This is a genomic window from Phytobacter sp. RSE-02 (genome assembly GCF_040578655.1).
GTDB lineage: Bacteria > Pseudomonadota > Gammaproteobacteria > Enterobacterales > Enterobacteriaceae > Phytobacter > Phytobacter diazotrophicus.
The window spans coordinates 173,014-230,684 of the sequence record NZ_JBEULY010000008.1 but is presented as its reverse complement, the minus strand read 5'-3'; the positions used below and the strand labels follow the sequence as shown (position 1 = coordinate 230,684).

At 46.9% G+C, this 57,671-nt stretch carries 47 protein-coding genes, 1 tRNA gene and 10 pseudogenes (2 of these 58 only partly in view); 29 read left to right on the top strand and 29 right to left on the bottom strand.

Annotation, left to right across the window (positions count from 1 at the left end; translation table 11 throughout):
- Positions 1-616 carry the 3' portion of a response regulator gene (locus tag ABU190_RS18005; RefSeq protein ID WP_039078043.1) on the top strand. The gene continues 83 nt to the left of window position 1, outside the view, so the window shows 616 of its 699 coding nt (coding positions 84-699); its start codon lies off the left edge, out of view; its stop codon occupies positions 614-616.
- A 98-nt stretch (positions 617-714) separates the two neighbouring features.
- Here ABU190_RS18005 and ABU190_RS18000 read toward each other — a convergent pair whose 3' ends face one another.
- Entirely contained in the window at positions 715-2,865 is a 2,151-nt protein-coding gene (locus ABU190_RS18000) for an ornithine decarboxylase (protein ID WP_071195974.1), read from the bottom strand.
- A gap of 495 nt (positions 2,866-3,360) precedes the next feature.
- On the opposite strand from ABU190_RS18000, the gene ABU190_RS17995 reads away from it, so the two are divergent.
- Positions 3,361-4,080, top strand: coding sequence for a DUF554 domain-containing protein (locus ABU190_RS17995; RefSeq protein WP_354692042.1), 720 nt, complete (start codon positions 3,361-3,363; stop codon positions 4,078-4,080).
- Positions 4,081-4,185: 105 nt separating this feature from the next.
- Positions 4,186-4,261, top strand: a tRNA-Phe gene (locus ABU190_RS17990).
- Between the two features lie 280 nt (positions 4,262-4,541).
- On the opposite strand, the gene ABU190_RS17985 is transcribed toward ABU190_RS17990, so the two are convergent.
- Together ABU190_RS17985 and ABU190_RS17980 are read right to left on the bottom strand one after the other, a co-directional pair.
- Entirely contained in the window at positions 4,542-5,498 is a 957-nt protein-coding gene (locus tag ABU190_RS17985; RefSeq protein WP_354692041.1) for a site-specific integrase, read from the bottom strand.
- Positions 5,499-5,537: 39 nt separating this feature from the next.
- Positions 5,538-7,163, bottom strand: coding sequence for a TraI domain-containing protein (locus ABU190_RS17980; RefSeq protein WP_354692040.1), 1,626 nt, complete (start codon positions 7,161-7,163; stop codon positions 5,538-5,540).
- A 198-nt stretch (positions 7,164-7,361) separates the two neighbouring features.
- On the opposite strand from ABU190_RS17980, the gene ABU190_RS17975 reads away from it, so the two are divergent.
- The 6 genes and pseudogenes from ABU190_RS17975 to ABU190_RS17950 all read left to right on the top strand — a co-directional run.
- Positions 7,362-7,925: a pili assembly chaperone gene (locus tag ABU190_RS17975; RefSeq protein WP_354692039.1), complete on the top strand. Its 564-nt coding sequence runs from the start codon at positions 7,362-7,364 to the stop codon at positions 7,923-7,925.
- Positions 7,926-8,132: 207 nt separating this feature from the next.
- Positions 8,133-9,110: a hypothetical protein gene (locus ABU190_RS17970; protein WP_354692038.1), complete on the top strand. Its 978-nt coding sequence runs from the start codon at positions 8,133-8,135 to the stop codon at positions 9,108-9,110.
- An 82-nt stretch (positions 9,111-9,192) separates the two neighbouring features.
- Positions 9,193-10,404: a conjugal transfer protein TraF gene (locus ABU190_RS17965; RefSeq protein WP_354692037.1), complete on the top strand. Its 1,212-nt coding sequence runs from the start codon at positions 9,193-9,195 to the stop codon at positions 10,402-10,404.
- A gap of 61 nt (positions 10,405-10,465) precedes the next feature.
- Positions 10,466-10,990 (top strand): hypothetical protein, encoded by a 525-nt coding sequence (locus ABU190_RS17960; protein WP_354692036.1) that lies wholly within the window; start codon positions 10,466-10,468, stop codon positions 10,988-10,990.
- A 179-nt stretch (positions 10,991-11,169) separates the two neighbouring features.
- Positions 11,170-12,330 carry an IS30 family transposase gene (locus ABU190_RS17955; RefSeq protein WP_354692035.1) on the top strand — a complete coding sequence of 387 codons (1,161 nt, stop codon included), beginning with the start codon at positions 11,170-11,172 and terminating at the stop codon, positions 12,328-12,330.
- A 6-nt stretch (positions 12,331-12,336) separates the two neighbouring features.
- Positions 12,337-12,615, top strand: a pseudogene (locus tag ABU190_RS17950) (IS3 family transposase); the annotation flags it as partial.
- A gap of 13 nt (positions 12,616-12,628) precedes the next feature.
- Here ABU190_RS17950 and ABU190_RS17945 read toward each other — a convergent pair.
- Positions 12,629-13,769 (bottom strand): annotated as a pseudogene (locus tag ABU190_RS17945) (IS3 family transposase).
- A gap of 1,064 nt (positions 13,770-14,833) precedes the next feature.
- On the opposite strand from ABU190_RS17945, the gene ABU190_RS17940 reads away from it, so the two are divergent.
- Positions 14,834-15,043, top strand: a complete 210-nt coding sequence (locus ABU190_RS17940) for a hypothetical protein (protein WP_354692034.1) — start codon at positions 14,834-14,836, stop codon at positions 15,041-15,043.
- A gap of 229 nt (positions 15,044-15,272) precedes the next feature.
- Here ABU190_RS17940 and ABU190_RS17935 read toward each other — a convergent pair.
- The 5 genes and pseudogenes from ABU190_RS17935 to ABU190_RS17915 all read right to left on the bottom strand — a co-directional run.
- Positions 15,273-15,386, bottom strand: a pseudogene (locus ABU190_RS17935) (lysis system i-spanin subunit Rz); the annotation flags it as partial.
- Positions 15,387-15,693: 307 nt separating this feature from the next.
- Positions 15,694-15,813 (bottom strand): annotated as a pseudogene (locus tag ABU190_RS17930) (lysis system i-spanin subunit Rz); the annotation flags it as partial.
- Between the two features lie 522 nt (positions 15,814-16,335).
- Positions 16,336-16,842 (bottom strand): hypothetical protein, encoded by a 507-nt coding sequence (locus ABU190_RS17925; RefSeq protein WP_354692057.1) that lies wholly within the window; start codon positions 16,840-16,842, stop codon positions 16,336-16,338.
- A gap of 32 nt (positions 16,843-16,874) precedes the next feature.
- The gene (locus ABU190_RS17920) at positions 16,875-17,423 is read right to left on the bottom strand and encodes a lysozyme (protein ID WP_354692033.1); all 549 of its coding nucleotides are present in this window, start codon (positions 17,421-17,423) and stop codon (positions 16,875-16,877) included.
- Positions 17,395-17,664 (bottom strand): HP1 family phage holin, encoded by a 270-nt coding sequence (locus ABU190_RS17915; protein ID WP_354692032.1) that lies wholly within the window; start codon positions 17,662-17,664, stop codon positions 17,395-17,397. The genes ABU190_RS17920 and ABU190_RS17915 overlap by 29 nt, the downstream gene beginning before the upstream one ends.
- Before the next feature lie 1,650 nt (positions 17,665-19,314).
- On the opposite strand from ABU190_RS17915, the gene ABU190_RS17910 reads away from it, so the two are divergent.
- Positions 19,315-19,572: a hypothetical protein gene (locus ABU190_RS17910; RefSeq protein ID WP_354692031.1), complete on the top strand. Its 258-nt coding sequence runs from the start codon at positions 19,315-19,317 to the stop codon at positions 19,570-19,572.
- Between the two features lie 3,993 nt (positions 19,573-23,565).
- On the opposite strand, the pseudogene ABU190_RS17905 reads toward ABU190_RS17910, so the two are convergent.
- Together ABU190_RS17905 and ABU190_RS17900 are read right to left on the bottom strand one after the other, a co-directional pair.
- Positions 23,566-23,969 (bottom strand): annotated as a pseudogene (locus ABU190_RS17905) (antiterminator Q family protein).
- A gap of 69 nt (positions 23,970-24,038) precedes the next feature.
- Positions 24,039-24,362, bottom strand: coding sequence for a hypothetical protein (locus tag ABU190_RS17900; RefSeq protein WP_354692030.1), 324 nt, complete (start codon positions 24,360-24,362; stop codon positions 24,039-24,041).
- A 63-nt stretch (positions 24,363-24,425) separates the two neighbouring features.
- Between ABU190_RS17900 and ABU190_RS17895 the strand changes: the two are divergent.
- The 6 genes and pseudogenes from ABU190_RS17895 to ABU190_RS17870 all read left to right on the top strand — a co-directional run.
- A pseudogene (locus ABU190_RS17895) lies at positions 24,426-24,581 on the top strand (hypothetical protein); the annotation flags it as partial.
- An 11-nt stretch (positions 24,582-24,592) separates the two neighbouring features.
- Complete coding sequence (locus ABU190_RS17890; RefSeq protein ID WP_354692029.1) at positions 24,593-25,345, top strand: ORF6N domain-containing protein; 753 nt, start codon at positions 24,593-24,595, stop codon at positions 25,343-25,345.
- A gap of 228 nt (positions 25,346-25,573) precedes the next feature.
- On the top strand, positions 25,574-25,807 hold the full coding sequence (locus tag ABU190_RS17885) for an excisionase family protein (RefSeq protein ID WP_354692028.1): 234 nt from the start codon (positions 25,574-25,576) through the stop codon (positions 25,805-25,807).
- Positions 25,808-25,862: 55 nt separating this feature from the next.
- Positions 25,863-27,152 carry a site-specific integrase gene (locus ABU190_RS17880; RefSeq protein ID WP_354692027.1) on the top strand — a complete coding sequence of 430 codons (1,290 nt, stop codon included), beginning with the start codon at positions 25,863-25,865 and terminating at the stop codon, positions 27,150-27,152.
- 488 nt (positions 27,153-27,640) lie between these two features.
- Positions 27,641-28,180 (top strand): annotated as a pseudogene (locus ABU190_RS17875) (transposase); the annotation flags it as partial.
- A gap of 134 nt (positions 28,181-28,314) precedes the next feature.
- Positions 28,315-29,151, top strand: a complete 837-nt coding sequence (locus ABU190_RS17870; RefSeq protein WP_354692026.1) for an MBL fold metallo-hydrolase — start codon at positions 28,315-28,317, stop codon at positions 29,149-29,151.
- Between the two features lie 251 nt (positions 29,152-29,402).
- On the opposite strand, the gene ABU190_RS17865 is transcribed toward ABU190_RS17870, so the two are convergent.
- Entirely contained in the window at positions 29,403-31,082 is a 1,680-nt protein-coding gene (locus tag ABU190_RS17865; protein WP_354692025.1) for a methyl-accepting chemotaxis protein, read from the bottom strand.
- Positions 31,083-31,274: 192 nt separating this feature from the next.
- Here ABU190_RS17865 and ABU190_RS17860 point away from each other — a divergent pair, with 192 nt between their 5' ends.
- Positions 31,275-31,679 carry an SH3 domain-containing protein gene (locus ABU190_RS17860; protein WP_354692024.1) on the top strand — a complete coding sequence of 135 codons (405 nt, stop codon included), beginning with the start codon at positions 31,275-31,277 and terminating at the stop codon, positions 31,677-31,679.
- 20 nt (positions 31,680-31,699) lie between these two features.
- Complete coding sequence (locus ABU190_RS17855; RefSeq protein WP_354692023.1) at positions 31,700-32,920, top strand: ISL3 family transposase; 1,221 nt, start codon at positions 31,700-31,702, stop codon at positions 32,918-32,920.
- 2 nt (positions 32,921-32,922) lie between these two features.
- Here ABU190_RS17855 and ABU190_RS17850 read toward each other — a convergent pair whose 3' ends face one another.
- The 4 genes and pseudogenes from ABU190_RS17850 to ABU190_RS17835 form a co-directional block, all read right to left on the bottom strand.
- Positions 32,923-33,312 carry a GFA family protein gene (locus tag ABU190_RS17850; protein ID WP_354692022.1) on the bottom strand — a complete coding sequence of 130 codons (390 nt, stop codon included), beginning with the start codon at positions 33,310-33,312 and terminating at the stop codon, positions 32,923-32,925.
- Between the two features lie 213 nt (positions 33,313-33,525).
- Positions 33,526-35,936 (bottom strand): annotated as a pseudogene (locus ABU190_RS17845) (Tn3 family transposase); the annotation flags it as partial.
- Positions 35,937-36,075: 139 nt separating this feature from the next.
- Positions 36,076-36,609: a hypothetical protein gene (locus ABU190_RS17840; protein ID WP_354692021.1), complete on the bottom strand. Its 534-nt coding sequence runs from the start codon at positions 36,607-36,609 to the stop codon at positions 36,076-36,078.
- Between the two features lie 198 nt (positions 36,610-36,807).
- The gene (locus tag ABU190_RS17835) at positions 36,808-37,656 is read right to left on the bottom strand and encodes a hypothetical protein (RefSeq protein ID WP_354692020.1); all 849 of its coding nucleotides are present in this window, start codon (positions 37,654-37,656) and stop codon (positions 36,808-36,810) included.
- 323 nt (positions 37,657-37,979) lie between these two features.
- Between ABU190_RS17835 and ABU190_RS17830 the strand changes: the two genes are divergently transcribed.
- Entirely contained in the window at positions 37,980-38,966 is a 987-nt protein-coding gene (locus tag ABU190_RS17830; RefSeq protein WP_354692019.1) for a hypothetical protein, read from the top strand.
- Between the two features lie 256 nt (positions 38,967-39,222).
- Here the strand turns inward: ABU190_RS17830 and ABU190_RS17825 are convergent, their stop codons facing one another.
- From ABU190_RS17825 to ABU190_RS17815, 3 genes are all read right to left on the bottom strand, one after another.
- On the bottom strand, positions 39,223-40,044 hold the full coding sequence (locus tag ABU190_RS17825; RefSeq protein ID WP_354692018.1) for a hypothetical protein: 822 nt from the start codon (positions 40,042-40,044) through the stop codon (positions 39,223-39,225).
- Positions 40,045-40,272: 228 nt separating this feature from the next.
- Positions 40,273-40,446, bottom strand: a complete 174-nt coding sequence (locus ABU190_RS17820; protein WP_354692017.1) for an addiction module toxin, GnsA/GnsB family — start codon at positions 40,444-40,446, stop codon at positions 40,273-40,275.
- A gap of 485 nt (positions 40,447-40,931) precedes the next feature.
- Positions 40,932-41,162 (bottom strand): hypothetical protein, encoded by a 231-nt coding sequence (locus tag ABU190_RS17815; protein WP_065370178.1) that lies wholly within the window; start codon positions 41,160-41,162, stop codon positions 40,932-40,934.
- A 786-nt stretch (positions 41,163-41,948) separates the two neighbouring features.
- Between ABU190_RS17815 and ABU190_RS17810 the strand changes: the two genes are divergently transcribed.
- The gene (locus ABU190_RS17810) at positions 41,949-43,310 is read left to right on the top strand and encodes a beta-propeller fold lactonase family protein (RefSeq protein WP_354692016.1); all 1,362 of its coding nucleotides are present in this window, start codon (positions 41,949-41,951) and stop codon (positions 43,308-43,310) included.
- Positions 43,311-43,411: 101 nt separating this feature from the next.
- On the opposite strand, the gene ABU190_RS17805 is transcribed toward ABU190_RS17810, so the two are convergent.
- The 5 genes from ABU190_RS17805 to ABU190_RS17785 form a co-directional block, all read right to left on the bottom strand.
- A complete protein-coding gene (locus tag ABU190_RS17805; RefSeq protein WP_354692015.1) occupies positions 43,412-43,663 on the bottom strand; it encodes a hypothetical protein in 252 nt (83 codons plus the stop codon).
- Positions 43,664-43,888: 225 nt separating this feature from the next.
- The gene (locus ABU190_RS17800) at positions 43,889-44,284 is read right to left on the bottom strand and encodes a VOC family protein (protein WP_354692014.1); all 396 of its coding nucleotides are present in this window, start codon (positions 44,282-44,284) and stop codon (positions 43,889-43,891) included.
- Positions 44,285-44,424: 140 nt separating this feature from the next.
- The gene (locus ABU190_RS17795; protein WP_354692013.1) at positions 44,425-45,420 is read right to left on the bottom strand and encodes a saccharopine dehydrogenase NADP-binding domain-containing protein; all 996 of its coding nucleotides are present in this window, start codon (positions 45,418-45,420) and stop codon (positions 44,425-44,427) included.
- Between the two features lie 82 nt (positions 45,421-45,502).
- The gene (locus tag ABU190_RS17790; protein WP_354692012.1) at positions 45,503-45,904 is read right to left on the bottom strand and encodes a VOC family protein; all 402 of its coding nucleotides are present in this window, start codon (positions 45,902-45,904) and stop codon (positions 45,503-45,505) included.
- Positions 45,905-45,917: 13 nt separating this feature from the next.
- On the bottom strand, positions 45,918-46,661 hold the full coding sequence (locus ABU190_RS17785) for an SDR family oxidoreductase (RefSeq protein ID WP_354692011.1): 744 nt from the start codon (positions 46,659-46,661) through the stop codon (positions 45,918-45,920).
- Between the two features lie 137 nt (positions 46,662-46,798).
- On the opposite strand from ABU190_RS17785, the gene ABU190_RS17780 reads away from it, so the two are divergent.
- The gene (locus tag ABU190_RS17780) at positions 46,799-47,686 is read left to right on the top strand and encodes an AraC family transcriptional regulator (RefSeq protein WP_354692010.1); all 888 of its coding nucleotides are present in this window, start codon (positions 46,799-46,801) and stop codon (positions 47,684-47,686) included.
- A gap of 265 nt (positions 47,687-47,951) precedes the next feature.
- On the opposite strand, the gene ABU190_RS17775 is transcribed toward ABU190_RS17780, so the two are convergent.
- Complete coding sequence (locus tag ABU190_RS17775; protein WP_354692009.1) at positions 47,952-49,334, bottom strand: sensor domain-containing diguanylate cyclase; 1,383 nt, start codon at positions 49,332-49,334, stop codon at positions 47,952-47,954.
- Between the two features lie 380 nt (positions 49,335-49,714).
- Between ABU190_RS17775 and ABU190_RS17770 the strand changes: the two genes are divergently transcribed.
- Positions 49,715-49,933, top strand: a complete 219-nt coding sequence (locus tag ABU190_RS17770) for a hypothetical protein (protein WP_354692008.1) — start codon at positions 49,715-49,717, stop codon at positions 49,931-49,933.
- Between the two features lie 278 nt (positions 49,934-50,211).
- On the opposite strand, the gene ABU190_RS17765 is transcribed toward ABU190_RS17770, so the two are convergent.
- From ABU190_RS17765 to ABU190_RS17755, 3 genes are all read right to left on the bottom strand, one after another.
- A complete protein-coding gene (locus ABU190_RS17765) occupies positions 50,212-50,463 on the bottom strand; it encodes a hypothetical protein (RefSeq protein WP_354692007.1) in 252 nt (83 codons plus the stop codon).
- Between the two features lie 356 nt (positions 50,464-50,819).
- The gene (locus tag ABU190_RS17760; protein WP_354692006.1) at positions 50,820-51,344 is read right to left on the bottom strand and encodes a hypothetical protein; all 525 of its coding nucleotides are present in this window, start codon (positions 51,342-51,344) and stop codon (positions 50,820-50,822) included.
- A gap of 347 nt (positions 51,345-51,691) precedes the next feature.
- Positions 51,692-52,489, bottom strand: a complete 798-nt coding sequence (locus tag ABU190_RS17755; RefSeq protein ID WP_354692005.1) for a malate dehydrogenase — start codon at positions 52,487-52,489, stop codon at positions 51,692-51,694.
- Between the two features lie 250 nt (positions 52,490-52,739).
- Between ABU190_RS17755 and ABU190_RS17750 the strand changes: the two genes are divergently transcribed.
- The 5 genes and pseudogenes from ABU190_RS17750 to ABU190_RS17730 form a co-directional block, all read left to right on the top strand.
- Positions 52,740-53,528 carry a hypothetical protein gene (locus ABU190_RS17750; protein WP_354692004.1) on the top strand — a complete coding sequence of 263 codons (789 nt, stop codon included), beginning with the start codon at positions 52,740-52,742 and terminating at the stop codon, positions 53,526-53,528.
- A 235-nt stretch (positions 53,529-53,763) separates the two neighbouring features.
- Positions 53,764-54,063, top strand: coding sequence for a putative quinol monooxygenase (locus tag ABU190_RS17745; protein ID WP_354692003.1), 300 nt, complete (start codon positions 53,764-53,766; stop codon positions 54,061-54,063).
- Positions 54,064-54,290: 227 nt separating this feature from the next.
- Positions 54,291-54,980, top strand: coding sequence for a YafY family protein (locus tag ABU190_RS17740; protein ID WP_354692002.1), 690 nt, complete (start codon positions 54,291-54,293; stop codon positions 54,978-54,980).
- Between the two features lie 70 nt (positions 54,981-55,050).
- Positions 55,051-55,797 carry an SDR family NAD(P)-dependent oxidoreductase gene (locus tag ABU190_RS17735; RefSeq protein WP_354692001.1) on the top strand — a complete coding sequence of 249 codons (747 nt, stop codon included), beginning with the start codon at positions 55,051-55,053 and terminating at the stop codon, positions 55,795-55,797.
- A 96-nt stretch (positions 55,798-55,893) separates the two neighbouring features.
- Positions 55,894-56,673: pseudogene (locus ABU190_RS17730) on the top strand (IS3 family transposase); the annotation flags it as partial.
- Here the strand turns inward: ABU190_RS17730 and ABU190_RS17725 are convergent.
- Positions 56,664-57,255, bottom strand: a pseudogene (locus ABU190_RS17725) (transposase); the annotation flags it as partial. The pseudogenes ABU190_RS17730 and ABU190_RS17725 overlap by 10 nt on opposite strands.
- A 378-nt stretch (positions 57,256-57,633) precedes the next feature.
- Here ABU190_RS17725 and ABU190_RS17720 point away from each other — a divergent pair.
- Positions 57,634-57,671 carry the 5' portion of a diguanylate phosphodiesterase gene (locus tag ABU190_RS17720; protein WP_354692000.1) on the top strand. It continues 1,180 nt past the right edge of the window, so only the first 38 of its 1,218 coding nucleotides appear in the window; the start codon lies at positions 57,634-57,636; its stop codon lies off the right edge, out of view.

The following is a 57,671-nucleotide window of genomic DNA, read 5'->3' as shown; positions in this document are numbered from 1 at the left end:
TCCACGATTGCGGCTGGTGGGCATCGCCACATCCCTGGCAGAAGCGAAGGCGCTGCTCGCCAGTAAGCAACCACAACTGGTGTTGCTCGATAATTATCTGCCGGATGGCAAAGGGATTACGCTGATTAGCGACCCGATGATCATTCGCGCCAACTGTTCGGTTATCTTCATTACCGCCGCCAGTGACATGGATACCTGTAGCCAGGCGATTCGCAACGGCGCGTTTGATTACATTCTTAAACCGGTGTCGTGGAAACGTCTGAGCCAGTCACTGGAACGTTTTGTGCAGTTCACCGAGCAGCAACGGGTGTGGAAGATCGTCGATCAGCAGAACGTGGATTCGCTGTATCAGTTGCAGGCAAAGAACTACAAGCTGGATAACGGCAGTAAAGGGATCGAGGAGAATACGCTGTCTCGCGTACAGACCCTGTTTGCCGATGCGGGTGAGCGCTGTTTTTCCGTGGATGAAGTGGTGACGGAGACGGGGCTCAGTAAGACCACCGCCCGTCGCTACCTGGAGCACGGCGTGGAGTCCGGTTTTTTATCGGTTGAGATGCAATATGGCAAGATTGGGCATCCACGCAGGATGTACCGCCGTGCGGGCGAAGGGGTATAGGTTTCGCGGTTTTCACCTCACCTGAACGTATCCCGGATTAGTAAGCGGCATCCGGGCTATCCGCCCTCTCCCTGTGGGAGAGGGCCGGGGTGAGGGCATCAGACCGCAGAGGACTGTTTCAACACATTGCCGTATAAACGCTTAATCCCATCGGCATCTGTCTCGGAGTAGACCCCCTGCAGCTCCGGCGAGAAACCTGGCAGCAAATTGACGCCCTCTTCCAGCGCCAGGAAGTAGCGTTGTACCGCGCCGCCCCACACTTCACCAGGCACCACGCATAGCACACCAGGCGGGTACGGCAGCGCGCCTTCTGCCGCAATCCGTCCTTCCGCCTCACTGATGCGCACCAGCTCCACGTTGCCGCGAATATACTCCTGATGGGCATCCTGCGGGTTGACGGCAACCGCCGGGAAACTCGCCTTGCGAAACATCTCTTTTTGCAGATCTTTCACATCGAAGCTGACGTAAAGATCATGCATCTCCTGGCAAAGCTGGCGGAGTGTGTAGTCACGATAACGCACCGGATACTTGTTGTAGATGGTCGGCAACACATCTGCCAGCGGTGTATCGTCTTCTATGTGACGCTCAAACTGCGACAGCATGGCCACCAGATGGGCCATCTTCGCTGTGCTTTCCGCTGGGGTCAGCAGGAACAGAATAGAGTTAAGATCGCATTTTTCCGGCACAATGCCGTTCTCACGCAGGTAGTTGGCGAGGATCGTCGCCGGAATACCAAACTCAGTGTACTCACCCGTTTGCGCATCGATGCCCGGCGTGGTGAGCAGCAGCTTACAGGGATCCACAAAGTACTGATCCTGCGCGTAACCTTCAAAACCGTGCCAGCTTGCACCGGGCTCAAAGCTAAAGAAGCGACGCTCGCGAGCGATGATCTCTGTCGGATGATCCTGCCACGGTCGCCCGGCAATGACCGGCGGCACGAACGGCTGGATCATTTTGCAGTTGGCGATAATCGATTTGCGCGCTTCGATCCCCACTTCTACGCACTCGGCCCACAGGCGGCGACCACTTTCCCCCTGATGGATTTTGGCGTTCACGTCGAGTGCCGCAAATAACGGGTAGAACGGGCTGGTCGAGGCGTGCAACATAAAGGCGTTGTTGAGGCGCTTATGCGGGCAGAAACGCGCCTGGCCGCGCAGATGATTATCTTTTTTATGGATCTGCGAGGTTTGCGAGAAACCGGCCTGCTGCTTATGCACGGACTGAGTAACGAAGATCCCCGGATCGTTCTCATTGAGTTCCAGCAGCAATGGCGACGTGTCGGCCATCATCGGAATGAACTGTTCGTAGCCCACCCATGCTGAGTCAAACAAAATGTAGTCACACAAGGTGCCGATTTTGTCGATCACCTGGCGGGCGTTATAGATCGTGCCGTCATAGGTGCCGAGCTGGATCACCGCCAGACGAAACGGGCGCGGCTGGTTGGCTTTTTCCGGCGCTACTTCGCGGATCAGTTCGCGCAGGTATTTTTCATCAAAACAGTGTTCATCAATGCCACCGATAAAACCGAACGGGTTGCGGGAGGCTTCCAGATACACGGGCGTCGCCCCGGCCTGAATCAGCGCGCCATGGTGATTGGATTTGTGGTTGTTACGGTCAAACAGCACCAGATCGCCACGCGTCAGCAGCGCGTTGGTAACAACTTTATTCGCGGCAGAGGTGCCGTTCAGCACAAAGTAGGTTTTATCTGCATTGAACACTTTCGCCGCAAACTTCTGCGCATGTTTAGCGGAGCCTTCGTGAATCAGCAGATCCCCCAGCTTCACGTCGGCATTGCACATGTCGGCGCGAAAAACATTTTCACCAAAGAAATCGTAGAACTGTCGGCCCGCCGGATGCTTTTTAAAGAACTCACCGTGCTGATGACCAGGACAGGCGAAGGTGTCGTTTTTCATCTCGACATATTGACGTAGCGTATCGAAAAACGGCGGCAGCAAATTATCTTCATAATCACAAGCGGCGGTCTCAAGCTCCAGCCAGTCCTGCTCTTTGCCATTAATCACCGCCGTGACGCCGTCCGGCGTTTCTTCCAACGTCTGGTCAAATAAGAATACCGGCACGTTGAAGCCCGTCCGTTTGAGCAAGGCCAGAATGCCGCTACGGCTTTCCGCCAGCGTAATGACGACTGCCGCCACATCCGTAAAATCGGTACTGTCCAGCGTCACCATCTGGCGGTGGGTAGACAGGGTGGAGATCAGCTCGCGGCTGACGGCAATTTTCATTGTTTTCATAAGCACAGATACCCGTTTCAGGGGAAGAAAAGGCCCCGGGCAAAGCAGGCGCCTTACCCAACGAACGTGTCTGACTGGAACCCGCTCCGACCGCCAGACATCAGTAAAAGCAGATACACTCTGATTTTAATGTTGTCCTGAAGTGAGCGTACGGTAGCCTCACCGCATGGTGAGTGTAGTATGGGATAAAACTGAACGGGTGCACGTTCGCAGCATGGCGCGGCGTCTCTGTATGAGCGATAAAATCTGCGTCATTTCAGGTGTCCCCGTGAGGTTGTGAAGAAAATTCGCGCAATCATGTCATCATTTTTTCGCAGGTGCAACCAACGAAGCGAAGACCAAATGCAACATAATGCAATTGCCTTTTTAATGATTTTCATAAGTGATTATATTCAAAAGCTAAATACAATTATTACCCGCATTAATCGGGCATAATAATGTGCTTCGTTGCGTCATACTATGCAGTTGTGTTCGCAAAACCTCTGGAGAAAAAACGTGTTAACAGGACCTTATATCAACGCCGCCGCCGTTTTGCTGGGGGGAACAATTGGTGCACTGCTGAGCCACCGTTTACCGGAGCGGGTTCGCTCCTCAATGCCCTCGATCTTTGGTCTTGCCTCGCTGGGCATCGGCATTTTGCTGGTGATTAAATGCGTCAATCTGCCCGTTATGGTGCTTGCAACCCTGGTTGGCACCTTGATAGGTGAACTCTGTTATGTGGAGCGCGGTATCAGCGGCGCGGTGAACGGTTTACGTAAATTAGTACAAAAGCGCCGCTCAGCAAGCCATGCGCTGGATGCTCACGAATCGTTTATCCAAAGCCTGGTGGCGATTATCATTTTGTTTTGCGCCAGTGGCACCGGGATTTTCGGCGCCATGCGTGAGGGGATGACCGGCGACCCAAGCCTGCTTATTGCCAAAGCGTTTCTCGATTTTTTCACGGCGGTGATATTCGCGACTTCGTTAGGTTTTGCCGTCGCGTTCATCTCCGTACCGATGCTTATTATTCAACTGACGCTCGCTACCTGCGCCACGCTTATTTTACCGTTGACCACACCCGCGATGATGGGCGATTTCACCGCCGTAGGCGGCGTGCTGTTGCTGGCAACGGGCCTAAGGATTTGTGGAATTAAGATGTTTGCGGTGGCGAATATGCTGCCTGCACTGGTGCTTGCGATGCCGCTCTCTGCCCTGTGGACCGCTTTTTTTGCCTGAGTTCGCGTGCATCATCAGCAAAGTGGTGATAGATTGTGCAGTCTGCAACGATTTGAAGAAATTTCGTTGACGAGGCGAGGCGGATCGGGTTTAATGCGCCCCGTTGCCCGGATAGCTCAGTCGGTAGAGCAGGGGATTGAAAATCCCCGTGTCCTTGGTTCGATTCCGAGTCCGGGCACCACTTCTTCAGAGCCTGTTCGTTAAGGGTTGAGATCCTTAACGGGCAAGTTATAGTCCCGGATCGTTATCGTGCAGCATGAGATCAGTTCGTTCTGCATCTGAGGTTTCGGGAGTAAAATCCAGATGATGTTCCACCATCATCTGGATTTCTCACGTCCCAACTATTTCAGCTAATGGTATTTACCCTCAGATGATTCCTATGTCAATCTTCTGTAAATAAAACCACCATAATTTCTCCTCTTTTTGATCCTGTTCATCTGTATTTAACTTAAGTACTAAGTCTAAGCTGCCTCCATATCTTCCAGCATCATCCTCACCCTGTTCAGATCGGCCTCAACATATTCCAGCGTTACTGCCGGCGTTGAATGACCCAACAGCACCTGTGTCATTTTGATATTACGATCAGGCTGAGCCATCAGGTTCGTTGCAATGGTATGCCTGAATCTATGAGGGCTCACTGCAAAACCACATTCTTTTGAAAGCCTCCGAAAAAAAGCACGTAATGGAGGATGGTCCATATTGCTTGATTGGATCTTTCGGGCCCTGTCGAAACGTGAAATGTTGAATAACTGATCATTCATTTCGGCACCACGCTCTACCGATTTTTTATACAGGAACTCCAGCCGGGGTCTTAATTTTGCAGTGATGGGTACCCTGTGCTCCTTATGGTTTTTAGAGCCTTCGGGTCTCAGATTTATCCAGCCATTATGAAAATCAACATCACTGAGGCGAATATGCAGTAACTGATTCTGTCGCATACCCGTTCTGTTTAAGGTATCCATCGCCGTCAACCAGAACCATGCTGGTCTGAGCGCGTTTTTTCTACCTTCCAGCTTGCCCAAATGTTCGTCTTCCTCCTGCTGCTCCATCATGAGATAGATTTTTTTAATCTGCATATCCGACAAGGTCTTCTTTCTTTTCACATCCGGGCGAGCAACCACCCCATTGAAAGGATTCTCCCGGTATGAAAAATATCCCTGGGCTATAGCGTGGTTGAAAATCGCTCTCATATGAGCAACTTTATTATTCCAGGTTCTCTTGCTCAACGTATTATCAGCTATAACACTACGCCGCCAGGTCAGAACCAGTTTTTTATCGACATCGTTAAGAAGGATATTGCTGCCAGCAAATCCCAGAAACGATTTTACGACTTTCCTGTAACTCCATTCGGTTGCAGGGCGAAGAGTCTTACTGAAAAAATAGTCAGTCAGCACATCTTCAAATGCGTTAATTTTCATAACTACCTCTAAATCATTATATTCCTGAATTTTCAGAAACTAATTCTTTGGTGATAACCATATGCTGTCTTTAGGACAACTCCCTTGCTTGAATATAATGCCGGGTAGAATCATATAGCCGGACATTTTGGTAAACCGCCCGGTTTTATCCGGCGCGTCATATTTATGGTAATGGTATAAACCCTTACCATTTCGTAAATGGTGAATATTTAAATTTTCGAAACTCTTCTGTATCTGAGCTTTATCTTGATTACCCTCAGGTAACGTCGCTATATACCTGTAAAAGCAATCCGGAGAGTTCAGGAACACATATCCGGCAAGAACATGCAATAAGCTGTCGTTTTCATTGACCGTGACAGAGCCATCTTCAACAGAACGTTTTAACCACTCAAAAAATGCCGCACCCGATGAATCAGCCAAACCAGTAACAGGCACCTCGTTTTTATCCTTCGCTGTGCTCACTTCCGGTGTCTGTTCGCTGACAGCAGCTGCCTGAGGCGCAACTGTCGAATCGACCAGAGCGCCACCCATCATTTGCTGATCGAGTACCCCCAATAGTTCGGTGGCTGACAAACCACTGGCGACACTCTCCCACCCAAATTGCTCATCGCTGACTGAGAGTTCCTCACTGTTTTCGAATGCAGAAATGAGCGCCAGTGGCTCTTTAACGGGGTTTGAATAGTCGGGGGACGTTGCTTTAGCATTTCCCTTAACTAAAACCACACTTTCTGGTTGTCCTTGTTGATCGCTATCATACTGATTCTTAATACTTCCAATTATTTCTAAAGAGGGCTCAATACTCTCCTGACTGGACAATGGAGCGCTCTCACTATCAGATATTTTTGGGGATATATCGTCATTTTTCAGTATATTACCTTTTATTAACATACCGGTATTATTGGTCAGGACTTCAGCCCCTTTAATATTACTTTCCACCCCACATCCTGACAGTGCATCGGAAATAATGCTGTTTAAAATTCCCGACTCAGATTTTGCGCCGCTCAGATAAATAAACAGAGCCTCAGAAAGCGCCGGCCAGCGCTGGAGCCAGAGAACGCCAGTTTCTGGTAATAACCTGCTGGCCATGTAGATGGCATTCATGGATGAACATTCACCGGTGGCACGCCGAATGCGCCAGGCTCCTGCAGGTGCTGACATGCCCGGATACCAGGGCTGGCCATTTTCTACTCTGCCCTCCATTCCCGATAACCAGCCCAGGTGATGAAAAAGCGCGACCCAGTAAACCGCGCATACCCATGCCGAAGACTGCTCAGCCTGCTCTTCCGGGGTTGCGCCCGGTGGCAGCATCATTCCTCTGACCAGCCTCACGGCTCTCACTGCGACATTCAGGCTGAGGTCTAAAAACCCCCCCTGATGAGAATACGTGCCGGTCCACGTAGCCGGCACGCCCTGTACCCGGACGGCAAGTTTCTGCAACGGCTCAAGCCACCAGGCTTCCAGAATCTTTTCTGAGAAGGGACAATTTTCACGGAGCACCCTGACCAGTTTTTTTCTTTCCGGTGTGTCCAGCAGACCATGGGCATCGAGCACCTGCCAGTATCCACCATCCTTCGCCCGGACACCGGCCTCTGACTGAGGAATAATTGTCGGTACCAGGGAACCGCTTTTCCCTGCCAGCCATTCAAAATTCAGTTTTCTGAACATATTGCCACCCCGCTTCCCGGTTCATCAAAATGATGTAACGCTAAGTGGGCGCTGGCATTTTTCAAGTGAAAACTCTGTCTACCTCAAATGACATTAACGCCTTGAACAAATTATCCAGTACGGATTCACAATTTTCGGCAGAGCAAACCAGCGGGACATGTTTCCTTTAGCGCATGCCAACCCTGCTCTGGAAATATCATGCAACGCCTCACTCTTATATCTATTTCTCTGTCCTGGATTTGTTTTTGCGCAATATTAAGTCTCATCATTACCGGTTGTCGCCAAACGGTCGGGACGCTGGTCATCTGGTTTATTCTGGCCTGTACCCCTTTCCTCCTTAAAGTCATTAACAGCGCACGCGCGCGGCTGAATAACAACGCCTGCATTCAAAGCCCTCATAAAAATGGCCACCGTGTCTTTATTCACCTGTCTCCCTGGCAGACAACCGTCAGGCTACCCCAGGAACGCGTCAGCTGGTTCTGGGACGGGCTGTTTGAGGCGCTGGGAAGCGCTCTGCGCACAAGTAAAGGTTCAGTGGTCATTGCCTCGCATTTACTGACTAATCAACGTGCACGTCGTATTCTCGCCGCCCTTCCCCCGGGCAAATACCAGTTCCGTCTGACCAGTGTTCCGTTTAAACCCTGTGCACGCGCCATTCTTCAGCTGGAAGTGTTGTTCACACAATGGTGCTGGATAGACGTTAACCGGGCGAGATGGCCGGTTCTGGTCATCAGAAAGAAATCTTTAAACCGGGATTTATAGTTTTCAGTGTTGCTGATTCGTCGGAAAGCTCAGAGTGAATACACGCTTATATATGTGTGTATTCGATCTGAACGATCGATTTTATCCGTTATACATCTGCCAGTCTGGAGCGTAACGTATTCACACCGGATACATGATGATTAACTTATATAATTTAGCAAGTTAGCTAACACCAGGGCTCTTCTGAATCTGAATATCACCTCCATTTTGTCCAGACTGGCAACAGGGCGGGATGAAGAAATTGACAAGCTGCTGACGCAACTTTCCGAAGGAAAAAAGACTGCCGGTAGCCCTCTGGCCATTCGTTTTAAACCTGCAGTGCGAGAGTTTATTACCCTGGTATCAGGCCGTCTGGGGATCTCATCTGCAGAACTGGTTAACCTCCTGGTCGAAGGCATCATGCGAGAAACTCTTATGCCTCGTCAGGCTTCCGTCACACATATTCCTGAGCGCTTTTGGTTGCTGATGGACGAACATAAACTCGCATCAACACAAGTTGCACGCCTGTTATCAGACTGGAATATTGGCCTTACGGTGCTTGAAAGTCGTGAACAAACGATGGACTGCCTGACACCAAACTTACTAAAAACGCTGTCTGAGTGGTTTTGTGTTAACAATGAATGGCTGGAAGGAACATCATCATCCCCGGTGCATATAACCGTATTTAATGACTGGTTTCATGCCGCCCGGATACTGAAAAAAATAATCAATGAAACAGAGCCTGATAATATTCTAACCCAACCCGATGTTCTTTTTGTCAAGGAGATGGAAGTTCATAATCAGTATGATGCAGACATTTTCATTTTCATCCGGCGTTACCGTACTATCAACAATATGACCATACGAATTGTTGAGTGTGTTGGGTATTGTTCAGCAACCAGTGAATCCCCGCAGCAATCATCTGGCTTCATGGGCCTGTGCGGTTTGCTTTTACAAAAAAAAATCATTTCAAGGGCAGATACCTTTTTATCATCACCTCAAATACTGAACTCGCTTAAAACAGGAGAAATACTGCCAGTGTCGGCATTATGGCAGATTCAGAAACTCAGTCGAAATGAAGAAGGGAAATATAGTCAAAACATATGGAGTCCGGAGGAAAGATACCCTCTTTTATCCCCGAATGAATTTATTAATGATGAGTGGAGAAAAATAGCAGAAGACATTATTTCAGCCAGACCCAATTAAATTAACTGAGCATTAAATATTGTTTGACGCGCCAGCGTCAGGGGATCTTTTGCCTTAAAAACCAAAATTGAAAAGGAAATATATGATGAAAGCTTCAAACATTGCTCGTTGCATTTCACTCGTTCTGTTCGCCACCAGTGCTGCATCAGCCAATGCTGCCACAAGCTATATGGAAGCCCGCAGCGACGCCATGGGCGGCACCGGCGTGGCCTCCAGCCACTACGGCACAGCAGCACTGTCCAACCCGGCGCTGCTGACTCACTTTGGCCCGACCGATGATTTTAGTCTGGTTCTGCCTTCTGTGGGTGCTCAGGTCTCAGATCCGAATAACACCGTGGATAAAGCGGACGATGTGAAAGACCTGTGGAACCGTTTTGACACCGCAGTAGACAGTCAGACGGGTGTCAGCGAGAGCGCAGCAGCCCTGAAAAGCAAACTCAAAGACCTGAAAAACACCCATGCTGATGGTCAAGCTGGCGCATCTGTTATCGCTACCGTACCCAATAATACCCTGCCCTTTGCGGTAGTGGTGAAGTCCTGGGGTACCGTATCCGTTGACGGCAAAGTCACTGACCACGATTTGCAGTATCTGGACAACGTCGCTGATGGCACCCTTCCAGCCTCGTCTGTTGATACAGACTCGCTGACATCAAAAGCCCACGGACGAGCTGCTGTTATCACCGACGTGGGTGTCGCAATGGCTCATCAGTTTGAAACAGCGGGACAACCCTGGTCTATAGGTATTACCCCAAAATATCAGCGTATTGACCTGTTTAACTACAACGTTTCAGTACAGGATTTTGATAAAAACGACATCAATTCCCGTGATTACCACAATACCAAAACCGGTTTTAACGCAGATTTGGGGATGGCCACCAACCTGTGCGACAACTGGACCCTGGGTCTGGCCGTTCAGAACATCATTCCACGTTCTGTTGATACCAAAGCCATCAATGGTGAAAAAGAAACGTTCAAAGTACGCTCACAGGCAACAGCCGGTGCGGCATGGCATAACAGTGTCATTACCACTGCTCTGGATGTGGATCTGACGGAAGCCAGCGGCTTCACCAGTGACAACAAACGACAGTTCGTCAGCCTCGGTGCTGAACTGAATGCCTGGAGCTGGATGCAGATCCGCGCAGGCTATCGCCAGAACATCATCTCAAATGACGGCTCTGCATTTACCGCAGGTCTGGGCTTCTCTCCGTTTGATGTCGTACACCTCGACATTACGGGTATCGCCGGCACCGACCGTACCTACGGCGCCGTCGCTCAGATGCAATTCACTTTCTGATCCTGTCAGGGGCGTACCATGATTGGTTCGCCCCGAACTGTTCAATGTTTCGGAGAAAAAAATGAAAATAACTTCACTTCGTCTTGTTTCACTTCTGTTTGCACTGGTCATATCAGGCTGCAGCCAGAGCCAGATAAATCAACTTCAGCAACTTACCGGTATTCAAAACCCGACAGTTTCAGAGCCTCAGCAAAAGGCTTCAGAACCCAAGATTAGAAATGACGTTGTGAAAACTTACACGCTGCCCGTCAACATCGATGCAGCTGCACTGCGGCTTAAACAGTATTATAACTTTACGTCAGATGCTGATGTCGCATCAGCACGCAATAACGGTCAGGGAAATGCTGGCTGGTCTGCCTCTGCAATATCAGAAGGAGCAAGCTGGACTGCTCAACCCGGCTCTTATTATCGAATGAGCCGCAACTGGGCGGGTAATGATCGTTTAACGCTCGAAATCAGCAGCAGTGGTAAAGGCAGCACGATCGTGGCCACGTACCGCTCCTCAAACCCGGAATACCTGAAACCGGAATGGACATCCCGCCTCTGGAAACAAATACCTGAAGTTTCTCAAGGTAATGTTGAATAAAAGTGTACGGAGTGATTTTAAGCCCAGAGATACTGCGGCAGTCATTATAAGCGGGAAAAATCAGTTCAAGCGTATCGCCAAACCTCAACTCACCAGGCGCAGCGATCGGAAGGTCCGCTAAGAGCTGTGAGTTCAACGGGTCGATGCAACACTATCCTTAATCGAAGGGGGACGTTGCCATGAAACGAAGAACTCGCATCTACTACACACCAAAACAAAAGGCGATTATCTGGGACAGATATAAGCAAGGTGATTCCCTGCATGATATCGCCAGAATGTTCGACAGATATCATTCTTCTATTATACCTATTATCCACCAGACTGGTGGATACCGTCCCCCTGTCCGAAAGCGGCACCGGTTAGCGATTTCGCTTGATGAAAGAGAGGAGATATCCAGAGGATTGGTAGCAAAACGCAGCATCAGGGACATCGCTGTTAAATTATCAAGAGCTCCTTCAACGATTAGCCGCGAGATCAGGAGGCACGGCGGTGCAAAACAATATCGTGCAGCAAAAGCCGATACTGCTGCGTGGGAAAATGCTCTGAGACCAAAACCCTGCAAGCTAATTGAAAGCCCCGCATTGTGTAAAATCATTGCAGAGAAGATGCATCAGGACTGGTCGCCGGAACAGATCGCCGGTTGGCTGAAACGCTGTTATCCGGATAGTCAGGAAATTCATGTGTCACACGAAACGATATATAAAACGCTTTTTATACAAACCCGGGGTGCATTAAAAAAAGAACTGCAGCAATGCCTCAGAAGCGGAAGAGTCGTGCGTAGATCCAGAACATCATCGCTTAAAGGGAAAGGATTAGGGTCAATCCCGGATACAATCTCTATCAGCAAAAGGCCACCAGAAGCCGCTGACAGAGCCATACCAGGTCACTGGGAAGGTGACCTGATCCAGGGCTCTAAAAACTCCTGTATCGTCACCCTTGTAGAACGTCATTCCCGTTTTGTTATGCTGGCCAAAATCAGGGACAACAAGACTATAACGGTTATATCTGCACTCATCAGACAAGCCCGGGAATTACCTGCTGAGCTTTATAAAACATTAACATGGGACCGGGGTGCTGAAATGACCAGCCACACCCGGTTTACTGTAGCCACAGATATTCGGGTTTACTTCTGCGATCCTCAATCCCCCTGGCAACGTGGCTCTAATGAAAATACGAACAGATTGCTCAGGCAGTATTTTCCAAAAGGAACTGACTTATCGGTTCACAGCCAGCAAAGGCTTAACAGTGTTGCCAGACAGCTCAACGAAAGGCCAAGAAAAACGCTAGACTATGAATCACCCGCAGAGCGTTTTAACCAATGTGTTGCATCCATCAATTGAACTCACAATGAGTGGCAGTCGTTCCTGAAATCACACGGACTGGAGGGGAGCATGAGCCGTCGCGGTAACGGCCACGATAATGCGGTTGCAGAAAGCTTTTTCCAGTTGCTGAAGCGTGAACGGATAAAGAAAAAGATCTATGGAACGCGGGAAGAAGTCCGCAGCGATATTTTTGATTACATCGAAATGTTTTATAACAGTAAGCGTCGGCATGGTTCGAGTGATCAGATGCCACCGACGGAATATGAAAATCAATATTATCGTGGACTGACCCCATGCCCGTAGACAAATTCTGTCCTCACGATTGGGCCTGTTCGAAGGCCTCCGGACTGACGCCGCCGAGGTGACTGTGGCGCCGGGCCCGGTTGTAGAACACTTCAATGTAATCGAAGATATCCGCCCGGGCCAGATCCCGGGTTTTGTATATTCTCTTCCTGATGCGTTCTTTTTTCAGTGAACTGAAGAACGATTCGGCCACTGCATTATCCAAACAGTTGCCACGCCGGCTCATGCTCGGTGCCAGGTTATTGGCCCGGCAGAAGCGCTGCCAGTCGTCACTGCCGTACTGGCTACCCTGATCGCTGTGAACGATAACCTCGCCGTCCGGTTTTCGACGCCACACGGCCATCATCAGCGCGTCCAGCGCGAGTTCGCGTGAGAGAGTGGGTTTCATCGACCAGCCGACCACATTACGGGCGAAGAGATCGATAACCACCGCCAGATATAACCATCCCTGCCATGCCAGGTGCGGATATAAGTAATATCGGTGACCCAGACCTGGTTGGCCCGGACAACGGTGAACTGCCGCTGCACGCGATTAGGAGCAACGACTGAAGGCCTGCCGGCGATACGACGTGGCGCTTTATAGCCACGCACAGCTTTAATCCGGTTCAGTTGCATAATCCGACCCACCCGGTTTTTACCGCAGGTTTCCCCGATTTCGTTCAGATCGCCATGAACCCGCCGGTAACCGTATACGCCTCCGCTCAGGGAATATGAGTCGCGGATAAGTATCAGCAGGCGCTGGTTATCTTTATCACGCGCCGAGACAGGGTTATGCAACCACGCATAGAACCCGGCCCGGGCGACATTCAGTACCCGACACATCGTCATCACACCCCATACAGTGCGGTGCTCATTGATAAAGCGGTACTTCAGTCGGGCTCCCTTGCAAAGTACCGCGCGGCCTTTTTCAGGATATCCCGTTCTTCTTCGGTGCGTTTTAGCTGCGCCCGGAGTTTCAGGATCTCGCTTTTAGCTTCCAGTAAATCCCGGGCATGCTGCTCGCTGTTATCAGGTTTGATAGCCCGTAGCCACTTGTAGAGGCTGTGTGCAGAGACGCCCAGACGGTCAGATACTTCGGCGACGGAATAACCGCGTTCCGTTATCTGACGGACGGCTTCTTCCTTAAATTCAGGTGTAAATCGTGGTGTGCCCATACGCTCCTCCTATGCTCAAACTATAGGGCAGGATCGTCTACCGGGGCGGGGTCAGTCCACATGGATTTTTCCTTTTAGATGTGGGCCTGTCGCTCGGGAAGACCACCCGATAAAGCGGAATGCCCAGGCTCACGACTGAAAGATATCGTTAGGATGCGCGCGTGCGAGGCGCAATAAACACATCAGCAATCTTAAGAATTACTTGATGGATTAAATAATTAACGGGAATAAAATCATCAGAAATTCAGGCACACATAAGGCGCTCCCAATGAGTAAAAATCAGATTCGCTGGTTAGGGATATTTGGCATGGCAATCTGCACGGTCAATGGCGCATTGGAACTTGCAGTACCCGGAAAAAGAACTCTGGCGATCATTACACTCGTATGTGGGATCGTCTACTTAGTAGTCATGTTGCGGCACGTTTTAAGTTCCAAATAATTATCCCGTTCAGCGGCATCATCAGGTTGATTGTTCTCGCCATTATCACAGGCGCTCAGTGAATGCCTACTGTAATGCCCTGTGGTGCGTACCCAGAAACAGCACAGATAGAACTGCGGATGACGTTCAACCGCTATAGTTAAAGCATGAGGGCAATGACTATAGTCAAACTGTGAGATGAAAACCTACAGCAGCCTCGAGTATGAAGATCATCAGAAAGATGACAGCCATCCGTTGAGAGCCTACAAGTATGAAGGCAATTGCTGTTACAAAAATCAGCATGGCCAGTAACGTCCAGATTTCCCCGAATAAAAACACACAATTTTTAAAGAAGTTCATTATGAACTGAGCCTCTTATAATCATACAATCTGTACTGACAGGTTTTTACGCGAGCCTAAATGCCAGCAGTAAAAATAATATATTTCATATACCCTTTTATTATATAAAGTGAAATATGCCAAAAGTATTACATTAAATCAACAGGTTAAAAAAGGTAGTAATCTAATGCTGATTTGTCATTCTGTGCTTTTCAATATGACCATATTGGTAATGTCACAATTTTTTGCTATAGAGGTTCGAAACTGAAATAAAAGTATCAACGACATGTCATACGGAGACCTAACCATGCCCACAGCTAAAGCGACTACCCTTGAACAGGCATATGCGATGCTTAATTCAGGTAAATACAAACAGGTTGAGCTGGATTTTGACGTTGATGCTGACGCTTTTTTTGCATTGTCAGCTGAGTTTTGCAACAACGGGGCAAAAATTGCACGACATGACAACCATTTCGTCATCAAACCAAAAAACTTCGAAATCCCCGCATTAGACTAAAATTCATTAACGTCTTTTCTCAAGCAATCAACCCCATAAGAGATTAAGTCTAGAACATGCTCTATTGTCATAAAACCTTCACACTTTTTGGATTTAAATGCGCACGCCGGGAAGTAATTAGTTTGAATGCCCATCTTGGCACACATGTTTGTTATTACACTTGTTGAAAAAATTTATTGATTTCTTTTATTGTCTAATAATATGACATCCCGGCTTTGTCCGGGATTTATTATTTAAGACGCTGTTCATGCACATACGCCTGCAGGCTCGTTAGTTGTTTGGTGATGGTTTCGATTCGCACTCTCAGAGTGAAATAACCCAGTTCAGCGGCCTCAGTAAGCCGGACAGACTGCAAACCCATGCGCGTTCTTGCATTGTCACAGGCATTCCATGAATGCCTACTGTTAGAGCGCTGGTGCACGCACCTTAAGATAAGTCTGAATGGAAAGGCCAGATAAAATTTTTCTCGCGCTTACGCTTGTTAAATATTGAGTTTCTACCAAAACTTAGTCCGACTCATAAGGCAAGAGCGCCTCGCCAGGGCTCATCTCAAGGATGAGGTTTAACTCCTCTCATCAGTTCTGGCTGGTCCGATTAAAGCCCATAAAAAATGATCTGCATGTTGAGCCCTACCACGATGGGGCTTTTTTTTATTTCAGGCACTGCTCACGCACATACGCTTGCAGCCCAGTCAGTTGGGCTGTGACGGTTTCGATTCGGTCTCTGAGGCTGAAATAATCCCGTTCAGCGGTGTCAGTAAGTCGGACAGACTGCAAACCCATGTGCATTCTTGCATTAGTGAATGCCTGCGTAACGTCAGCAACGTCGCCAGAATTACAACGAATTACATAGCAGCACACCATCCTTTAACTTATTTGTAGTATCAGGAACGATTAAACAGACGAACCGGCAGCATAAAAAGATTACGTTATGAAACTAAAAGCCGACACTGTATAAATCAGAGTGTCAGGAGGACCGATAAAATTATTCACCTGCATTGTCTGGCGATTTCGTGATGTCACTGTCGCCAGAACTTTTAAGACCAGCCATACTTCCCAGATAGTCAGATTATGCGGTTAAACATGATGTTTTTTTAGACTGTCTAGGTAAATATGTTATTAGATTGCTAATAAAAAGAACATAAGTTCACAAATACCAAAGTGGTAGCACATTATTTTTTATAATACGGATTGCTAATAGCTAGACTTGCAATAATATACGCCGTTCCTTGTAACGATGACCATATTGGTCTCCCTTCCGAATTTCTGGATTTCATTTCGGAAGGGATTTTTTTAACCAGAGGTTGACTTCTGGCGTTGTTGTTCAATCTCATGAATTCCCGCAAAATTGTTATTGCCCTGCTCTATGGTTGCCAGCAGCGGTTCAATCCACAAAACAGCCTGGCAGTACGTCAATCCGCTGGTGGCAGTGGAGTCACCAGCGGCTGCGTGAATGACGGCGGTATCGGTGTGCATTGCCCTGGTACGTAAACGGTTCGCGTATTCGAGCAACCCACCAGCGACAGCAGCAGGAACAGGTAGATCACATGTCTTTTCACTGCGTAATATCTCCCGGTATTTGATTACCGTTGTTTCACTGCTCCCGGCCACAATTGCGTTTGCACGCGCAGCGGTCTCAGCAGTTTTATTGAAGCGATTGATGTTGAATGCCTGAGTGGCTATTACTTGCCCCTGTAGAGTATTGTCTGACTTGAGTACGCGGTTTTCACTCTCAGCAGTTGCAGCCTTGTCGCTATAGTGAAATGCTGACCACGCCAGACTGCCGAAGATGCTCAGGATAAAAGCGCCGATCACAATGAGATAGCGTGTTTTCACTGGTATTCCCCCCAGCACGTCAGCGCGCTTTCCTGATCCCGTCGCTCTACCTGCCCGTAACAGCCGTTCGCCTGGCCTTTGGTCAGCCGACAATCGCGGTCTCCATCTTTGATCCACCAGCGGATAGCTTCACATGCCCCTTTGCGGTCGCCAGCATTGATGCGCTGGTAAAACGTGGAGGGGAAGCATTTACCGGGCCCGATGTTGTAGGGGCAGAACGAGGCGATACCCACTTTTTGGGGCTCGGTCAGCGGAACGCGGATATTTTTTTGAACCCATGCAAGCGCCTTATCGCGCTCGACAGCGTTAACCTTCCTGCACTGCTCCTCTGACGCTCTCTGCCCTTTGATAACAGGCTTTCCATCAATGACCGTTATACCATGGCACAGTGACCAGCCCCCACCTGGATCGGCGACGGCTACCATTGCATTACCTTCTTTCTCGTTGATGAACTGATCAAACAGTATTGGTGCTGATGCGCCTGTAGCGATGAGCGACAACATTGCGGCGCTAAGTTTATTTCTCAGAGCTGGTGACATAGCCATTAAGTCGCTCCTCCCGCTCTTTACGCCTGTAATACCAGTTCACCGCACAGGTAATCACGGTACAAGCAATACCTATGATGATGGCCCAATCGCTCAAACTCATGCCCGCCACTTTATCTGCAATCATCCAGGCGCTTTCCTTTGTGACATCGGCATAGGCCTTTGCAGAAACACCGCAGCCCGTTAATGTCGTGCCCGTTCCGTATGAAAGCCTGCTGTATATAGTGCTCATTCTGGTCATAGCCTCACGTCCGATTATTCGGATGGCACAGTGGAGGAAATAAAAAAGCCACTCCGAAGAGTGGCTCTATAAAAGACAACTAAATTTAATGTGAATGCAATAAGCAACCTGGTGGACTTAACCTGTATTTGGCTCGGATCAGTTTTTCCAGCTCTTTTCGGGTGATGACGATACCGCCAAGTTCGCCAGGGATTGAGAGTTTATAATCGCCGCTTACAAGCTTGCGACTTAGTTGATACCACCGCCCCAAATAAAAAATTCTGTTCATATCATCACCGCGATACAACATAACCTTAAGCAGAATTATATTACGCCTGATGCACAGAAAACTGGTTGTGCGTCTCAAATCAAATAATGTGGTGGAAACAACACACGCAAGAAATGCCTGCACGAAGAAGTACAGGCTTGAGTGGCTCTTGGCGCAAATAATGTTTTTATATGTGGTGCCGGGTGCCTCCCGGTGAAGCACCGACTGGCAACGGTGCTCCGCATATAGCTAGCAAGGCCTTACCAGTATGCCCCTCCGCGCAGGGGGATTCACCACTGGACTAATATAAAATCACTGCACCAGAGCCGTCAATGGCCAGGAGGATTTTATAAGGATATTGAAAAAAAGCCCACTCACAGGGAGCAGGCCTAAAGAGAAAAATAACAAAACAGAGAATACTGTGGCGCCGGGTGCCTCCCGGTATGCCTTCGGTCAGTTAACCAGGGCATGTGTGTAATAACATAACTTCAACTGATTACACCCCTCCGCTCAGGGGGATTCACCACAAAAGAAATATAAAAATGCCAACACGTTTAGTCAACAACTACCCAACATGGTCCGGAACCAATTTAAGTAAAAAAAGACCCACCAGGGGGCGGGCCGTAAGTCAGGGTATGCTCATTTTTATTATATGTGGTGCCGGGTGCCTCCCGGTGAAGCGCTGACTGGCTACAGCGCTCCGCATTTGCATTCGAAACTCAAAGGCTACCAGTAATGCCCCGCCGCTCAGGAGGATTCACCACATGGACAATATAAAATTGCCAGAGCTAATTCGTCAACGAGTTAAACTCATCGTTAAATCAAAACAATCGCTTTGACCATAAAAAAAACCTGCCACGGGGCAGGTCATAAATCAGGGTTAGTTTTATAGTTGTTATGTATGATGCCGGGTGCCTCCCGGTGGGCAGTCGGGCAACTATGCACCTGCCCGTGTAAGTCACAGAGACAACAGACTGTCTTACACCCCTCCGCACAGGGGGATTCATCACAGGATTACGTTACCACGAGCATAAAAGCTTTGCGCCAAAATTTAACTTTGTGAAATTTTGTGATGTAGCTCACAATAACCAAGCATTAGCAGACCAATCAGAAACCTTCGTAGTTCTTCACAGGGAGTGAACGATGTCGTCACTCCCTTTTTTTATATAACTCTCGCCTATAACCTTTATCTCAGGCGACTTTTTGTACAGTTTTACTTTTCTTACGCAGCCAGTATCGACGGCAAAGGATAGCCGCCGGCATGACAAAAATCATAAGCAGACCTGGCACCTGGTTGAGATTTTTCAGTCACCGGAGCCATACGGTACCAAATATTTAAGTACTACTAATGTAATCATGTCGTCTGTCGATAATACAGCTATATATCTGAACAGGAGATACATATGGCTGATGCCGAGTTTGTCCTTCCCAAGGGGGTGTATCAAAAGTACGAATATCTGTTCAACATACTCAAAATCGATGTTGAACTGGTAACCGATGCGGTCATGAATGACATAGTCTTAATATACTGTATGGAAAACTGGAGTATGGATGATTTCGGTGAGTTGATCCAAGCCCTCAGGCTCTCTATCTGTCGTGAACAGAATCTTAAAGCTGAAATTGGCAGCGATATTCTTCACTGGAGCTTCTCTTCCAAATAAAAATCCGAACGGGCTTACCTTTCCCACGTGGAATTAGATAAGCCAGCTCCAGCCTGAATGATTCGAACTTATCTTCCCACTCTTAAAAACCCAACTGTTAATAACCTGTGAGCTTCCGGACTCAACATAAAAAAACGCCCGGACGTACAGGCCTAAAAATAGTCAGGCTATGAAAATTATTGAATGTTGGGGGCTGAGTGCTTCCCGGTATGCCTTTGCTCATTTAGCACCGACATGTTCGTAATAACGTAACTTCAACTGACTGCCCCGTCCGCACAGGGGGGTATCCCACACTCTGAGATGGGTACAGTGAGAAGGCCAAGACTGATGCAGTGCATAACAAAAAAACAACCGATTGAAAATATAAAATGATGCTCATATGCCAATAAGGTGGAGATGGTTTAACAAATGTTTAATTTTGTGATAATAATATGATTAATGCCACAATGAACATGTGGTAACCCGCATAACTAAGACCGTGTGTTGCAACTTTAAGGAAGCGCCAGATGTTACCGCTTCCTTTTTTTATGCATAACACTCTGTCAAAGGCCCCCTACACCAGGCAACCTTTTGCGCAGTGTTATTTGTTGCTTTACGGAGTCACCACCTGCTGACCACCAGCATAACGAAGAACATACTCATCAGAGCAAGGCCAGCCAGCACACCAATAATCAGCCAAGAGAGAATGATTATCAGTGCAAAGAGCAAAAAGCAGTCACTGCGTTTTATCACTTGCTGCCCACGACACGACTCATTTTTTTCAGCAGAAGATGGTAGATTGCATTTCCAGCGTCTCATCTCTGGTGTCTGCCGACGCGATAGCGGTGAATGTCTTTTTCATAGAACTTTCCTTTAAGAGATGAGTCCAGTGCCCGGGGAGCGGACGCAGAAAGGCAAAATTCTCTGTGCCTCAACTATGTAAAAATCTGTGGTTTGATGTTGGCGTCGGCACAGGTATGGGATAACTTCGGCAACCGTAGCAAGCTCTGTTTGTTGCAGATAAAAAAAGGCCTGCTCGGACGAACAGGCCTTAAATAAGGTATAGCATCTCTGGATGATGCCGGGTGCCTCCCGGTAAAACGCTGACTGGCAACAACGTTTTGCTTGCGTCTACCCGTCAAACCTGCCAATAGTGCCCCTCCGCATAGGGGGATTCACCATTTCTGAGATTTTTTTATGACTGTCAAAGAATGCATTAAAAGTATAGCCCACGTTTCGTTATGCGCAACAGAAGCTTATGGGAAATCTCAGAATTCCGATTCAGAGGGTTTCCGATGCCTGCTACTTACCTCCGATTAAATCGGAGGTAATGGAAGTGTTAATAGTCAATATATCTTTCTGACTGCCTTTGCTGGAGATTACTCCTTCAAGACGTATTGTTCTCGCAAGATCTTCTGCAGACTGGAACGGTTGAGGGTTATGTATGGGCGTTCGCCCGGCACAAAAAGTCGGAACTCATCGTTTGTCATTTTTTCTACCCAGAACCTCATTCCAACAAAATAAATCCTACTCATTACAATATCAGGGAGCGAATGGCCTTTAGTTAAGAATGATACAGTTGATGTACATATATCTTATTCTCGAAATAACATGTCTTACGCCCTGTTCATACTCAGGTATGAAAAAATTTTTCTGGCTTCGTCCGATGGAGCAATCACAACTGGACCAGTAGAGGGCATGGTTCCGAGGCCAAAGAAGGAAACCTCTGCGCAAGCGCCTGAAGAATGGGTAATTAACCACCGCCAGTGATGCCAGAGTCTGAAAAAATCCCACAGGAAGCGGGTCTCATATGAATTATTTTATCTTTTCTTTCTCGCGATCTGACAGGGGAACTCGAAGGATGCATTACACCAGTACGCCTTCCGTATCGCTATAAAGCAAAAAAAACCCGCACACACTGCGGGCTGAGAAAAACAAGTCTCTTATAATCAGGCATATCCATCATCACAAAGATATGCTCTGGAGATATTGTTAACTTTTGTAATGACATCACAAACTCTCAAACTTAGCAGTTCCTTTTGTATGATTTTTATGAACCAGTCAGAATTTGTGCTCCCATTTGTCAAACGATAATTCTAGATATATAAGGGCACTTTACACTTTTGCATAAGTTATTTGTTCTGCATAAACAAAAAAGCCTCGCATATCTCGGGATCAAATGACTTATTTTTTGTATAGATAATGAGCATCACCCTCGATTTCACCGATGAAATTTGCGTAAATGAACGCTCCCAGAAGGAAACTAATAAATAGAATCAGCATTTTTAGCCATTTGAACATCTGCCATCCTCTGCCTGCCAGCTCTTATGCTCTCTCCAGTATCTGTTCAGTAATGATAACGCAACATGGGACGGGCAACGATGGATTATGAATTATTTATCATTGAGTCCAGTAGATGGAGTAGCCCTACGGTGCAACAGGATTTATGTTTTACTTTTTTGCGATATGACAGAGATGCTACTGCAATGCCCCCCCTCGCAAATAACTCCCTGTCGGATTGCCGGAAGACAAAAAAACCCGCAATGCGGGCTTTTCGATCATATCAGATTGAGGCCTCTCATCGCTGCCATCGTGGCACTGCTCGACCAGGTATGCCTAAATAAGCAACTAGTAAAACAGAGAATACTGTGGTGCCGGGTGCCTCCCGGTGAGCCTTTGGTCAGCCGCCATGGCTCGCATCCGACTGTTCATAGTGATCATTTGCTGGTTATGCCCCGCCGCATAGGGGGATTCACCACATCAGTAATCTACTAACTTACAGCTTTTATCGTCAAGTCACCTGACATATAGATTCAGGTTTTATTAAGCTTCTTAATCATTTATTTACTTTATAAAGTTGTTGCCAACATCCTTCTCGACTAACTTCTGTATGCAATATTCACTAATATAGACTGAGAAAGTGAAACTTTTGAGCGGAGGGGGATGATGTCACCCGCCGCTTTTTTTTCGCACTCACTAACCAAACAGTTTTGCATATTGAACTAATTTTTATTTTCAACAGACATTCAGGAGCGAGCATTACAGATAAAGTCTGCAATGTACTGGCCTGTAAAATAACCCTCCAGTTGACAGGTTCTCTTTTATTCAGGTCGATTTCGATACAGATTTGCATAGCAATCACAACCAGACTCGTAGAAGGAACGGTCCAGCGGCCAAGAAGGTGGCCTCTGCGCAAGAACCTGACGGGTGAGTGATGAGCGGCCGTCAGCGAGCCCTGCTACCCGGCACGCAGGGCAGTGAATTATCACATGATACTGCCAACACTTTCACTAAAATTGCAATTCTGGTTGCGGGTCTACTTCCCCGCCGTCACCGTTATCATTGTTTTAAGCCCTGCACGTCCAGGCTATCGCTTCGGTAGATCTGCGCCAGGCAGCTCTACACCTGCATATATGGTCCGCCACCGAGGGAAATACCCCGCACTGTCAGCTTAGAAGGCAGATGCTCTGTCCTTAGGAGCCAGTGGCAGACGAGTCCGAAAACCTTTACAAATAAAGTTTCAACACAACTCACGGGCATGATAAAAAATCATGCCCAATAGTTGGCTCAGTAAAATGTGACCATAATTAATTCCTGTAGAGAAAATGAAGGTCAACCCCAAGCTCGTGAAAGATGTTGTTATACATTAACACCCCAGCCAGAAAGCACAAAAGCAATATCAATCTCTTTATCCATCTCCCCATCTGTGGCTTACCGCTTAGTGGAGAGTGCTCAACCATCTGTCATCAGCATATACAGATGATAATACATCGCATAACTGGTAGCGAGGCTAACCAGTATCAGCAGTCCGACTATTGTTTTACTCACACATTAAGCCCTGAAAGGTTTTGCTAAGGATACAGGACAATCGTTAAATGGTTTTTCAATCAGAAATAGCGATGCAAATTCTGAAAGACAAAAACCCCACCAGTTGGCAGGGTTTCGATGTTAAGCGGTGTGACGAAGTAACCACTCTTAGCACAATAATGGGTAAAATTCGTAACGAAAAGCTTTTTATGCAACTTTCACAACTTTGCTTCGGTGCGTCCAGTCGTCCATTTCAAGCCGTGCACCTGACATGATGATGCAGGCGTCAATAAACGTCTCCGCAATCATCAGCCTCTGCCTAATCTTACCCTCAGAACATTTCTCCCAACGGGAAATGGTGGACTTCGAAACGTCATACATGTAGTGAAACATAATCAGTTTAAGCTCATCATGGCGCCCCCCGTCTTACCCAACATTCCCACTGCAGTACCAACGATAATACCGTGGTTATCACAGCAGGATGGTCGGGATTTTCCTGTCTGAGGAATAAGCCCTTTGAAGCCCGCGGCAATCGGCGACCAGCCAACCTGACTGCCTTCGTTAGAAGCCTATGCTCCCCATCGTTCAAGTACCATTTGAATATCACGCATAGTTCTCTCCCGATATTTCGCTGATGTGAATGCCCTGAGGGCTGAAATGTTTGAGTCCAGATTCCATTTTCATGAGTTCCCCTCAGAATCTGCATTACCCAAAAAATTAGGGTCTCCACCTAGGAGAACAACCTCATTTTTCAGCACAATATTTTCAAGTATTAGCGCGCCAACTTCGTTGGTAAGGTGAGATACCTTATTCTTTAACCCAAGATATTCATCAGGACTAATCAGCTCCTGGAGTTGGTTTTTTGCAAACATAAACGCTTCGAATAAATCGACATCAACACCGCCAAAAGTTCCAACGTCACTACATTCCGCCTCCTGCTGGCGGACTTGCACTTTCAGGTGCTGATAGTTCTCAATTGCTTCTTTCAAAACTTCGTTTGCCATATTCAGTACCTCGTAACGTTGTTGGATTCCCATTCCAGGTCAATTTCACTCTGTGGCTTACCGCTGGCGCTGCGTATGTATCAGGACATGGTGGAAGTTCATCCGGATAAAGGGTTCGTGTTGTCGGCTTTTGGCCGGGAGGGCTTCAACATTCTCCACGACAGCTTTATTGAGCAAATTCAGACCGATGGCATGCCAGACATGCCGGTTATGCACTGAAGAGGACGAAAATGAATACAGTAACCATCAACAATAACCAGTTTCCGGCGGTCGAATATCGCGGTCTGCTCGTTGTGACGCTGGCGATGATTGATGAAGTCCACCAGCGCCCGGAAAGTACCGCTCGTGCAGCGTTCAACCGCAACCGGTCTCACTTTATCGAAGGTGTGGATTTTCTTGAAATGACTGCGGACGTAATACGTACGGAGTCACTTTCTGATGCATTTGCCGCGCGCACTGCCAAAGGGATCATTCTTTTCGAGTCTGGTTACCTGATGTTGACGAAGTCATTCAATGACGATCTGGCATGGCAGGTTCAGCGCGAACTGGCCAATAGCTATTTCCGTACTCAGCGGACACAGCCGCTTACCGAAATCGAGATGATCGCCGCGATGGCCGCCGATACCGTTCGTCAGCAGAAGCGTCTTAACCATGTTGAGGAGAAGGTCGAAACTGTAGCTGAGGCACTGGAAAACATTAAGCGCGGTACTATGCGCGCCGGATTCGTTGGTTATCGCCAGGTGGTCGCTCAAAGCGGGATGACCGATGCGAAGTGCCGCAATCTGGTTAACGCCTACCGGATCCCAACTGACACTCATGAGTTCATGACGCCGGATGGGTTGCTTTCCCGCCGGGCTATCGTGGAGATTGAGCCTTTCATGCGCGCATTTCGCCAGATGATGTCCGAAGCAGAGCCGCGTGGCACACGCTGGTATCACCCGAAGATGGGCTTGTTTCAGGCTATTGGCTGGGAGGAAAAATGATGAATCTCCTGCCATGTCCGCTTTGCGGAAACGATCAGATCGGGACTACAACGGTCATTTCATCCGTACCTGAGCATACTGAATGGGTTTCTCTGTACTGCTCGTGCTGCGGATTGAACCTGCCACCGAATGATCGTGAAGCAGCGTCGCTTATCTGGAACCAGCGAGCACCACGCCCCGAAAACGCCCGGGAGCCTTCCGAAATTTTTAAGCGCCTGTGAGGTGGGTATGCATACAATTATTCAGGTTGAGCCGAACGAATGGGTGACCGAGCAACTACTCATTGCCGTAACGGGGATGAAACCCGGCACCATCGCGCAAGCTCGTAAAAATTCATGGCTACTTGGACGGGAATATAAGCACGTCTCGCCGGACGGGGAACCAAAGCCCACCAGCGAATGCATGTACAGCCGAAAGGCTGTTGACGCATGGATTGCCGCACAAAAACAACCAATCTGGTGATCGGGTTCCATGAAAAAGGTAAGCTGAAGGTGCTCCTGGACGTCGGGAGGGATATATGAGTAAAGCATCATACCCAACGGGCGTTGAGAATCATGGCGGTTCGCTCCGCATATGGTTCAAATATAATGGTAAGCGAGTCAGGGAAAACCTCGGCGTTCCTGATACCGCTAAAAACCGGAAGGTTGCCGGAGATCTGCGAACGTCGGTCTGCTTCTCTATTCGCATGGGAAAGTTTGACTATGCAAAGCAGTTTCCGGATTCACCCAACCTTGCCCGCTTCGGGCAATCCGGAAAGGAAATCACAGTGAAAGAACTCGCCGATAAATGGGTGGAGCTGAAAAGAATGGAGATCAGCACAAATACCATGAGTCGTTACGAGTCAATTATCAAGAATATGCTCCCCCGCCTGGGGGGTAGAAAACTTGTATCAGCGGTAACAACCGAAGATTTGCTGTTCATCCGGAAAGATCTACTGACTGGTTACCAGGTCATGAAGAAGGGATACCGCACACCGGTTAAGGGAAGAAAAGCGCCTTCCGTAAACAACTACATGACTCTTATGTCTGGAATTTTTCAGTTTGCGCAGGATAACAGATATATAAAGCAAAACCCGTTTAGCGGAATTAACAGGCTAAAGAAGGCTAAAGCCGATCCAGATCCACTCAGCCGCGATGAATTTATCAGGTTTATAGAAGCATGCCGACACCAGCAATTGAAGAATTTATGGTCGCTGGCGATTTATACAGGCATGAGGCATGGGGAGCTGTGCGGGCTTGCATGGGAGGACATTGATTTGAAAGCTGGTACGTTAACGGTCAAGCGCAATCACACCCAAACTGATGAGTTCACCCTGCCAAAAACCGAGGCGGGGACTGACAGGGTGATTTTTCTCATCAAGCCAGCAATCGAAGCCCTTAAAAGTCAGGCCAAACTAACACGCCAGGGCAGACAGTACGAGATTGAAGTGAAGTTACGGGAGTATGACCGGTCAGTCATTCACCCCTGCACCTTTGTTTTCAGTCCTCAGTGTACCCGGCGTGGTGTCCATACAGGATATCACTATGCAGTGAATTCAATTAATAAAATCTGGGCTTCTGTTATCAAGCGTGCAGGGCTCCGTTATCGTAACGCCTACCAGTCAAGGCATACCTATGCATGCTGGTCGTTGTCTGCCGGAGCCAACCCAAGCTTTATAGCAACCCAGATGGGGCACGCTAACGCTCAGATGGTCTTTAAGGTTTACGGAAAGTGGATGTCAGAAAGCAGTGCTGAGCAAGTGTCTATACTAAACCAGAAGTTGTCAGAGTTTGCCCCATCCATGCCCCAGGGGGCTGTATGCGGTTAGTAACATATTTCAAATTCAAGTAGTTAGCGCGACGTGTTATACATTTTAGTAAAATGTATAACAGAATAGTTTGCAAATATCCTACACATACACAAAAAAGCTATGCTTTGGTTAAAGCCTGTCAGCGGACTTTTGCTGCATTAGTATAAACTAACTCACTTTTATCTGATTCCTATGTGCTTACTGCCAATGATGTGGGCGACGTCCGCTCCTGGCACGCAGCGGACAGGCTGCGTGACCATCATGTCCGCTATGAGCGAGGTATAGACTTCTATACTCTGAAAATTACGTTATTAGGTGATCCAGGGTATGCGCTTGCTGGCTACGAATATTGAGCGAGAATCATTCGATGATCACCGCTTTTCTTTCGAGCCAGTAAGTGCTCCACGTTCGTTAACGAATACTCAGGGCATGCAGACAAACTGCTGACTATATTTCTTTCGAAGAACGTGGAATGCATACCAATCCCCGATTAAAAGGAGTGGGTAATGACTGCGATAAATCAGTTTGCTGCTCATATTGACCTCAACTGGGCAGATAAAAAGCACGATGTCTGCGTTCAGTGAACAAGTCTTCCATGTCATTGAACATACGCCAGAAGCATTTGATACCTGGCTGAAAGAGTTGCACAAAAAAGTGAAAGGCATGATCGCAATCGCCATTGAACTTAAAAAAGGCCGGTGGTTTTCGCGCTACAAAAATACCCGTTTATCACTATTTTTCCTGTTCATGCGCTATCGCTTGCTCGCTACAGGCAAACCTTCTGGCCCAGTGGGGCAAAAGACGACCCACAGGATGCAGAGCTGGCGCTCGAGTTAATGCTGCGTTATCCCAAAAAGATCAAAACCATCGAGCCCGATAATGCGGATATTCGATTACTTCAACAACTGGTTGAACAGCGGCGGCAACTCATTGAAGACAAACGTCGTTTTGTGAACAGGTTAATCAACACTCTCAAACAATGTTATCCTCAACGTCTGGAATGGTTCTCACATCGGGGTAGCTTACTACTGCGTGAACTGATTATATGATGGCCCAGTCTGCAACAACTCATGCAGATTTGACTGGACTGCGGACAATATTTCGTTGATTCCTTAGTTGCATAGTGACATGAAGATTAAAGCTTTTTTACAGAGTAGTGGCTTAAAAATAAGGGAAAGTAATGAAGTTGACAGTACTTGTTGATAACAACACACTCATTGACCGATATCTAATCGGTGAACCTGGTGTATCTTATCTGATTGAGTGTGACGGAAAGAAAATACTCTTTGATACTGGGTATTCTGATGTTTTTTTAAAAAATGCTCAGATCTTACGCATTGATTTAACTGAGCTTGATGGTATTGTTTTATCACACGGTCACAACGACCACTCGGGAGGATTAAATCATTTGGTACAATATTATGACCGTGCGTTATATATACCAGAGAAAAAAATAAAATTGATTTATCATCCTGATGCCTTAATTCATAAATGTTTTGAATCCAAACCCATTGGAGTGAGTTACAGACTTGACCAAAGTGATTTCTTCTTCGAAAGAATATCTACCAAAGAAACTTATCGCATAACAGAACATATCACTTTTCTTGGACAAATACCCCGGAATAGCAATTTTGAAACAACGGAAACCATAGGCCATACCTACGATAAAACAGGAAAACTATCTCGTGATCATGTTCTAGATGATTCTGCCTTAGTAGTCAGAACTAAGGAAGGATTAGTTGTTGTAACAGGATGTTCTCATTCTGGTATTTCTAATATTATCGAACATGCGAAACAAGTTACTGGCGAAACACATATTGCTTCAGTTATCGGAGGATTTCATCTGCAAAACGCAGATGAAAGTACCCTTTTAAAAATAGGATGTTATTTTAAAAAGCTGTCACCTGATTTGCTTTACCCCTGCCACTGTACAGATCTGGAGGCGAAGATAAGATTGTCCAGTTATGTGAAGGTCAAAGAGGTTGGTGTCGGTCTCAGACTCCACTTTCCAGTATAAAAAGCTTGTCTTTCATGACACAGGCTGGCAATCACGAAGGTAGCGTCTTCAGCACTTTGATCGGGTAAAAATGATATTTACGGCAGACGGAGGTCTTTTGCATCAAAGAATAACATCATCAATAGAAAATAATAAATTGCTTTCCCGGCGATTTTATAGCGGGTAATAGTAATGTTTATCGTACTGTCTCTGTGAAGATAAAACGAGTGAAGCTTCCTGCACTCGTTTTATTATTTCATTCATATTGTAATTTAGAACGACGCCCATCCTGCGTCGCTGCTGCGGGATTTTGTATCAGCTTTCTGTGTCGGGAGCTGATCGGCTTGTTTCATATTCCCAACCGGTGACCTCCTGACTGCGTCATAATGTGTATCCCCGGGCAGTTTGAAGACCGACACTACCTCAGTCAGACGATATGCCTGCTCTTCCAGTGAAGACGAGGTAGCGGAAGACTGTTCTACTAGGGCCGCGTTTTGTTGAGTCACACTGTCCATCTGGGAGATAGCGGTGCCGACCTGGATGATCCCTTTGCTTTGCTCCACGGAAGCAGAGGCGATTTCACTCATGATCTCCGTCACACTTCTTACCGATTTCTGGATGTTATCCATCGATTCACTGGTAAGGGAAACCTGCTGATATCCCTCGTTGACACTGGTAACAGATTCATCGATCAAGGTCTTGATCTCTTTGGCTGCGTTGGCGCTGCGCTGGGCCAGATTACGCACTTCACTGGCAACTACTGCAAAGCCTCTTCCCTGTTCACCTGCCCGGGCAGCTTCTACTGCAGCATTCAGGGCCAGTATATTGGTCTGGAAAGCTATGCTGTCGATAACATTAATAATCTCCGTTATTTTCTGCGAGCTGCCAGTAATATTCTTCATACTGTTGATAACCAATTGCACCACTTCCTCACCCTGATTCACTGCTGATGAGGCGGCCTGAGCCAGTACACTAGCATCGCTGGCATTATCAGCGTTTTGTTTCACCATGGCGCTCAGTTCTTCCATACTCGCGGCAGTTTCAGTAAGGGCTGCAGCCTGCTCTTCTGTTCGTGAAGAGAGATCAGTATTGCCAGCTGCAATTTCGCTGGAGCCCTGATAAATTTCCCCTGCTGTGCTGCGGATTTCGCTAACCGTTTTTACCCAGTTAGACTGCATAGTATTGAGGAAAGGAATAAGCTCACCAACTTCATTTTTCCCCAGATCCTGAGCGGGTTTATCCAGCCGCCCCTCAGAGAGAATATGTAAATGGTTTTTCACCCATTCCAGCGAGCGCCCCATAAAGATAGACAAATAGCGCTCAGTTAGGAGCAGTACTGCCAGTCCAAGGACCATCGCAATGATGATGATCGTTTTTGACAATGATACCCATGTTACAATTCTATTATTCGCTTCGGATTTTAACCTCTGGATTTCCTGATTATAAGAGACGATAGCCTGGGTAAATCCATTACGTAACTCAGTGTATTTACCATTCCTAAGTTGATTATAGCTGTTGCCGTTATTCTGCTGAACAGCTTCAAACATGGGCTTGATACCCAGTGTAAAGAGCATCAACGAGCTATTATAGATATTGTCAATGGTAGTGCTGTTGATGTTGGCGTGATTAGTGACTTTGAAGGTATCCAGCCCATTTTGCAGAAAGTCGATATCTTTTCGTACCTGATCCATTATCTGCTGACTGTGCTGCATGTCGCCGGAGGCTTGATACTCGATGATCTGATCCATAGCCAGCTTCACCTGATAATAACGATCGCTGGCATTATTGATTATATCACCATTGGCTTGCTGGACGTTGGTAAGATCGATTTCTTTCTTCAGGCTGTTTAACGAGTGTAATGAAAAAAAAGATACCCCCCCCCAAATTAATGTAAAAACAATTAAAATGGAAACCATTACCATTTTAATCTTCAAATTAGTCAGTAATTGCATATAGACCCCGGTAAAATTGTGCTTAATATTTGGACGAGCCAACTTTATAAAAAATGGTTGGCATGTAAACGCCATGCTGTATTCACGTAAAGATACGGAATATAATTCTTATCGGCATAGAATACTTTTACGTTAAGAATAAAAATGCATTAGAGATTAAGCTACTCTGTAAAAAATGGGTCTTCCCCTGTTGTGGTGGTTGTTGTAGGCTTTTCGCTGTTTACCCAACAACAGGAGGAAAACCACTTGAGTAATGCTGCTGTTGTCATCAGGGAATACACTTCTGCTTTTCCTGACCCCATATCTATAAAGAAAGCCAGTACTGTCGTTATCAGCCATTGTGATCTTGAGTATCGCGGATGGGTATGGGTAACGCTTCCTTCCGGTAAAGCCGGATGGGCTCCACAACAAATATTTACTCCCATTAGCCCCCACGAAGTCATCTGCCTTGAAGACTATACGGCGTATGAATTATCAGTCAGGTCCAGCGAGAGAATCACTGTCATAAAGTCTCTTAATGGCTGGTACTGGGCGCTCAAGCACTCAGGAGAATCTGGCTGGGTGCCGGAAGAATGTGTAAGTATTCTGGATGTCTAATTTTAATCCGGTACGCGTTTATGGACGAAAAATCCCTCTATGCCCACATTCTGACTTTATCGGGGCCGTGGCAGGTTGAATCCTTGTCCCTCGATGAAAATGCAGGTTCCGTTACTGTCACCGTCGGGATCGCTGAAAACACTCGGTTAACCTGCCCTGCCTGCGGTAAATCCTGTCCTGTTCACGAGCACCGACATCGTCAATGGCGACACCTTGATACCTGCCAGTTCGCGACATTAGTTGAAGCTGATGTTCCTCGTATTAAGTGCCCGGAGCATGGCTGTCAGACTCTGTCTGTTCCGTGGGCGGGACCCGGAAGCCGGTATACGCTGCTGTTCGAATCGTTCGTGCTCTCATGGCTAAAAATAAGTACCATTGATGCTGTCAGAAAGCAGCTAAAACTCAGCTGGAATGCCGTTGACGGCATTATGACTCGCGCGGTTAAGCGCGGTCTTGCACGGATAAAAAAGCCGTTAGCAGGCAGGCATATGGATGTGGACGAGGTCCCCTTTAAAAAAGGACACAGGTATATAACGGTGATCTCCGATCGCGACGGGCGGGCGCTGGCCTTAACGGACGATCGAGGAACAGAAAGTCTCGCCGGTTACCTCAGAACGCTGACTGATGGGCAACTGCTGGCTATCAAAACACTCTCAATGGACATGAACGCGGGCTATATAAGGGCTGCACGCATCCATCTGCCCAGCGCAGTTGAGAAAATCGCCTTCGACCGCTTCCATGTGGCGAAGCTACTGGGCGAGGTAGTGGATAAAACCCGGCAGAATGAACATCCGCACCTTCCGGTAGAAAGCCGCCGAAGGGCAAAGGGGACACGCTTCCTGTGGCAGTACAGCGAAAAATGGATGACCGAATCCCGGCTGGAAAAGCTGATATGGCTGCGGACACAGATGAAACTGACCAGCCAGTGCTGGGCGCTGAAAGAGCTGGCAAAGGATATCTGGAACAGGCCATGGAGCGAGGAACGGAGGAATGACTGGCAACGATGGCTGGCGCTGGCGGCCAACAGTGATGTGTCAATGATGAAAAATGCGGCGAAAACAATAGGTAAAAGGCTCTACGGGATCCTGAATGCAATGCGCCATAACGTCTCAAACGGTAATGCGGAGGCACTGAACAGCAATATCAGACTGCTGAGAATAAAAGCCAGGGGGTACCGAAACAGGGAGCGCTTTAAACTGGGCGTGATGTTTCACTACGAGAAGCTGGATATTAGTTTTTAATATTAATAAATATTGTCTGGAAAAATTCGCCGCCACCATTCCGGTTTCATATCCTGGAAAGAATGAGAATCAGGAGCAAAAATGTCAGTGTGGCATTGGTCAAAAACACCGGACAATAGAGCAACTACAGGACCGTCATCAATAGCACCAAGAGAACTACCACATCGTGGGCAAAAAGCCCTACTTGATGTTTCAGAAGAGCGGAACAAAGAAGGTTTACCTCCTTCACCAGTCCATTGCACATCTATGGACGAAAACTCCAGCCATACAACAGTCTGGCTTCCTGTATGTTTCTGGCAAAGGTCGCAGGAACATGAGTGGGGGATTCCAGGATTAACTGCTCTGAAGCGTATAAACTGGCACAAACAACCTCCAGATAGCTGAGTCGTCATACATGATTCCTAATCCGCAGTTTGCATGTGAAAAATATAGCAGAAAAGTTGAACAGCCACCACAACAGGGGAAGACCAAAAAAAATACAGTGGTCTTACCCGGTCTCAGAAGATGTAAGGACTCACAATCAGCGCAGATTTCTGCTCACATTTACCACAACTGAAATACTCCACCAGCCCACATTACGTGCTAATGTGGGTTTGAGGGCCAATGGAACGAAAACGGACGTTTTCCGGTTTTCGGTCCCTGATTTCACCCAGCCGGGTGCAGGAATACCGCACGCGCCAGCGCGTTACGGGCTTCTCCTTTATTAAGTCCCGCCTGTACCCTGCGACGAAGTGCCGGATCGCGGAACCAGTCGAGCACGAACAGCGTTCTTTCAATACGGCCAATTTCCCTCAGTGCTTTGGCAAGTCCGTTTTGCTTGGGGTAATTGGCAAGCTTTTTCAGCATCAGGGATGCCGCCACTGTTCCCTGCTTTATCGAGGTTGTCAGACGCAGCACTTCACGCCAATGAATTTCGATCTCTTTCAGATTCAGGCTGGTCGTTGATATCAGTGACTGAAGCGCCGGGTACTGGTCCGCTTTCCCTTTGATAAACAGCTTCTTGTCGTGGAGATCCCTGATTCGCGGACAGAATGCAAACCCCAGCAGATGCATCAGGGCAAAGACATGATCGGTGAAATCCGCGGTATCGGTGTAATGCTCCCTGATTTCCAGGTCACTTTCGTGGTACAGCAAGCCATCTAGTACATGGGTTGAATCCCTGACTCGACTGATTATACAGGCGTAAAACGGGCTGTATTGATCCGATATATGGGTATAAAACTGTCGTCTGGGCTCCTGCCCATATTTCGGGTTAACCTGCCCTGCGTAGCGGCCTGAGCTGCCGGTTCTGAAATTCTGTCCATCTGATGATGACGTTGTCCCGTCTCCCCAGAATGCCGCCAGTGGTCTTTTCCCCTGCGCGTTTACCAGCTCTGCGAGGGCGGCTGAATAGGTTTCGTCGCGGATGTACCATGCCTGGATATCTTCCAGTGATGATTTGGTGCTCCCAGGGCAGGCTTCCGCCATTTTGGTCAGGCCAAGATTGATACCATCCGCAAGAATAGTGGTGAGAAGCAGGCGGGTATCGGGACGGGTGATGTCATTTTTTATATGAGAAAAATGTCGGGTAAATGTCGTCCAGCTGTTTACCTCATCGAGAATTTCCGTGATTTTAGGGCGCGGTAGCATGCTGTAAACCAGCTCTTCCAGCGGTGAAACCTGCACCGGAACGATGTTGTCCAGCGGAGAGACTTTTACTCCCCTGTCAGATATTTCCACATCGGGCAGCTCACCAAGGGCAGCCATGGCATTGACCTCTTCAAGTCTGGACTGAAGCAGAGTCATACGGCTGGTAATGTACTCATGATAATCAGCAGATACGGGCAGGGGCAGCGCCGGTGTGAGTTTGTCAAAGTCCTTTTTCGGGAATGAGGTAATCATCAAAGTTTTTGTAGCGGCGTGAGCCTTTAACCCAGATGTCCCCGGAGCGCAATGCACCCTTAAGCTCGCTGAGCGCACAAAATTCATAGTACTGCCGGTCAATACCCGCAGGTGTAATCACCACTTTGCGCCAGCTTTCAGGGACAAACTCAAGCGGCGCTGTCGCCGGAACTTTACGCGACTGCTTCCGGTACATACCCTTGATCACAACCAGCGCATCAGCCAGAGGTTGCGCTGCCGGGGTTGCGATTAACTGTAAAGCGGACAACATGAGCGGGGCATATTTCCGTAATGTGCTGTATTTCTCGGTAATAATATGCAGCGGGTCAAAATTATTTTTTCTGGCGAGATGGCGTGTTTCCTCCAGACTGGCGACAAATTCAGGCCATGGGAGTATGTTTTCTATTGCGAGCCATGGATCGCCACCGGAATCACGCGCTTCAGACAGTGCCTGGCCGACATCGATGCACTGCCTCAGTTTTGACTGGATTAGCTTTCCGGTCTGCTGAAGGCGCTCAGCCTGGGTTCTTTTGGCTTTGCTGAAAAGGCTGTTCAGCATTCGCTCATGCAGCTCAATCACTTCGTCTGTTAGTGTGGCTCTGGCTTCTTCCAGCACGCACACCAGGATCGCATGACGCCGCGCTGCTGAAAATCTGGTCAAATCCCGGCAGCTCATCTTTCGGCCTTCACGCGCCAGTTTCAGCAACCGGTTCTGGTGAATAGTACGGTCTATGCCTTCCGGTAATGCCAGCGATTCAATGCTACTGAGCCGATCAAGGTGTTGCAGCACGTTCTTACCATTGATTTTACCCGGCGGTTGCAGAAGCCATGTCAGCCTGGAAGACTGATTATTTGAGGACTCAAATAAACGATCCAGAGCATCCCTGTGAGCCGGGGTTAGCGGGGCATTCAGGGTCTGAAATACGATTTTATCGCCGCCTGCCATAGCCTCCGCACAGGTACGCTCCACGACATCAATCGCGGGGATTATCACATTGTTCTGCCGGAGATAGAATAGTAACTCTTCGGCCAGGAGAATACCTTTATCGGTACGCGTCGCCATCGGCAGCAGGTGTGTAATACAGTTTTGCTGTATTTTGCCGATGAACACCTTTACGCCAAGATAGCGGCACAATGGGGCGTTTTGTCACGTCAGACATTTGCTGGATACGCCGCTAACTCTTTCCCTTTTTGTTCGTTCGCTGCACCGCATGAAAAAGCCCACTGAGTGGACTTAAACCAGATTCTTGTTCGTACAGACCTGCGTCATGCAATTAATCGAACATACCAGAGGGGCAGTATTTACCTTCCCAACTCACTATCTTAGCGTTTTTATCCAGATCTTTTACCGATACGCTATCTCCGGCAAATTCTGAGCCGATAACGACGATATCGTAATCATGATTTGGCTGAGGAATGAATCTATACGAGGCAGATCGTTCTGTATTTTGGTTGTACCCAGATTGGGTCCAGTAATGAATTACCGTCACCAGTTGCCCTGGCTTGATAGTAAATTCATTGATGAAAACGCCCTTGTTGTTAGATGACTCTGGCATTCCAATTTTTTTATTTCCTGTGACAGGAATACCGACAATAGCCAGACCAGCAGTAACTCGGCGCTCTAAAATTTTTTTATAACAACCACTTACCTGTTTTTCGTAAAATTGAAGGGCTGTATTGCCATCAGATGCAGCACGAATCCGCGCTGCATCTGAACCTTTATAGTCCTCCAGCGAAGGCCTAAACCCCGCTGTACATCCACTCAACAACATTACCATTATTCCCGTAATGACCAGTTTTCCATACATGTGCATCACCTTGCGTTTGTGTTGATCCTTATCTTATCGACTCAGAGGGGTAAAACTTTAAACGGATATTGGACCAGTCATTTACCACTACTGATATGCTCCCATATTTTAACTCACCTTACGTTAGGAATGCTCGCATTTAGCACATAGCTGCCCAAAGGCAGGGTTTAAAGGGCAGATATGAGCGAGAAGCAGACATCAAAACGCAGGAGGGTGTACTTCTTTAAAGATAACGCATCCATCATATTGCTTTTTAGGTGTTATTGTTTCGCGTTCGAAAGCGTGGTGCCATGAAATGCAAGTATCCGGTATTTGTGACTCAGTCAGAAAAATACAGCTAGCCGCCCCTGAGTAGTTTTCTAGGGAGCATGGGTCGTTTATTTTAAAATTGAATAGTGTTAAATCATTGTGTAACGCAGTGCCACTTCTTGCGAGTTGAGCTATAGAGCAGCTTTGCTGAGGGAAAATATCATCAAAGTATTCTCGTACTGATTTAAGTTTTAGTTCTTTCGTCTCCTGGCTACCAAATCGTTTTATATGCATATTATGTAGCATAATCAACATTCGATGCTCCGGATAGTATGAGGTCAAATTAATCAGTTGGTTAGCCATTCGAAAGTCACGCCATTCAAAAAAAGACTGTGATGATTTAGCCTTAAGATAATCAGCAGTTTCCTGATTACGTTTCGAATGCCATGGTTGAGGAAAATCAGTTAAAGGTCTGCGAGGAATAGGGTCAATGCCAAGACAGGGAATGTTTCTGCTTATTGCCCACGTGAGCATATCACGCATCTCTTGAGTTCTCATAATAAGTGGGAAGTTTTCGAGACGAGAACTAGCATCTTCGCTACGTTGATGCGAAAGCAGCATTCCGCTGCTATCGGCTTCAAATATTAAAACTGTTAATTTACGGAAAAATCGACCTGCAATTTCCATTTTTAATCTAGTAAATTCTGACACTCCGTGTATAGCCTCACCCAGAAAAAGAAAACGCGTCCCAGTGAAAAGGTGCGATTCTTCAAGAGCATATTCCACGGTCTTTTTCATAAACTGATGCGCTCTAAAAGGCAAACTATATCTAATACATATACTTTCAGTTCAAGCTATGAGCAAGTGAGCAGTGCCTTAAATTGATGTAAGACTATGCTTGTAACGCTCACGTCTGGCATGGAACGTCCGGACTGGCAGTACTCAATGGCCGCCATAAGCGAGGTTCGGACGTTGACTTAGCCGGATTGGAGGGGACCTCTAAGTTACTGGCGTGGATTTCTGGGATACTTACGCCATCACTTGGACGCTTGCGCTCTTCAAAATAGATAGTTAATAATAATTAACTTATTGATTTTCATTTAAATAAAATAGGTGACACCTTGAAAGATAAACCTTCGGATTTAGAGAGACTTATTCATGAATCTCTGGAGCAGCTAAGTTGGGCTGCTGACGCTACAGCTATCGCTGAACGAGTAAATAGACTTAATATAGGCCTTCCGTTAGAAGACGAGTTTTCTATTATCTGTGGTTGGCTCGGTCAATGTAACTTAGTTCATAAATTAGATCAGCAGCAGTATCCGACTAGTTCTAACGATACTTTTCAGGTTCCTGATTTACTAGCAAACTTTAACGTGCGTGGAGCAAGTAATACTACTGTTTTAATTGAGGTTAAGTCTTGCAAGGGAAATGTTTTGTCTTTTCGGCCTGATTACGTATCTAGATTAAGGGCTTATGGGAAAATGTTAGGACTGCCCGTTTTAATTGCTTGGAGAAGATATGGGATTTGGAGTTTGGTAGATTTAGACGTATTTACGAAGGCCAATAAGAATTTTAATCTTAATTTCAATGATGCAATGCGAAATAGCTTGATGAGTAAAGTTCTCGGCGACTTCTCTTACACTCCACAAGTTAATTCAGGTGTCCATATTAGCTTTAAGAAAGATAAGCTTATTGAAGTCTTAAAAACAGATGAAGGGATACAACAAAACTGGCGTATGGTCATAGATGATGTGTATTTCACTAACGGTGATAATGAGAAATTAAGATGTCTGTCGCCAATTGCTCAGCAACTATTCCATTCTTGGAACCTTACTACAACAGAATCACACTCTGATTCTCACGTAATTATGCATAATATAATTGATGAAGAATCGGGAATGTTTGCGCATATGGCTTTAACTAAATTGCTTTCTTTTCACGGTCGAGAAAATGAGGTTCATTGGAGACATCATTTGCAACATGATGCAACAATCTCAAGTATCTTAGATTTCAGAAGTGGGATTGAAGAGAACCTGAAAGCAGGTATTATTAAATACATTTTTGACATTGAACCCGTAAATACACCGGCTTTTATTAATGAAATATAATAAGTATATTCTTCGATTGGCTTTCCACTTTTGGCATACAGGAGACATCTTGGCCTCTGCGGTTACGGCAAGAAGGGCGCCAATTCAGGTCGATGCAGGCATGTCCGCAGTCTCAGCGGCATTGTCACTGATACCGGCAAACAGTTATGGTACAGGCTGACGCCGGCCGAGGAACGGCCGCTAAACCCGCCCGGCTTCGTCATTCCTGCACTGGTCTGCACGCCAAGGCAATTCCATCCAGCTCATGGCAGTTCCCTCAAAGGAGCCAGTTTCTGCGCCTTTTAGCTCTTGCCTTATCCAAAAGAAAGTACGGGAATATTTCATGAAAATAAGGCACCAGAGGGTCTTTGATCCCTTTTTCCTCTTCCTTTAACTGAACCGCATCTCTCAGTGAAATGAGTAAACCGTAATACGGCTGGAGCATACTTATTATTCCCCATGAAATAAATGGTGAAATTTTTATTACTTTCCAGTTTAAGAGGTACTGGTCTACATGTGTCATTATTTGCCCATCAAGACCAAACGAAGATGTGAATCCATAAAGTCTGTTCTTTTCTGCCCACGCGAGAGTGTTCCTTTGTAGTTCTTCTCGCTTTGCCGGGGAAATATGTTTCCAGTAACAGTTTTCCAGAATCTCTCCCCATTGCTCTAATGGATCGTTTGTGACTTTCTTATCCTCTACAATGATATTTAAATTATAGTATCGTGTTTCCCTTCCGAATTCTGACAGCATCGTTAATATTTCGGACTGTTCCTCATTCAGCATCCATTTATCTTCATCTTTTATTTTATATTTTACAGCGACTGATACTGCATTCTGATGCAGTGAATTAATATCATGTCCAATCAGTCGCAGTTGCTTTGACGGTGGCTTTTCCAAGTCATTCTCAATCATATATTGAACCACATATATAATTTTAAAGAATCTTTCCAACCCTATTGATAACTGAAAAAATGCACTGTAAAAGCTTCCCTTATCATGATATTTGCACTTATGCAATGCTGTTAGTCCCCCGCGCAGTGCAGAGCTTGCCATTAAGGATTCAATTGTAAATTGCTGGAACGACGCACCGAGCATACTAGCTCCTCAGAAATATATTCAGTTCAAGCAGCGCTTACGCTGACCTGCTCCCCATAAATTAACATATCTCAATGTTATCAATGTCTGCTACTGGCATAAAGCAGCCAGAAAAGGATTGGCAAATCCACTTAGAGCGAACAGCGGACATTGCTAACAGCATTCCGTGTGAATCAACGGGGAGCAGGTCAGAGCAATAAAAAAGGCCGCCTAAGCGACCTATTTGTTTTACATAAGCTTTATTTTTACTTTATACCCCTCAAGACAGGACAGGGTCTCACTCGGCATAAACTCGATCTCAGAAACTTCCTTGCCTGTTTTTTTCCGTAGCTCAGCGATTTTTTTAGTAATAAGAGCAGAAATTTCTTGCTCAGCTTTACGCTCCAGTTCTTCAGGTTTCATATATGTACTCCTTTTTCATACCCAACCTTTTATAAATCATAGGTTATCTTCCATGATGGCGCTCAGGAATCATCCCTCACGCCACCGGTAAATCGGGAGTGGGTTGCAATGCCCACGCCGCCGATGCCGGTCGCCTCGCTCGCAGGACATCTGGTGTCGAGCCGCAGCTGACGCTTGCCAGATTTTTTCCTGGCAGTATCACAGACACACAGTGAATGCCTGTTGTAATGCCGTGATAGTCTTTCCTCTGCCATTAATAAAACTTTTTTAAATTAATTCTTCCGTTTACGCTTGTTGTAAATGGTTTGTAGACCACACTTGAAGAGGCTCTTAAAGGATGCGCACCCCGACCCAGGGAATGACTTATGGATGAGTCCATACCTTCAGCGGGAACTGAAGGAACTGAAAATAAGAACCGATGCTGTACCTCAATATTGCATTCGCTTAGAAGGCTTTTTTTAATTTCAGAAATTAACAAGATCAAGCTATTTCAAAAGTTTGTTTGCAGCTTCGACGATTTCATGTGATGTAATCTCTCTGTCTGAGGCTACACAAAACTCAGTATGATCGCCAGTTAGCGAATGAACTCCCGCATACATAATCTTAAGATGAGCTTCCTCACCATTCGGGTATTCACGGAGTATTGTGGTAGTGCCATCTACAACCCTAACAACCACCACTGGCTGCCGATTGAAGAACACCATAACATTTTTCATAGGCATCCCTAATGTTGAGAAAAGGCCACAATAAGTGGCCTTTGATTAGTATCAGCTTGAAGTCAGAATATTGATTCGCAGGAGCCACCCGAGCGATTCATGTTTTTTGATCCGCCAATAACCGCTGCCTTTCTGGTATAGGCAAGGCGGCGGTGAATTGAGTCTACAGAGTTTTAATGTTTTCACATGATAAAGGGCAAGATGATGGTAGTTATGCTGCAACTTTTGATTTCCATCTGCGATTAAACTGTTTCGGCAGTTTTAACCACTGCAAGTCGTGCATGTTTGCCCCCCAAACCTGCGCCCACAAATTAATGCAGTGCGGACTTAGTAATGTCAGCTTCGCACGAAGCGGACCGCCTATGGGAACGAGAGGGCCGCTCTGAGCGAGGAGCGGATGTTGAGATATCTACTAAATCGTCTCAGCTTTTCTGACTCTTATTGTGCTGAGCTGCAAATATACATCCTCTCCTCAGCAGAACCCCCCTGAGAAGTACAGCTTCTTAGCAATGGGGGCCGAGTCTCCAAAAGATGAACGTTGCCAGAAACAAGCATACGGCGGCCCCTTATCGAAAAATCTTCAGCTCGTTCTCCCGCTGCACATCAAACACCTCCGTATTTAAAAATACCACCCAAGATAGTAATGATAATTATTTGCATCAATATGCTATGTTGAATGCAGAAATAAAAAGATCGACTTCTCATGGCGGAAGGTAAGACTCACCGCGTGGGGAATAACCTGTGGCTGCGCTGAGATGCAGCATCAATACAATTTATGGAGATAAGATGAGAAGAATTTCGGTCCGTTTAGTGCTGTTGGCCTCCACTATTGCGATGTCAACCGCCACAACGGCATACGCCGATAGCCAATGGGCAGCCGCCACCACGACCTTCCCAGGCAGCATCCGTGCCGGGTCACGGGAAGTTCCTGTTAAGCCTGGAGACAAAACGGTTATATCGATCAAGAGCCTGCCGGCGGGGGCAAACGTCACCATGCTGAATGGTACTGAAGTCCTGACCCCGAAACCACTGACCGCCGACGAGAAGGGAAACCTCACTATTCCTCTGACCGTTCCGGCTGATGCCGCGACAGGCCTTCATCCACTCACTGTCATCACGCAAAATCCCGCGAGCGTTTCGCAGGTCATGCTGAAATTGTCCCAGGTTATTCCCGCGAAAAACACCGAGGCTTTCAGGCTGCAAACAACACCGGTCGGTGAGCGAGCTTACCAGTCGGCAATTTCGGCCGACGGGAAGCTGTTCGTCACCTCCGCACGCGGTCCGAAGGATGGTAGCCGCCTGATAAGACTGAACGCCGGAACGCTGGCTGTCGAAGCGGAGGCTACGCTGCCTAAAGACAAAAAGGGTGAGCAGATTGGTGTCTTCGGCGTCGGTGTTGATAATGTCCATCATCATGTCTGGACGACGAACACCCTTGCTGAGACGGTGACCGTCTATGACGCCAAAACCCTTTCCGCTGTGAAAGTCTTCCCGGAAGGGTCGGTCGCCCATCCACGCGATGTGGTGATTGATGAAGCCCACAATCGGGCCTATGTCAGCGCCGCGTTAACCGGTTTCATAGAGGTCTATGACACCAAAACGCTGGAACATATCGGTCAGATGGAGTTCGTTGCAGATCGTGGGCGCGAGCTGTTTAACAATACCGATCTGGCCCTCGACAGTGCGGGTGGGAAACTCTACGGTGTCAGCCGCGATACCCCTTGGGTGGGCTGGATTGATCTCAAGACGGGCAAGAGTACGACGGTGAAAGTTCCTCAGGCGCAAGGCGCAACCGACATCGCTCGCGATCCGAAGACCGGCCGTCTTTACGTCGCGTCCCAGGAGACGAACAATGTCGTGGTTCTTGATGCGGACGGTAAAGTTGTCGCGGATACTTACATTGGTGCCGGTGGCGTATCTGTTGTCTGGGATCCCGTGACGTCGCAGGTTTTCGCCGCCACGCGCGCAGGCGGAACCGTAGCTGTTCTGGACAAGGACGGTAAACTGGTCGCTAATATCCCAATGGATGATACGCCAAACCACTTGACCGCCGGGCCTGATGGTGCTGTTTATCTGGTATCTATGTATGGTACGACCGGGGATAAAGCGCAAACAGGCTCAGTGACAAAAATCACCCCTAAAAAATAACGACTTTATTCGCGGGCAGCTCAGCCAGGCATTATTACTATCCCCCAACCGCTTATAGGTTGGGGGTGTATTTCCGGCATAACTGACCGGTATTTATCTCCTTACTTGATGCCATAATTGGCAGGCAGAGACCTGACATAATTTGCGATCTCTCCATTGTAATGAGTCGATATACTTTCAAAGGCCTCCGCTATATCTTTTCGATTAACTTCATCAAGGGACTGAAGAGTTCCTGCAATACTTTCCTGCATCTCAATAACTACATCAGGATTAATTAGGTTCTCGTCGGTAAATTCAAGTGCGATGGCTATATCAGCAATGGCTTTTACTAATTGTATAGATTGTGAAGACATATGAACCTCTTCTTAGTTTTTGACTGGATCCCTGCGCATCAACTTAACATGAAGTTAGCAACGTCCGCTCCTGGCACGAAGCGGAACACATAACTGAGCTGAAGGTCCGGTGTGAGCGAAGAGCGGAAGTTCGCATTTGTCATAACCGCAGGGATGTAGGACTAACATTGGCATGTAATAATCAACCGGGAGCAGGTCATGCTGGGCATGGACAACTTGATTATTTTACATGCTTTGCTGACAGACGACCTCCAGATTATTACCGTCAGGATCAAAAACGTAAGCTGCATAATATTGTGAATGATAGTGCTTACGGATCCCCGGTGCTCCGTTATCTTTCCCGCCCGCCAGAAGTGCCCGTTCCCAGAACTGATCCACTGTGCTGCGCTCATCAGCAGAAAAAGCCAGGTGCAGCGGCGCACCGATTTCCTCATTGTCATGCAACCACAACCGGGGATAACCTTGCGGACCAAGCCCATACCGAAATCCACCAGTTCGCGTTTGGGCCGGCCCCTGGGTAATCACCAGCCTGAAGCCTAATGGTTCAAGTGCCTGCTGATAGAAGCGTAGTGATAAAGGTGCATTTTTCACTGAAATTTCAATATGGTCGATGACAGACATAAAAACTCCTGTTCTGTGTCAGAGTCAGACTAAGCAACGCAGCAAAAGTATGCCCCGTTGATGCGAGCCATTTTTAACAGGCGGATGAATATTGAATGCTTTTATCATCAGTTCAGAAACACCAGAATATTTCCTTTTGTTCAGCGTAGATCGTCAAATGCCACAATCCGGGTATCGGCTATGGTCTCGGTAAAATGTTTACCGAATAACCCGGCAGGAGTATGGAATCCCGGACGACACTCTCCCGCCAGTACTCTACGACCTGCTTCGGCAGCCGCCAGAGCAGTGAAGCTGTATCCATTCACCGTATCCAGCAACATACGCAGGGTATCGCCATCTGCATTCATGACTTCCGCAACGGCCTGATAACGGCTGCCTTCACGCTCCTGAGCTGTCGGCCCATCGGGCAAATCAGCCAAATTGCCCTGCGGAAACCCTTCGCCGGAAAGATATACAAAAGTCTCGATATCAGGTATCTCCGTTGCTTTCCAGATGGTAATGACATCAGGAAGCGTTACGGGAAAACAGGCTTGCGGCCCTTTGCCAAAATCAAAGTTTTGCAACTCAGTTGACTCGCACTGCATCAACTGACCGTTACGGCGCAGCAGACATTCAGTTGATAAATTCTCACTTGCGCTTACCACTGAGCCACGTGACATCGTTCCGGTGACATGCAGTGCCAGCGAGATACGGGCCGGATTTTTGATCTCCGCGGCAGCGTGGGCTGCCAGACATCCCAGCATTGCCACGCTTCCGCCGCAGCCAGGCAGTAACATCACACCTGCTGAAACAGCGACGTCATCGAAGATTTCAGCAAACTGGTAACTGTCCAGTTCAGCGGCCACATCAAGGTAATGGACCTTCTGGCGGATTGCCGCAGTGATTAGCGGCTTTGCGGTATACATAAACGGACCGGCACAATTTATGAGTACGTCAATATCCTCCAGGGCACTATCAATTGTGTCAGGATCATCCAGGCTGAAAGCCCGAAACGCGACATCCATTTTCAAAGCCATCGCTGCCAGTTTTTCCCCATCGCGACCGGCAACAATTATCTGCAGGCCAGCTTCCTGCGCGTGTCGTGCAATCATCGCCCCGGTATAGCCTGACGCACCGTAAATCATGAGTTTTTTCATTAAGATATCGCATCTTTAAAGAGGAATCAGATTGGGCATTGCCAGGATCACACCCCTGTGCTTACCTTGCAGCATGATGTTTTCAGCGTCCGTGCTGCCAGCTTTTATAGACAAACTCCAGACTGTATCCATCCGGGTCTCTGACCTGAGCGGCGTAATAGCGCGGGTCATAATGCAGTTGCGCACCTGGCGAGTGAATCTCCGTGGCACCTGCGGCGATGGCCTCAGCATAAGCATGGTTAACCATGATTTCGGAATCTGCCACAAACCCGACATGAACGGCCTGAGGAGAAGGCGTACCCGATCTTAGCCAGAAAAACACGCGTCCATTGGCACCAAATCCCTTGAGGTCAGGATGGCCTGATGGGCCATTGCTACCATCATAATCGTGACGGTTGGTGATGCCGAGAAGGGGCAGAACACGCTCATAAAAAACGATTGAACGCTCAGTATCACTTACGGTAATAAAGATATGGTCAAGCATAAAAGCTCCGCAATCAGATGTTATAACCGCCCGTGACTTCTATCGTCTGGGCATTAATCCAGCCACAGTCGGCAGACAGTAAACCGGCGATAACACGGGCAACTTCGTCAGGCTCGCCAATTCGGCCAAGGGCTGTTTGTCCGGCCAGCAATGCTTCGAATTCATCACTTAAACCGCCACCAAGCTCAGTACGAATTGGACCGGGTGACACGGCATTGACCCGGATCTTTCTTTCACCAAACTCCTTCGCCATATAGCGTGTCAGTACCTCAAGGCCACCCTTGAATGTTGCATACGGCGCTACACCGGCGGTTGCAACGCGGGTGGTGGCGCTGGTGAGATTAACAATTGCAGCATTCGGTTGTAGAAGTGGTAGCAGCGTCTGGGTAAGGAAGAAAGGCCCTTTCAAATGGACGTTCATTAGGCTGTCGAACTGCGTTTCAGTGACTGTCTCTATGGGATTATAAAGACCATATCCTGCATTGTTGACCAGCCCGTGAAGTCCTCTGGCTTCCCAGTGTGATTCCATTATGTCTTCGAGGTTTGAACGAAACTGACTAAAACTGCTGGTATCTTCTACGTTTAACTGCAACGCTAGTGCATGCCCTCCGGCGGCCTGAATATGCTCAACCACCTGGCTGGCGGCTTGCGGCTTGCTGTTCCAGGTCAGGATGACGCCAAAGCCACGACGCGCACACTCAATCGCCGTACTGGCCCCAATGCCGCGGCTTCCGCCGGTAATCAGAACATTTTTCATGAAAGCTCCTGAAAGAAAAGGATGACGTATATAAGGTTACGCCCTGCGTCGGACGGTGACTCCTGTAATCCTCTCAGATATTTGCCTAATCCTGCTTTAATCTTGTTGCCGATCCCATGCCGTGTTATTTAAACAGGATGGAAAAAAAATTAGCTGAACTGCGCCTGCTGGCTTCAAAAGCCGGGAATATAATCACCGCAACCGCTATACCGCGTGTCGCGATGGTACAGGGGGAAATTCCTGAGCACCGGCTTACTGCTGTCTATGAGCCGATGATTAATCTGATACTCGTGGGCTCGAAGAGCATGACGGTGGGAGATAAAACCTGGCAATACAATCCTGCCACTTACTTTGTTATGTCGGTGGATCTGCCCGCCGTTGGCAAAGTCTTTGTCGATGAGCGAACCGGGGCGCCCTATCTTGCGGTGAGTCTGACACCGAAGCCTGAGATTATTGCTGAATTACTGGATGGAATGCCGGGTTCAGGTAAAACGCATCTTTATAACGCCGGATTTTCTGTCGCCCCGGTTACGTCCGAATTGCTTGATGCCTGGCTGAGAATGCTGCGACTGCTCAACAAGCCAGAGGAAATTTCTGCTTTAGCTCCTGCGTATGAACGAGAGATTTTATTCCGGGTTCTTCAGGGGCCGCAGGGCTGGATGTTGCGTGATATTGCCACGCCGGAATCGCATCTTGCCCGCATCTATAAGGTGATTAACTGGCTGAAACAACACTATATGCAAGCCGTGCGGGTAGAAGAGCTGGCCGCCATGGCGGCATTAAGCGTTTCCGCATTTCATCGCCACTTTCAGGCGGTCACCGCGCTCAGCCCTGTCCAGTACCAAAAACGTCTTCGCCTGATGCAGGCTCGTTTGAAGTTAGCCACAACTGGCGACAGCATCACAGCCATAGCACATGCTGTCGGCTACCAAAGCCATACGCAATTCAGTCGGGAATATGGACGCCATTTCGGCCTTTCGCCTTCATCAGATCAGAAAAAAATAATACTGCTCAGAAACATATAGACCTGCCGGTACCCGGGACATTTTATGAAATGAAAAGCACCAGACTTCCATAGCACTCTGTGCGCAAGTCAACTCAATTGGCGGTAACGTCCGCTTCTGGCACAAAGTGGACCGCCTGAAGTGTCGGGATGTCTGCTGTGAGCGAAGAGCCGAAGTTCGGGATTCATACTTACATTGAGGAGTCCTGAGCAATGGGGAGCAAGTTCAGGTAGATGAATGGAACGGTAGTCAAAGGCTATAAAAGTAAATGACTATGTAAATACGGTTAAATTTCTTTTAGATAAAACATATTTTTACCTGATGCTTTGGCAACGTACATAGCCTTATCGGCTTCTGAAAGAAGAAAATCCGCACTGTATTGAGAGCCTTTATTAATTAAAATAACACCAATACTCGCGGATATTCTAACCACTTCACCTTTAAGAAAAAGTCTTTTACTTACCATCTTTAGAACACCCTTTATTTTTTTATTTAACTCTTCATAAGAATAAATGTTTTTAATTATAATCACAAACTCATCTCCTCCAATGCGTGATACCAAGTCATTAGTATCGACAGCGTCACAAATCCGTAAGGCTGCTGCGACAAGAAGTTGATCTCCTTGTTTATGTCCTAAATTATCATTAATAGATTTAAAACCATCAAGATCAATATAAATTATTGCACTCACATAATTATTTAATGAATTTGAAAAAATGGTTTTTTCCAGCACCCTGAACATTTGACGTCGATTTGGTAAATTTGTAAGTGGATCAAAAAGAGCAATTTTCGCCAAATCAGAAGTGGTTTTTCTTAATTTAAAAAATACATAAGTCAGCCCGCCAATTGAAAGACTTACAGAAAAGATCAAAATAAATTCAAACCATTTTTGGTCCTTGACTTTATTTGAAGCTATCGGAGAGACACAAAGTTTCCATTTAATATCTGCAATAGGAATATCCTCACATACTCCTCCTGTAACAGGAATATGAGAACTGGATAAGATTCTTACCTCATGAGTATGTGGGTCCACTCCTGACAAGAGGTAGGCATATCCTTGAGAAACCATGGCCTTAAGGTTAGCATCTTCAAGCGCGTCGGGAAGTTCCAATGTAACAACAGTATATCCCCAAAAATATCTCCTACCATTATCTGAAAGAAATACAGGTAATTTCCCGATCGCACCTATTGGCCCCTGAATTAATTCAAATGGTCCGAAGAAATCGATTTTATTTTCAGACAAAGAGCTTATAACTTTATCTTTATCCTGGCCCTCAAATAAATCATGCCCTCGAACTATAAGATTACGATTCAAAGGTTCAACCTGGCGAATTATTCCATTCGGTGCCAAAGATAAAGCGTAAGCACCTTTATACATAGGAAGAAGAAATTTTGATAAATCTGCAAACGACTCAACATGCCCTTTACACTGGTAGACCATAACAGCCAAAGAACGAGTCGCAGTCAACGTCCTGTCAAGGACAGACTTAACAGAAGACGCAAATGTTGTTGCTACTGCAGAAGTGCGGGCATATTCTAATTTTTTAAGGTCATTGCTTAATTTTATTGAAACTAAAACTCCGACCATGAGAGACAAACAAAATGAAATAAATGAATATATCAATAACTTATATGGCAATTTATTATGTTTTAACTTAGAGTGTTTCATTTCTTCGTCTCATTCTTCCAACTTTCTGGAGTGCATCAATATTAATATAAGATACAACTAATGAAATTACATAATTTTTATTGGTAGCATTCATTGCTCACAGCCAATCTGATCATTGGCAATGAGAGACAGCTTACTGTCGGCTATGAGCGAAAAATGGTCTTTAAGCCATTATGTATCAGATGTAGGATTAATACTGGCATGTGATAATCAACCGTGAGCAGGTCAAACAATGTCAGCTTATGGCACGTAGTGAACCGCCTGATGTGTCGCGAAGTCCGCTGTGAGCGGAGGGTATACATTTTGCATCTATTGACTAAGTAATCATCATAAGTTGATTATACCATCTCAGTTGCAAAATTCTTGAAAGGGAGCCGGGAGTGCTGATCTACAACGTTTTTGGACGACATATTGGGGTCAAGCGTGAAGGTGGTCGCTGGCTGGTATTCCGCGCAGACCTGACGGAACGAAAATTCTCCCGGCTTTACGACATTGCTATTCCGGACGATATGACAGAAACCGAAATACCGGGCTGGTTGGGCGATATTTTTCATGAGGCAGCAACAGAGCGTCATCCTGATGTGAAACGTATCGAATAGGAATCTGTCAGATATACGCCTCATTACAATGGAGTTTCCACGAGTCCATCAAAGTCCGTTCCTGGCACACAGGCGACATCCAGGCCTCTCCGGCCACGGCATGAAGGGTCGCCCGTTCAGTCCGTGGCGGCCTGGACAGCGCGGGGATTCTGTCCATGGCAGTTTGCTCCCCTGCTATCTGACCGGCAGCGATGAGCGAGGAGCGGAAGTTCGCAGGTTACTACCATCGGATGTGTTCCGTACATAATTGGCGGTGAGCAGATCACCGCCACTACTTTTTAAAAAAATGACGCAACCCCAACAAGGCCAACAAAAAGAAGGCTGTCAGAATAATCTTTTAATTCTTTAAGATATTCATCGTCATTGCTTTTCATCTTCGCAATAGCTTCCTTGGCACTTGTAGCTTCAACCTCGAAAAAATGTTTTTTGTACCCTTTACGCTTGAGAAGCTCTTTTGCTTCATCATTTACACTACTTTTGGTAAAGACTCTTGCGCCAGACTCGTTGTAATAAAAAACATATAGGCTCACAGTAAACCTCCATGAATAGCACGGCTATGTCCTTTATTAACTTAGCACCGCGCCCTATATGGGTATAGTAATATCATTTAATACAGTGATTACTCTGTTGCCGACCCCTCGGTTTTTTTGACTACGGTTCTTCGACATGAGCCATCAGTGCGTCAATCTGCGCCATTAACGGCTCATGGTGTAGCGCTGCTGACCAGCTACCCGTTGATTAACACATTGTGATTCCTGCAATGTCCGCTCCTGGCACAAACCTCCATTGATAGCGCCATCAGAGGCAAAAGTTATAAATTGCCTCTATTAATGACCATGGTGTCAAACATACGGCACGGAGTCTGGCTTTTGGGTACCAAATTTAATTAAGCCACCCATCCCGTAGCGGAAAGGTAGTCTTTTGATTGGGAGTTTGTGAAGTCCATCATTTTACTCAGTATAATGACAGGGTCGGTACCTTTTGCCTTCTCCGTATTGTAAATCTGCATCCGCTGCGCATCGATTTTTGATGCGCTCAGGTAAAACTGACTCTTGTAATCATCTCCAACTTTTTCTCCGGTGGAAGCCAGTTTGACGTCTTCCATCCTGTTGGTTTTGATCGATTCACTCAGGTCATAGCAGATATCGCTGCGACTGTAAGCCATATCATGAGCGAGTCTTTCTGCATCCTGTGAGCTGGCTTGTGCATAGCGTACAATGTCTTCCTGTACCGCAGTCCTCGATTGTGTTGCGCCATTGCTCATGGTTGAAGCTTGCGCCTTGCCTGACGATATAGCGTTTAGGTTATCGGTCGCTTTTGCCATCTGATTTTTGAAATCAAGTTGCTGCTCTGTTTTTCTGCCGATGGTGTTCAATAGCGAAGCCGCACTTCCAATTCCTTGAATTGCCATTTTCTACTCCTTCAGTTAGTAAACCCTCCCATTCTAGTAATTACAATGTGCAGCCATACGACGAATAGCGGGAGAATTAGCATCCATTTCTTGTGTGTGTACTCCGGCGTTTTTGATGGTTAGGTGGTGACAAGAATCGATATGACCTGCTCAAGACGATTCAACTTTCGTAATTCCGTTGAACATCAGCTTCTGGAACACAAGGGATGTTAAGGCCTCTTCGGTCACGGCATGAAGGGCCGATCGTTCAGGCCGCAGCGGCATGCCCTCAGCCACAAGGCATTATCACAGATGCCGGCGCCGGCTTGGACAGCGCGGGGATTCCATCCAGATGGCAACAATCAATATCAGAACTGGGCAATCACCACCCTAGTATTTCCTTCTGTATCTCCTCTCTCAAGATCGCTTATCACTCCTTTCGGGTTATTCACCCAGCCATCAGGGTCGTAAACAAAACATACCAGCGTGTTACAGTCCGGGTGTGCGCGGTAACGGGCCATATCAATGATCAGTTCTTCTCCAATTTTGCCAGCGCTGAGGGTTCTACGGGTTTTCTTCACCTCAATGACTATCTTTTCCTTCTTTAGCAGAAAGTCCTGTCTGGATGACGAGCCAGCATAACTCGGTGAAGCCTCCTCTGCCCTAACGTCATCAAAATGCAGCACCAGAAGTGAATGAACCAGATCCTGTACATCATATTCATCGCTAATTTCAATCGTTGGCCTTCCATCGTGCCTTTTCTTTAATTGACGGCAAAAGGCAGGGAATTTATTGAGAATATTTATTATGAGTTCTAACTCATCATTTATATTTGCCAAAGCATCTGATTTTTCAGGAACGGAATAAACTAAATCTGCTTTCGCTGCATCAAATGCAGGTTTTAACTTTTTGGTCAGAATTTTATGATTTGATGCATAAAACCCGCTCTCTGCATCAACAAACCCCTTATAAAAATCAGAATCCTTTCCATAACTATCAGTAATTAGTTTTTTAGCTCTGGCTATCCAGGTTTTATATTTAGGTGAATCCACATATTCTTTGTTTTTTCTCGAAAACTCGCTGTATGCTGTATATGTTGTAGATATGATTTCCTGATATTCCAGTTCCAGTTCATCAAAGCGTTCTGCCAGTGTTTTCTGCGTCATAGTGCCGTCCGGGTTGTCTTGTCTGATTGCATTAGCTGTAAGTGCCGGAAATCTTATCATATTACGTCTGCCTTTCAGTCACATTGGACAGTCAGCGCTTTCTGCCCATCGGCCAGAGACTCTCGACTCACATACTTGACCGGCAGCTATGAGCGAGAAGCGGAAGTTGTCACCTGGGTGAGATTAAATAAACTATATTTTTGAATGAATGCGATAACATCAGGTAAATAAATATTTTGGAAAACAAAGAATGAAAATGAATGCAGGAACTCTTCTCGATTATCTAAATGCAACACTTGAAAACTCTAACGATCACGCACAGGAACATCCTCAGCTAATGTATATGGTTCTTCAGATGGATCAGGTATTTCAAAAAGAGATTTTTGACCATGAATTTGATGTGAACCCTATTACCGGTTTTTTGGCAATGAATTCCTATACTCTGCTGCTTAGCGCAGTACGGCAGGCGCTATCTGGACACTTGGTGGCAGTCTTTCCGATCGTTCGTACCGCGCTTGAGTCCGCCTGTTATGCTTACCTGATCGCCCATAACGAAGCGATGGAAAAGATATGGTTAAATAGGCACAAAACTGAGAGCGCACTTCATAAATGTCGCAAAATGTTCTCCGTGAAGAAGGCCTCAATTGAATTAAAATCCATTTCTCCTGAAATGGCTGAGTATGTGATGGCCAACTATGAAGCTGCTATCGATTTTGGAGCACATCCAAATAAAAAAGCTATCTTTAATCACTTGACGGACATGGGTGAGGTAGATGAAAGATTCCATGGCTTCGAGCTTACCGGTGTTTATGGACGGAATAGCTGGCATGTGAACTATGCACTACTTGTATGCACGGAGGTAGGCCAGGCTATAGCATTCCTGCTTGCTGCATGTGCCGATAAACATCCTCTAATTCATGATCGCTTAGAAGTTTTTACGAGCTGGGTTGATGAAAAAAATCGGATGGTTGACAAAATCAATGGTGAACCAATGGACTACACTGGGCCGATGTATTGTTCAGTTATACCACCAGAGTAACAATTATGCAGGTGACCTAGCCCCAATTGTTTAGCAGAACCAGATGTTATTAACGTCCGGTTTTAGCACGCAGCGGACAGGTTTCGTGACCATCATGTCCGCTCCTGGCACATAGCAGCCATCTGTAATACGCGACAGGCGGCAATGAGCGAAGAGCGCACCTTCTGTTTGAAATAGCTCTTCACGCTGGCATTATCCATCAAAAGTCCCGGCCATTTTTAATAAAGGAGTACGCATGCTAAAGGTTATTGCCGAAGATTTTATCAAACCCGAGTACGTCGACACCGTTTTCCCTTTATACCGCGAGCTCATCGCGGCAACGAAGCGAGAACCTCTGTGTATTGCTTATGATTTGTACAGGGATGAAAAGGATCCGGGGCATTTTATTTTCGTTGAAGAGTGGCCTGACCATACGGCACTTGATGCGCACTGCGCCAGCGAGCATTTCACTCGACTAGTGCCTTTGATTGACCAATATGCGCGTAAAGCTGCTCAGTACATCCTAATGAATAGTCGGGTGGATCCTGAGAGATAACGCTAGTTTCTGACACGGGACGGACAAACTAAATGAGCTTAAGGTCCACTGTGAGCGAGGAGCGGAAGTTCGCGTTTGTCACAACAACCGGGATGTAGGACTCACATTTGCATTTGATAATCAACCAGGAGCAGGTCAACTTAGGCATGTATAGTTGGTTTGTACTAAGATGCTTATCCAACAGGTGCTTTAAGCTATTGTCTCCGGATTAAGATGGATTTTTCAACATGACTAGGACTGAAAGGCTTCTCGAATTACTACAGATATTAAGGGCGCAACGATATCCGATTACTGCATCCACTTTGTCAGAAAGACTGGGAATAAGTGTACGCTCCCTTTACAGAGATATAAGAACGCTACAGCAACAGGGAGTGTGCATTGAAGGATGCGCAGGAATTGGATATATCGTTAAGTCTGACTTTCATTTACCACCCTTAAATCTTTCTCATGATGAGATTAATGCTATTACACTTGGGTTAAATTGGGTATCTCATAATACGGATTATGCTTTCAAAAATACCGCAAGAAAGGCACTTGCAAAAATACATGCTGTTATTCCTGGTAAATTAAAAAATCTTATTGAGAGCCAATCCTATCTGACTGGCCCCACGGAAAATAATGAGATCTTTTTTGACGATGTCCGTAACGCCATTAAAAACAGAAAGAAAATTAAAATAAAATACTGTAACAAGAAAGATGTTTTCTCTTCTCGAGTCATATGGCCCATCGCATTGGTATGTATGGAGTCATGCTGGCTTTTGGTTGCATGGTGTGAGATGAGAAATGATTTTCGTCATTTTAGAACTGACAAAATCGAAGAAATTGTGGAACTGGATTCCATGTATAGGGAAAACAGGACGGTTTTATTGAAAAAATGGAGAATAAAAGAGGGGATCTGTGTGGGGAAAGAGTACTGACAAAAACTGTCACAGCCAATTTGTATACTACCCCAGATGTAAGAGTCAATTCTACGTCACAGGGGGAGTTATGAGTTTTCAGAATAAAGTAGCTGTTATAACAGGAAGTACCGCAGGTATAGGTGAGGCTGTCGCAGAGCAATTACACAAACATGGCGCTAAGGTGGTCATAGTATCCCGCGCATCAGAGCAGGCTAAACAAAAAGCGAAACTATTATCTTCACAGGGGCAAGAAGCGATGGGGATCGGATGTGATGTATCACAGCCCGAACAGGTACGGCAAATGATAGATGATATTATCAAATATTTCGGCAGGCTTGATTATGCTGTAAATAATGCAGGCATAACAGGCGAGCACGGTAAAAACATAACAGAGCAGACAGTTGAAAACTGGGATAAGGTCATTGCCACCTCATTGAGCGGTGTTTTTTACTGCCTGAAATATGAAATAGCTCAGATGATGAAGTTTGGTGGCTCTATCGTTAATTTATCTGCAGTAAATGGTCTGGTTGGCATTCCTGGATTGGCACCTTATACCGCGGCTAAGCATGGTATAATCGGTTTAACCCAAACCGCAGCGCTGGAGTATGCATGTCAAGGTATTCGAATCAATGCAGTTGCTCCGGGCTATGTCCATACCCCACGAATGGATGAGTTCCCTGAAAAAATCGTACGCAGTTTCGCAAATAGCCACCCTATGAAAAGGATGGCAACAATGCAAGAAATAGCAGAATTCATATTGTTTTTGCTGTCAGACAATTCAGCGTTCTGTACCGGAGGAGTTTATCCAATTGATGGTGGATATTTAGCTGAGTGAATCGCCACGGATAATCCAGACACTTCTGAGCCGTCGATGGACTGACCCCGCCCCGGTAGACGATCCTGCCCTATAGTTTGAGCATAGGAGGAGCGTATGGGCACACCACGATTTACACCTGAATTTAAGGAAGAAGCCGTCCGTCAGATAACGGAACGCGGTATTCCGTCGCCGAAGTATCTGACCGTCTGGGCGTCTCTGCACACAGCCTCTACAAGTGGCTACGGGCTATCAAACCTGATAACAGCGAGCAGCATGCCCGGGATTTACTGGAAGCTAAAAGCGAGATCCTGAAACTACGGACGCAGCTAAAACGCACCGAAGAAGAACGGGATATCATGAAAAAGGCCGCGGCGTACTTCGCAAAGCTGTCCGGATGAGGTACGCCTTTATCCGTGACAACACCTGTTGCTGGCCTGTTCGCCTGCTCTGTCGGGTGCTGGATGTTCATCCCGGTGGCTTTTACTCCTGGCTTCAGCAGCCGCACTCACAACGCCATCAGACAGACCTGAGACTGACAGGACAGATTAAACAGTTTGGCTGGAATCGGGATACGTCTATGGTTATCGCAAGATCCATCTGGATCTTCGGGACAGCGGGCAACAGTGCGGAGTCAACAGAGTCTGGCGACTGATGAAACGTGCCGGGATAAAGGCTCAGGTCTGATACCGGAGCCCGCGGGCACGTAAAGGCGAGGCCTGTATCGTGTCGCCCAACAGGCTCCAGCGACAGTTCAATCCGGATGCTCCGGATGAGCGTTGGGTAACGGACATCACCTACATCAGGACCCACGAAGGCTGGCTGTATCTTGCCGTGGTTGTTGATCTGTTCTCACGCAAAATTATCGGCTGGTCAATGCAATCCCGGATGAAAAAATCCATCGACCAGTTCAGATTCGGTGCATCCGAGCGCAGAGGCGGAAGCAGCTCAGTCGCCAGCCCTATGCCGTTTGCGTTTCACACTCAAGCCGTTAAAATGATGAATGTGGTAGATCCACTTGTGATTAACGTAAAGACCTTCACGCCGCAGAAGCTGCCAGATACGCCGGTATCCAAAGCAGCGGCGTTCCGGTGTCAGTTCAGTGATGCGCGCGGATAACTGCGCGTCAGCAGACGGACGCTGAACCTCATAACGATATGTTGACAGGGGTAAACCGGCCATCCTGCTGGCACGACGTTGCAACAGACCCGTTGCCTCACACATGACTTCCACGGCTTCCCGCTTCTGGTCTATCGTCAGAACTTTCCGCCTCAGCTACCTGAGGCGGGCGTTATCTTGTTCAAGCGGCTTCAGTCGCTTCACTTACGGCACTTCCATGCCGCCAAACTTCTTACGCCAGATGTAGAAGGTCGCACCGGGGATAAAGTGCTTATGGCAAACCTCCCGGGCAGAGACCCCGGCTTCAGCTTCGCGGAGAATACTGATGATCTGTTCGTCGGAAAATGCGCCTTCATGGATGCTTCTTCATGGTGTGCCCTCATGTGACTAATGAAGACATTACTAACATCGGTGTTTAATAATCAACGGGTAGCAGATCTTCGATCATGCGTAACAGTAGATAAACCTCGCGCCTAGCATTTTCAAACGCCATTAGTTGCTTTTATTGACCTATATCTGCCCGGGCCCCAAAGTGATAGATTAGCGCAATACACATCTCAATCAACAAATCAGTCAGTTGTTGGTGGCGACAACGCAGCCATGCTGTGACGGATGGACGAAGGGAGACCGTGAGGCAACGTTGAGGGGCAATTAAAAAACATAATAAAACTCAGGTTTAAGAATTAAATGCCGATAACAAAAAGGAAGTACTTTTTAACATTTGATGTAGGGGTCTAAATGCTTACCACGTTGATCTACCAAAGTAAGTCGAGTCA

Coding starts and splice junctions, on each gene's coding strand:
- ABU190_RS18000 (WP_071195974.1), bottom strand. CDS start 2,865: ATGAAAACAATGAAAATTGCCGTCAGCCGCGAGCTGATCTCCACCCTG.
- ABU190_RS17985 (WP_354692041.1), bottom strand. CDS start 5,498: ATGAAAATTAACGCATTTGAAGATGTGCTGACTGACTATTTTTTCAGT.
- ABU190_RS17980 (WP_354692040.1), bottom strand. CDS start 7,163: ATGTTCAGAAAACTGAATTTTGAATGGCTGGCAGGGAAAAGCGGTTCC.
- ABU190_RS17975 (WP_354692039.1), top strand. CDS start 7,362: ATGCAACGCCTCACTCTTATATCTATTTCTCTGTCCTGGATTTGTTTT.
- ABU190_RS17965 (WP_354692037.1), top strand. CDS start 9,193: ATGATGAAAGCTTCAAACATTGCTCGTTGCATTTCACTCGTTCTGTTC.
- ABU190_RS17960 (WP_354692036.1), top strand. CDS start 10,466: ATGAAAATAACTTCACTTCGTCTTGTTTCACTTCTGTTTGCACTGGTC.
- ABU190_RS17955 (WP_354692035.1), top strand. CDS start 11,170: ATGAAACGAAGAACTCGCATCTACTACACACCAAAACAAAAGGCGATT.
- ABU190_RS17940 (WP_354692034.1), top strand. CDS start 14,834: ATGCCCACAGCTAAAGCGACTACCCTTGAACAGGCATATGCGATGCTT.
- ABU190_RS17920 (WP_354692033.1), bottom strand. CDS start 17,423: ATGGCTATGTCACCAGCTCTGAGAAATAAACTTAGCGCCGCAATGTTG.
- ABU190_RS17915 (WP_354692032.1), bottom strand. CDS start 17,664: ATGACCAGAATGAGCACTATATACAGCAGGCTTTCATACGGAACGGGC.
- ABU190_RS17910 (WP_354692031.1), top strand. CDS start 19,315: ATGGCTGATGCCGAGTTTGTCCTTCCCAAGGGGGTGTATCAAAAGTAC.
- ABU190_RS17900 (WP_354692030.1), bottom strand. CDS start 24,362: ATGGCAAACGAAGTTTTGAAAGAAGCAATTGAGAACTATCAGCACCTG.
- ABU190_RS17890 (WP_354692029.1), top strand. CDS start 24,593: ATGAATACAGTAACCATCAACAATAACCAGTTTCCGGCGGTCGAATAT.
- ABU190_RS17885 (WP_354692028.1), top strand. CDS start 25,574: ATGCATACAATTATTCAGGTTGAGCCGAACGAATGGGTGACCGAGCAA.
- ABU190_RS17880 (WP_354692027.1), top strand. CDS start 25,863: ATGAGTAAAGCATCATACCCAACGGGCGTTGAGAATCATGGCGGTTCG.
- ABU190_RS17870 (WP_354692026.1), top strand. CDS start 28,315: ATGAAGTTGACAGTACTTGTTGATAACAACACACTCATTGACCGATAT.
- ABU190_RS17865 (WP_354692025.1), bottom strand. CDS start 31,082: ATGCAATTACTGACTAATTTGAAGATTAAAATGGTAATGGTTTCCATT.
- ABU190_RS17855 (WP_354692023.1), top strand. CDS start 31,700: ATGGACGAAAAATCCCTCTATGCCCACATTCTGACTTTATCGGGGCCG.
- ABU190_RS17850 (WP_354692022.1), bottom strand. CDS start 33,312: ATGACGACTCAGCTATCTGGAGGTTGTTTGTGCCAGTTTATACGCTTC.
- ABU190_RS17840 (WP_354692021.1), bottom strand. CDS start 36,609: ATGTATGGAAAACTGGTCATTACGGGAATAATGGTAATGTTGTTGAGT.
- ABU190_RS17835 (WP_354692020.1), bottom strand. CDS start 37,656: ATGAAAAAGACCGTGGAATATGCTCTTGAAGAATCGCACCTTTTCACT.
- ABU190_RS17825 (WP_354692018.1), bottom strand. CDS start 40,044: ATGCTCGGTGCGTCGTTCCAGCAATTTACAATTGAATCCTTAATGGCA.
- ABU190_RS17820 (WP_354692017.1), bottom strand. CDS start 40,446: ATGAAACCTGAAGAACTGGAGCGTAAAGCTGAGCAAGAAATTTCTGCT.
- ABU190_RS17815 (WP_065370178.1), bottom strand. CDS start 41,162: ATGAAAAATGTTATGGTGTTCTTCAATCGGCAGCCAGTGGTGGTTGTT.
- ABU190_RS17810 (WP_354692016.1), top strand. CDS start 41,949: ATGAGAAGAATTTCGGTCCGTTTAGTGCTGTTGGCCTCCACTATTGCG.
- ABU190_RS17805 (WP_354692015.1), bottom strand. CDS start 43,663: ATGTCTTCACAATCTATACAATTAGTAAAAGCCATTGCTGATATAGCC.
- ABU190_RS17800 (WP_354692014.1), bottom strand. CDS start 44,284: ATGTCTGTCATCGACCATATTGAAATTTCAGTGAAAAATGCACCTTTA.
- ABU190_RS17795 (WP_354692013.1), bottom strand. CDS start 45,420: ATGAAAAAACTCATGATTTACGGTGCGTCAGGCTATACCGGGGCGATG.
- ABU190_RS17790 (WP_354692012.1), bottom strand. CDS start 45,904: ATGCTTGACCATATCTTTATTACCGTAAGTGATACTGAGCGTTCAATC.
- ABU190_RS17785 (WP_354692011.1), bottom strand. CDS start 46,661: ATGAAAAATGTTCTGATTACCGGCGGAAGCCGCGGCATTGGGGCCAGT.
- ABU190_RS17780 (WP_354692010.1), top strand. CDS start 46,799: ATGGAAAAAAAATTAGCTGAACTGCGCCTGCTGGCTTCAAAAGCCGGG.
- ABU190_RS17775 (WP_354692009.1), bottom strand. CDS start 49,334: ATGAAACACTCTAAGTTAAAACATAATAAATTGCCATATAAGTTATTG.
- ABU190_RS17760 (WP_354692006.1), bottom strand. CDS start 51,344: ATGGCAATTCAAGGAATTGGAAGTGCGGCTTCGCTATTGAACACCATC.
- ABU190_RS17755 (WP_354692005.1), bottom strand. CDS start 52,489: ATGACGCAGAAAACACTGGCAGAACGCTTTGATGAACTGGAACTGGAA.
- ABU190_RS17750 (WP_354692004.1), top strand. CDS start 52,740: ATGAAAATGAATGCAGGAACTCTTCTCGATTATCTAAATGCAACACTT.
- ABU190_RS17745 (WP_354692003.1), top strand. CDS start 53,764: ATGCTAAAGGTTATTGCCGAAGATTTTATCAAACCCGAGTACGTCGAC.
- ABU190_RS17740 (WP_354692002.1), top strand. CDS start 54,291: ATGACTAGGACTGAAAGGCTTCTCGAATTACTACAGATATTAAGGGCG.
- ABU190_RS17735 (WP_354692001.1), top strand. CDS start 55,051: ATGAGTTTTCAGAATAAAGTAGCTGTTATAACAGGAAGTACCGCAGGT.